The following is a 57,056-nucleotide window of genomic DNA, read 5'->3' on the forward strand; positions in this document are numbered from 1 at the left end:
CGGCCTCTTCGTCGGTGTGCCCGCGCTGCGCATGCAGTCCCACTACCTGGGCATCGTCACCCTCGGCCTCGCCCTGGGCTTCATCAACTGGATCACCAACGCCCACCTCACCGGCGGCGCCGACGGCATCTCGGGGATCCCCGTCCCCACCCTGCCCGGCGTGGACCTCTCCAGCGAGTACCTCTACTACTACCTGGAAGTCGTCGTCTTCGCCCTGGCACTCCTCTTCGGCCTCTTCGTCGTCCACACCTCGCTCGGCCGCCGCCTGCGCGCCATGCGGGACGACGCCCTCGCGGCAGGGGCCATGGGCGCGGAGATCCCGTTCCTGCGCATGACGGCCTTCCTGCTCGCCAGCCTCTACGGCGGCCTGGCCGGTGTGCTCTACTCCGGCCTCATCCGCTACGTCGCCCCCGAGACCTTCTCCATCGGCAACATGTTCATCCTGCTGGCCATGGTCATCATCGGCGGCCGCCGCTCCCTGGTCGGCTGCGTGGTGGGCGCCGTCGGCCTGACGATGGTCCGCGAGTGGCTCTCCGACTTCTCCACCTACGCCCAGCTCGGCTACGGCGTCGTCGTGGTCGCGATGGTCGTCTTCGCACCGACGGGACTGGCCGGCGTCCCCGCACGGCTGCGCACCCTGTACGCACGGCGCCGCGCCCAGCAGCCCTCCCGCGCCGAGCTGCGCCCCTTCACCCCTTACACGGTCGAGGAACGCTCCGGCCCCGACGGCGTGCTCCTGTCCGTCGAGGGCGTCACCCAGCAGTTCCGCGGTCTGCGAGCCCTGGACGAGGTGACGCTCGCCGTGCACCGAGGGGAGATCCGCGGCGTCGTGGGCCCCAACGGCTCGGGCAAGACCACCCTGTTCAACGTCATCAGCGGCTTCTACCGCGCGACGGCCGGCACCGTGCGCTTCGCCGACGCCGACACCACCGCCGCCCGGCCCTACACGCTCTCCCTGACCGGCCTGGCCCGCACCTTCCAGAACCTGCGCCTGTTCGGGCAGCTCACCGTGCGCGAGAACATCCTCGTCGCGCTCGACCGCACCCGCGCGCACACCATCTGGCAGTACGCGCTCTGGCAGCCGGGCGTCCTCGCACGCGAACGCCGGCTGCGCGCCCGGGCCGACGACATCCTCGAACGCTACGGGCTGGTCGACTTCGCGGAAGCCGACCCCTCCTCCCTTCCCTACGGTATCCAGCGCCGTATCGAGATCGCCCGCGCCATGGCGGCCCGCCCGCGGCTGCTCCTGCTCGACGAACCGGCGGCCGGTCTGAACGGCGAGGAGGTCCAGCAGCTCATCCGCATCGTCCGCTCCATCCGCGACAGCGGAACCACCGTGATCCTCATCGAACACAACATGGGACTGGTCATGTCCCTGTGCGAGAAGGTCACCGTCCTGTCCAGCGGGAAGGTCATCGCGGAAGGCACCCCCCAGGAGGTCGTCTCCACGCCGGAGGTCATCGAGGCCTACCTCGGCGATTCCGACCCGGCCGAACTCGGCCTCGACACACCCCGGTCCGCCGCACGGCCGGAACACGCGCAGGAGGCCACCCCATGAAGGTCACCGGAGCCGACACCGTCCAGCCCCTGGCCGTGGAGGGGCTGAGCGTGCACTACGGCGGCGTCTGCGCGGTCAGCTCCATCGGGTTCACCGTCGAACCGGGCCAGTCCGTGGGCATCATCGGCGCCAACGGAGCCGGCAAGACCTCCACCCTCAAGGCGCTGATGGGCCTCGTCCCCCGCAGCGGCGGCCGCATCCGCCTCGGTGACCACGACCTGACCCGGGTCAAGGCCCGCGACATGGTGCGCCACGGCATCGGCTACGTCCCGGAAGGACGGCATGTCTTCCCCGGCCTGTCCGTGGAGAAGAACCTGCTCCTCGGCGCGTACTCGCGTGCCTGGGACAAGGAGACCCATCGGCAACTCGACGAGGTCTACGCCCTGTTCCCGGTCCTGAAGGAGATGCGCGAACGGCTCGCCGGCGCCCTCTCCGGCGGACAGCAGCAGATGCTCGCCATCGGCCGGGCCCTGATGACCCGACCGCGCCTGCTCGTCCTGGACGAGCCCTCCATGGGCCTGTCTCCCAAGCTCGTCGGCAACATCCTCGACGTGCTGCTGAAGCTGCGTGAGGAAGGTCTGAGCCTGCTGCTGGTGGAGCAGAACGCCAAGCTCACCTTCGGCGTGACCAGCCACTGCATCGTCATGGAGAACGGCGAGGTCGCCATGAGCGGCACCTCCGCGGCACTCAGCCACGATCCCCGGGTCCGGGAGGTGTATCTGGGGCTGTGAGCAGGGGGCGACGCAGGACGCGCCGCCCCCTGCCCGCGCGAGGTCCGCGGCACCGCGGAGCGCCCTGTCCCTTCCCGCCGTGAAGTTCTCCTGATATTGATAACGAACCAGTTCGTACATTACTTGGGGTGGAGCCGCCGTGGCCCAGTTCTCGTATCTCGTCGGGTTCGTCGGCGCGGACGCCGACCGCTCGCTCGGCCTCGAACTCCACGAGCGGGAGGCGCACCGACACGGACTGCGCTACCTCTGCCGCCGCGTGGACGCCGACGCACGGGCATTCCGCGCCCAGGGCCTGGGCGGATTCCTGCGGGCCTGCCGGGACTTCGGCTTCTCCGGACTCGACGTCGCCCGGCCCTACCGCCACCGCGTCGTCCCCTACGTGGACGAACTGTCCGAGACGGCGGCGCGCGTGGGATCGGTCGACGTCATCGTCTTCACGCGGGACGGCCGGACGGTCGGGCACAACACGGACGTCGCCGGCTGCGTCGCGGCCCTCCTCAGGGGGCTGCCCGGAGTTCCGCTCGATCGCGTGGTGCAGGTCGGGGCGGGCGATGCCGGGATCGCCGCCGCGTACGCCCTCCGTGAGCGGGGAGTGAGGCACCTCTCCGTGACGGACCCCGTGCCGGAGCGCGCCCGCGCCCTGGTCGAGTGCCTCAACCAGGGTGACGGCGCCGCCCCCGGCCGGGCGGAGGCGTTCCCGGCCGAAGGGCTCGCCGAACGGCTGAAGCAGGCCGACGGCCTCGTCAACAGCCTGCCCACGGACGACACGGACGGCACGGGCGGCGCGGGCGGTGGGGACGGCGCGGACGGCCGGGAGGTGGTGCGGCCGGAATTCCTGCGCGGTGACCTGTGGATCTTCGACACGCGGTACCACCCGGACCGCACCCCGCTCGTGCGGGCCGGCAGTGCGCTGGGCTGCCGCGTCCTCCAAGGCGGCGGCGCGCTGGTGCACGAGGCGGCCACCGCCTTCCGCCTCGTCACCGGTCGCACGCCCCACACCTCCTCCATGTTCGGCGACTTCGCCGATCTGACGGCCGGTCCCCAGGCCCACACCTGAGGCTCCAGGAGGTTGGCGGGTTTCCGGTACTCGCTGTCCCGTCACCGGTGGTCCGCGCACCCGGAGGGGTTCCACAGTGGTGGCTGTACGCCGCACCACCCGGTCGGCGGCGTCGTTCGCGCCACCGGCGCGACCGGCCAACCCCTTTGAGCACGGAGGCTCGCACACCCATGTCCGAGACACGCGAAGACACGACCGTCGTCATCGTCGGGGCCGGTGTCGCCGGCCTGACGCTCGGCACCTTGCTGCTGCGCAACGGCATCGACTGCACCGTGCTGGAGAAGCACCCCCGCGCCTACGTCGAGGCACGTCAGCGCGCCGGGACCATCGACACCTTCGGGGTGCGCATGTTCCGCGAGTGGGGTCTCGAGGAAGTACTGGCGGGTGACGCCGTCCCGGACAGCGGATTCGGCTTCTACATCGACGGAGAGGCGATGCCGGTCGATGTGGACGACGACAACGACGAGAGCCTCTACTGCCCCCAGCAGGTCCTCGTCCGCAACCTCACGGACGTCTTCCTGCGGGAGGGCGGAGACCTTCGCCATGAGGCCGCCGACGTGTCCTTGGAGAACGTGACCGGCGAACGCCCCGTCGCCCGCTACCGGGACGCCGACGGCACCGCCAGGGTCATCGACTGCGACTTCATCGCCGGCTGCGACGGCTTCCACGGCGTGAGCCGGCGCAGCATCCCCGCCTCCGCGCTGACCGAGTACTCCCACGTGTACGGGTTTAACTGGCTCAGCGTCCTGGCCGCCGTCCCGGCGAACCCGTCCGGCATGGCGATCCACTCGCGCGGTCTCGCCGGCCTCATCCCACGCGGCCCGCGAGCCAGTCGCGTCTACCTTCAGTGCGCGGTCGACGACACCCCCGAGCAGTGGCCGGACGAGCGCGTCTGGAGCGAACTGGAGGCCCGCTTCGGGACCCCTGTGACGAGCGGCGAGATCGTCGACAGGCGGATCGTGCCGCTGCGCGGTGTGGTCTTCGCCCCGATGAGCCACGGGAAGCTCTATCTCCTCGGCGACGCCGCGCACATCGTCCCGCCGATGAGCGCCAAGGGCATCCACCTCGCCCTCCACGACACCGAGGTCTTCGCCCGGGCCGTCATCCGCCAGGTCAAGGAAGGCGACCCCGGTCTTCTCGACCGTTACTCCGAGACCTGCCTGCCCCACATCTGGAACTACCAGGCGTTCGCCACCTGGATCACCGACACCATGCACAACGCCGGCTTCAGCGGCCACGAGGGAGAGTTCCGCAAGGAGGTCGCCCGGGCCGAACTCCGGCGCCAGTTCACCTCGGACGCCGCGAACAAGCTCTTCAGTGAGCTCACCGCCGGCACCAACTAGCCCAACGTCGGGCGCCGTTCGTCTCGTGGCTGCGGGCTGAACCGGTCCGTGGCCACGCCCGTGGGCGGGGCGCGGAGAGAAGCCGCTCGGTTCACGGGGGAGGGGGGCGAGTCGCAGGGGTCTGACCGTGGGGGAGTGGCGTCGGCCGGTCCCGGTGCGGCGGATCCGTCACGTGGGCCGCGCGTCCTGGCGGAGGGCCTTGTCGACGCCGGTGACGACCACGGTGACCAGACAGAGGGCGATGACGGTCTCCGCCCACAGGAAGGCGAACCAGTCCAGCACGCAGCCGATCGGGGGTGTGCCGGGGGCGGTGTTGCGGAACGCGGCGAGCGCGAACAGGGTGGCGGCCATCCAGGCGAGGCCGGGCCAGACCAGTCCCTCGCCGCGGGTCGTCAGGTACCAGGCCCCGATGAGCACGGACGCGGCCAGTGCCCACATCACCACCATCATGAAGACCGCGAAGACGAGCAGGCTGCCCGAGCGCGTCAACTCCACCGCCGTCACGGCTTCCTGCCGGGAGGGCCCGGGATGTGCGGAGACCGAGAAGAGCGTGTCGGCGTTGGAGAACAGCATCCGTACCGGCACCGGGTCGCCGCCGAGCTCCGCCCGGAAGGCGATGACGGTCCCGTAGGTGTCGAACGGGTAGTCACTGATCGATCCGCCGGTCAGCGCGACCTGAACATCCCTTGTCGTGAGCCGCTCGTGCGCCGTGAACTCCAGGTCGCCCAGGGTCGCCCCCGAGGTCCGGAGGCTGAGATCGGCCGCCGGTGCCGCCCCGTCCGCCTCACCGAGGGTTCCGCGTGGGGTCACCGAGACCCGCAGTACCAGCTCCCGGCCCGTGGCGTCGACGCTTTGGACGGCGGCTTCCACGTCCACCCGGTCGGCGGCCGAGGATCCGACGACGTGCACCGTGTCGGCCGCCTGCCGTTCGGTGAAGTGGAGCCACGAGCCCACGGCCACCGCCACCACGATCAGGAGCGCGATGGGGACGAGCACGGGCAGGACGGATCCGCCGGAGCGGCGCGGGCGAGGCGGATCGGAGGGTGCCGGTGCCGGAGGGCCCTGACGCATCACTCGGTCCGGATGCCCGGCAGCCGGCCCGCCGCCCGCAAGCCGTCGGGTGACTCCGCGTGGTCAGGGTCGCTGGTGGTACACCACGACGTCGTCCGACTCACGGACACCACCTGCTTTCGCCACCTGGAACGAGATCGGCTCAGTGTCGTCCGGCACTTCGGGGGAGCCGAGGTCATCAAGTCCGCTGCGGGTGCGCCGCTGCCGGTGTGCCGGGACGCGGCGTCGGCGAGGCGATGTCGGCGGAACGCGCGTCGTCCACGCTACGGGCTGGTCCGAGGACCTGCACGCGGACCACGCGCCGGGCACGCAGGGGCGCCGCCCGGCTGGGCCCACCACCTGACTTGGGGCCTTGGGACCTTGTGGCCCTGTGGCGTTCGGCGCAGCGTCCGCCACCGGAGCGGAGGGCGGCTCCGTCCCCGGCCGCCGAGGGGGTGACGGGTCGACGGCCGACCGGGTGACCAGGGGATCGAAGGCCGGGAGCCGGGGCCGGGGAACCGGGGGAGCCCCGGTCCCGGGCGGGGCTGCTCCAAGTGGAGGCGACGAGTGGTGGCGGCCCCTGCCCGAACGCAGGCTGGCGTACGCGCCCCGCCCTGCCGTGCGGCGGGGCGCAGCCATGCCAACCGCCCCCGGACCGCAGTGGCCAGGGACGTCAGAGAGACGAGATCACATGGCGGAACACGACATCGGTTCCGGGCCCCCGCCCTCCTTCTCCGGGACCGGGACCGGGACCGGAACCGGGGCGCCCGTACGGAGCCCGGCTCGACACACCCCTCCACGACTCGGCCGGGGGACGCGGACGAAGGCGGCGCTCCTCGCCGTGTGTCTGGGTGTCCTCGGTACGGTCGGGGCCGCGCCGGGCAGCGCCCAGTCGCCGCCTGCCGGCGGGCCGCCGCCGGGGCATCCGGCGCGGTTCGTGCCGGGCCCCTGTCCGCGGACGCCCGAGCCGGTTCCCGGCCGGTGCGGCTTCCTCGAGGTCCCGGAGAACCGCGAGCGCCCCAGGGGACGCACCATCCGGCTGGCCGTCGCCATCATCCCGGCAGCGTCGAAGAAGCCGGCCCCGGACCCCGTGGTGTTCATGGAAGGGGGTCCCGGCGGTGACGCGTTCGGAGCCATCCCCTTCCTGATCGACTCCGGCGTGAACCGCGACCGCGAGCTGATCGTCGTGGCCCAGCGCGGCACCCTGCACTCACAGCCGAGCCTCGCGTGCCCGGAGATGGACCGGTTCAACGCGACCGCCGTGGGCCTGCCCTACGACGCGCCGTCGACCGGACGAGGCCTGGTACGCGCGGCGAAGGAGTGCCGGGACCGTCTGACGGCCGAGGGAATCGACCTGGCGGCCTACAACACCACCGAGAACGCCGCGGACTTCGCCGCCCTCCGCAAGGCTCTGGGTATCGGCAAGTGGAACGTCTACGGCTACTCCTACGGCACCGACCTGGGCCTCACCTACCTGCGCCGGCACTCCCGGGGCATCCGCTCCCTGGCGATCGACTCGGTCGTGCCGCCACAGGTCGTGAGCCTGCCGTGGGCCTGGGACAGCGCCCAGGAGGGGATCAACGCGATCTTCGCGGCGTGCGAGGCCCAGCCCGCGTGCAGGTCCCGCTACCCGGACCTGTCCCGCACGCTCACGCGACAGGTCCGGCGGCTGGAGGCGAAACCCCTGAGGCTGACCGTCCCGCCGCCCGGTGGCGGCACCCCCGTGAAGGTCGTCCTCGACGGGGGCACGCTGGTGAACCTGCTGGTCGCCGACGGCCGGCTGGTGCCGTCCGCCGACGTCCCCGCGGCCCTCTACGAACTCGCCGCCGGCAACCCGGAGCGCCTCGCGCGGGCCCAGGCCGCCGGCGCCACGCCCGCCGTCGGCGAGTTCGCCCACGGGCTGACGCACTCGGTGGCCTGTGCCGAATGGGTCCCGGGCTTCTCGAAGCGCGACGTGCTGAAAGCCGGTCGCCGCGCCTTCCCGGGATGGCCGGACTCGGTGCTGGCCCACGCGCCGCAGCTGCCGTTCGAGCACGACCTGTGCCGCGTCTGGAACGTCCCGGACCGCACCGCGGTGCAGCGGGTGGCCACCCACAGCAAGGTGCCCGCGCTCATCATCACCGGGACCTTCGACGCGAAGACCGGGGCGAGCTGGGGGCCGTTCGCCGGCCGCACGCTGCCCCGCTCGACCGCCGTGGTGATTCCTGGGATCACCCACTGGGTGGTGCCGCAGAACCCCTGCGCCGCGTCGGTCCTGCGCTCCTTCCTGGCGCGGCCGACCGCGCCCGACACCGGCTGTGTGCCGGGAGTCGAACCCAAGCCGTTCACCATCATCCCCTGACCGGAGTACGCACGATGTCCCCTGGTACCACCCCCGGCCGACGCCCAGCGCGACGGCTCCCGGCGCCCCTGGCCGGAGCCACGGCCAGCGCCCTCGTCATCGGCCTCGCCGCCCTGCCCGCACACGCCGAGTCCGGCGCCGACGCCCCGATCGGCACCGTCGCCCGTACGGTGGGCGACGCCCGCTTCGCACCGGGCCCCTGTCCCAGGACGGCGGACCCGATCCCCGATCTCGCACGCGCCCGCTGCGGCACCCTCACCGTGCCCGAGAAGCGCTCCGGCGCCAAGGGGCCCAAGGAGCCCGAAGGGTACGGGGGCGACGACCGGCGCGAGATCACCCTCGCCGTCGCGATCATGCCCGCCAGGAGCAGCCGCCCCGCGCCCGACCCGATCGTGTGGTTCGCCGGCGGGCCCGGCGACGACGCGGTCTCCGAGATCCCGATGGCGCTCGCCGGCAACCTCGACCGCGACCGCGACGTGATCTTCATGTCCCAGCGCGGCACCTACTCGGCAGACCCGGAACTCACCTGTCCGAACATCGACCGGTTCAACGCCCGCGCCCTCGGCCTGGTCTCCAACGCGCCGTCCACCGGACGCCTGCACGTCGAGGCGACCCGGACCTGCCGTGCCCGCGTGGACGCCGAGGGCGCCGACCGCAGCGCCTACAACGACATCGAGAGCTCGGCCGACTACGACGCCCTGCGCAAGACGCTGCGCGTCAAGAAGTGGAACGTCTTCGGCATCTCCTACGGCACCCACCTGGCGCTCAACTACATGCGCCTGCACCCGAAGGGCATCCGCTCGGTCGGCATCGACGGCATCCTGCCGCCGTCCATCGCCGGCGGGGCCGTGACCTGGAAGGCCGCACGCGAAGGCTTCGACGGCCTGTTCAAGGCCTGCGCACAGCAGCCCGCGTGCAACACGCGCTACCCGAACCTCAAGGCCACCTTCCTGCGCCTCGTCAGTGAGCTGGAGGCCAGACCGATCACCACCACCGTCACGGTCCCCGTCCACCCGGAGCCGGTGAAGGTCGTGCTGGACGGGAGCAACCTGGTCACCTGGCTGACCTCCGCCACCCATGTGGCGGCCGGCGTGCCCCGCTCGATCGACGAACTCGCCCACGGCGACCCGCAACGCATCGCCGAGCAGCTCGCGGGCGGCAAGTACAGCCCCCAGGCCATCGGAAGGGTCGCCCACGGGCTGGTCTACGGCGTCTTCTGCCGCCAGTGGACCCCGTACGAGAGCCAGGCCGACATCATCCGAGGCGGACGCCGCGCCTTCCCGACGTTCCCCCGGTCGATGCTGGCCAACGCCCCGCAACTCGCCTGGCTCCACGACGACTGCCGGGCCTGGGACGTTCCCCCGGCGCCCCGGTCGGTACGGGACGTGACCCGCAGCGACATCCCGACCCTCGCCCTGTCCGGCGGGTTCGACGCCCAGACGGCGCCGAGCAACGGGGCGTACGTCGCCCGTACGCTGAGCCGCTCCACCACCGTCACGGTCCCCTACGTCGCCCATGTGGTGTTCGCCGACTCGCGCTGCGCGCAGACGATCACCACATCCTTCTTCGCCCGCCCGACCGCGCCGGACACCAGGTGCCTCGCGGGCCTCCAGCCGCCGCAGTTCGAGATCGCACCGTAAACCGGTCCCCGGCGGCCGCACTCCCGGTGCCGGAACCGGCGGGGCCGCATCCACCATCGGCGGTGGATGCGGCCCCGCCGGTGGAAGCCCACCGCACCAGGCCTACGGGGAAAGGGAGTTCAGGGAGCAGTGGCGGCGCGGCGGATGGCGTCGAGGGTGCGGGTCACGTCGGTCTCGGTCGTCGACCAGTTGCTCACCGAGATGCGCATGACCCGGCGGCCGTGCCAGGTGGAGCCGCTGATCCATGCCGTGCCGTCGTCGAGCAGCCGCGCGAGGACGCGATCGGTGCGCTCGTCGTCGCCGAACGCGGCGCAGACCTGGGTGAAGACGACGTCGTTGAGGACGGTGGCGCCGTCGATCCGGGCGATGCCCTCGGCGAAGGAAGAGGCGTGGCGGCACAGCCGGTCGATCAGGTCGGCGACGCCTGATCGGCCGAGGGAGCGCAGGGCGGCCCACACGGTGAAGGCGCGGCCGCGGCGCGAGAGTTCGGGCACCTTGTCGGTGGGGTCGCCCTGCTGGTCGTGGATGAGGTAGTCGCTGTGCAGGGCCATCGCGGCCCGGAGCGCGGACGGATCGCGTACGACGGCTAGGCCGCAGTCGTAGGGGACGTTGAGGGTCTTGTGGGCGTCCGTCGCCCAGGAGTCCGCCGCCGCGCAGCCCGCCGTCAGGTGGGTGTGGCCGGTGGAGGCGGCGGCCCACAGCCCGAAGGCGCCGTCGATGTGGACCCACGCGTCCGCTTCGCGGGCGGCGCGAATCGCCTCGACGAAGGGGTCGAAGGCACCGGAGTGGATGTCGCCGGCCTGGAGGATCACGATCGTCGGGGAGCCCGGCCCACGGGCTGTGAGGGTGCGCCGCAGGGCCTCGGGTTCTATGCGTCCTTGCTCGTCCGCCGTGACGAGGTCGGGTCGCCCGAGCCCCAGGTAGCGCAGCGCCAGGTCGATGGCCATGTGGCGGTCCTGGCCTGCGACGACGTGCACAGCCGGTCCTTCGGTGAGTCCGTCGCGGGCGACATTCCAACCGGCGCGCCGCATCACGGCGTCGCGTGCGGCGGCGAGGCAGGTGAAGTTGGCCATCGTGGCGCCCGTGGTGAAGCCGACCGCGCTGTCGCCCGGCAGGCCGAGCAGGTGGAGCAGCCACGCGCCGGCGATCTCTTCCGCCGCCGCGTACGCGGGTGAGGCGGCGCGCATGACGCAGTTCTGGTCCCAGGCACTGGTCAGCCAGTCCGAGGCGAGGGCGGCTGGTTCGGCGCCGCCGACCACGAATCCGTAGAAGCGGCCGCTGGGGAACGCGGTGAGTCCCGGTTCACAGGCCGTCGCCAGCAGGTCGACGACGTCGGCGGGCGCGCTGGGGCCGTCGGGCAGGTCGGGTCCGAGCGCGCGCATGATCTCCTCGACCGATGCGCGAGCCGGAATCCGGCGTTCGGAGAGGCTCGCCAGCCAGCGGACGGCATGGCCGTACGCCTGTCGGAGCGCCGTCTCGCGCGCGTCCATACCCGGACTATGAAACAGCGCCCGCCGCTGTGCAAGCCGTACCCGTGCGATGCGCGGGCGGCGTGCCCGACGGGGCGCCGTCACCCTGCGGACCACCGGTGTGCGCGAGGTGACTGGGCCTGCCGGGAGCGGGAGCGCCGAGGCCATCTTCCGCGCAGGTGAGGCCCCCGGAGGCCGGACGCGGCCGACGCAGCTCCGGTCACAGGCCCAGGCGCCGCAGCGCGAGCGCGACATGGCCCCGAAGGGAGCGATCCCATCCCGGTAGGGCACCGGCGACCTCGTCGTCGTCGGCGTGGACCAGGACGGCCAGTGCCTCGTCCGGCAGGGCCGTCGCCCGCCGACGCGCCAGTGCGACCGCGGCGGTCACCCGCACCGCCTCGTCCGCGGAGGCCAGACATGCTGTGAGCGCCGCGAGTTGGCCGGAGCCGAGCGGGCCGGGGAGGAACGCCAGGGCGAGGTTCGCCGACGCACGGGCGGCCGCCGTGTCGGACCCCACGCCGACCAGCGCGTCCGCGAGTCCGGGGACCTCGGGGAACCAGACCAGCAGCGCCGCCGCACGGGACGCCACGGCAGGCTCGGCATCCTCCAGCCAGGTCAGGAACGAAGGCGCGTGGCGCTCGGGGGTCCGGGTCCTCGTCCTCGAACAGCACGCGGAGCACCGCGGCCTCGTCCGACGGGCCGACCCGTTCGGCCCCGGCGAAGGCACGTACGGGGTCGAAGGGCAGGACGTCGTCGTGCAGGTCGCCGAGGGCGACAGCATGCAGCAGGTGCACGACTGTCGCCCGGTCGGGCGTCGAGGGTGTGTCCGCGAGCGCGACCAGGGGTGCCACCACATGAGCGCTCGCCGGCCATCGAGTGCCCTGGTGGTAGACGTTTCCGCTCAGGGCCGACACGGCCGCCCCGCGCACCGCGGGATCGGCGCTGGACAGCGCGGTCAGCCGGCCGGGGACGTCATCCGCCCGACCGTAGGCATGGTGCAGACAGGCCCAGTCGGGCTCGGAGGAACCGCTCACAGGCCCGGACCCTACGCCTCTCGGCCACCGGCCACGGCGCCCCGCCTGCATGCGCGCCGCACCGGAGGCTGCATGCGTGCTGCGCCACAGGCCGGGCCCGGGCGGCAGCGGGGCTCGGTGGGCGCGTCAGGTGTTCTCGGTGAGGAGCTGGAGCGTCTGAAGCAGTGCCAGGCGCTGTGCCTCGTCGAGTGGTGCGAAGAGCTCCTGTAGCGCACCGGCCATCAGTTGCCGGCCCGCCTCGAGCGCGGCCTGCCCCGATTCGGTGAGGGTGTGTTCGAGGCGGCGCCCGCGACCTGCCGACCGAGCGATGAGTCCACCGGTGACGAGCCGGTTCGCCAGGGTGCCGAAGGCCTGGTCGCTCTGGAACGTCGCGACGGCGAGTTCATGGCCGGAGGCGCCAGGCATGCGGTCGATGGCGCGCAGGGCGTCCCACTGCACGAGGGTCACCCCGATCTCACGGAGGGCCGTATCGGCGGCGCGGTGATTCCGGTACTGCGCGCGCTTGATCGCGTGCCCGAGGGCTTCCAGGTCGGTCTTCATGGTGTTACGTTATCAACGTTCTTATATAAACATGTTGAGTCAGGAGCTCCCGTGAACCTCTCCCTCCCCGATGACCTTCCCGTCATCCAGGCCGGCGACCCCGCGGCGCGCACGGCGCTGGTGCTGCACGGCGGCGGCGGCCCGCAGACCGTCGCGCCCATCGTGGGACACCTCGCGGCCTCCCTGCACACGTTCGCCCCGACCCATCCCGGCTGGAACGGCACGACGCGCCCCGACTTCATCACCTCCGTCGCGGACCTCGCGGCCGCCTACCTCGCACGACTGCTCGACCACGGAGAGCGTGACGTCGTGCTGGTCGGATCCTCGATCGGCGGTTGGATCGCCCTCGAGATGGCGGTGCGGGCCGCACACGACGAGCGGTACAAGGGACTGATCGGGGCCTTGATCGACATCGACGGCGTCGGTGTGGTCGTCGAGGGGGAGCCGGTCGCGGACTTCTTCGCCCTCGACGCCCGGGGACTCGCGGAGGCCGCCTGGCACGACCCCGAGCGCGGGTACATGGACCCGGCCCGGCTCACCGAGGAGCAGCGCGCGATCCAGCAGGCCAACGGTCGCACCATGGCCGTCATCGCCGGCCGGGGCATGAGTGACCCGACGCTGCTCGCACGGCTCGGCGCGGTGAACGTGCCGACGCTGGTGGTGTGGGGTGAGAGCGACCGGATCGTCACCCCCGCGTACGGGCGGGCCGTCGCCTGCGCGGTGCCGGGCGCCCGGTTCGTCGGGATCCAGGCGGCCGGACACCTTCCGCATCTCGAGGCGCCGGACGCGACCTGGGCAGCGATCGACCAGTTCCTGAGCCGGTCGTAGCCCGTTCCCGGAACCCGGCCGACACTTTGCCGCTTTCACTTCCGCCGTCGTCGTCGCCGTCACGAGCGGACAGATCCGCCCGCGCGCATCGGTCAGTTGGAGGTGGGCATGGGCGTGGGCTGGCCGGCGACGGCGGTGAGCCGGAGTTTGGTCTCGTCCTCGCCGCCGGGCGCGGCGGTCATGATCACGATCTTGAGGTCGAAGTCGCCGTCGGTCAGGATGTCGCAGTCCACCGAGACAGGTCCCACCGTGGGATGGTCGATCGTCTTGTGGTCCTCACGGTGTGCGGCGACGCCTCCGGTCGCCCACAGCCCCGCGAACCTCGCGTTGGCGCTCAGTTCACGGATCAGCTCGGCAAGACGCTTGTCCCGTGGGTAACGGCCGGTGGCTCGGCGCAGATCGGAGACGACGGCGGCGTCGGTGGCCTCCCGGTCCGATTCGGTCACCGGCCACAAGGCGAGGCGCGCGGGCCCGTCGTCCACCGGGAACCTGTCGCGGGCGAAGTTGCGCAGCCGCACCGGCGCGGTCGAGGGCGCGCCCAGGAGTCCGGCCCAGCCGCGGTTCCACCACACCAACTGCCAGTCCGCGGCGAATACGGCGACCGCGACGTCCCCGAGCCGGGCGAGCACCCGTTGCACGCCGGGCGTCAGGTGGTCGGAGATCGTGCCGTCCGCCGGCGGGGCGAGATGCGCCAGCCGGTACAGGTGGTCGCGTTCGGCTGTGGACAGTTGGAGGGCGCGTGCCAGGGACGCCACCACCGGCGCCGAAGGAGTGGTGGCCCTTCCCTGCTCCAGGCGCACCACGTAGTCGACCGACATACCGGCGAGGTCCGCCAGTTCCTCGCGCCGCAGCCCGGTGGCGCGGCGCCCCGAGGCGGCCGGCAGCCCGGCGGCCGACGGAGGCAGCCGGTCGCGCCATGTGCGGATCATCGCGCCGAGGCCGATATCGGGTGCGGTCGTCATGACGGCCATTCTCCCGCATTCCCGTTCGTCGGTGCGATGTGAGGGTGGTACTGCTCTTCCTACCGTCGAAGCGTCTCTGGTTCGGGTGTCCCGGCCACGCCACCATGGGGAACATGACGTTTTCCGAATCCGGGATTCCATCGGAATTCCCGGCCGGGAATTCCATTCGCCGTGCAGGGAGAATTACATGACCAGCGCTGAGAGCGCACTGTCCCGTCTGCTGGACGAGGCATCGATCCGTGACACCGTCGCTCGTTTCGCCGACGCCGCGACCCGAGGTGACGACGATCGTTTCCGCGCGACCTGGGCCGCGGACGCGGAGTGGACGATCGGCGAGAGGGTGCATGCCGTCGGCGTGGACGACATCGTCTCCACGTTTCGCCGGTTGCGGGACGAGCGGGAGTTCTTCGTGCAGTTCGCGGTGCAGGGCCCGATCGAGATCACCGGGGACGAGGCGACCACCAGCATCATCTGCCACGAGGCCGCGCGCGGTCCGGGCGAGACGTACTACCGGAACCACTGCGTCACCGCCGACCGACTGAGGCGCTCGGAGAACGGCTGGGTCTTCACCAGCCGTTCGTTCCAGTACCTCTGGCTCGACACCTCCCCTTTCACCGGCAACGCCGTCAAGCTCCCCGACAGTTTCTGACTCCGACAGACGCCCACCGCCCGAAGCCCGGCCCTCGCGGTGCCTGGGGGAGTGCCCCAGACATCGCGAGGCGGAGGAAAAGGAAGAAAAGGCCGCTTCCCTTCTTTCCTCGACGGACGAATATCTCGAAGAAGGAAAAGCACTGCGATGAGCGTTGGAACGCTCTGACCGTACGACGTGGCGGCCCCCCGAAGCCGCGAGCCCTCAGGTCGCCCACCTCCGGGCCTTCTCGAGAGGTGAGAGCTCGCCGCGCGGCTGGCCGGTGACGCTGAAGCGGTGGTGGCCGGGGCCCAGGCCGGACACCGTGATCCGGTCACCGTCCCTCGTCACCCGTGCGCTCTTCGCGCGGCGGCCGTCCCAGACCACGCGCCCTTCCTGGCGTAGGACGGCGCGTGAAGCGCCGACGGGCAGGGAGACCACGCCCCGGGTGCCGTGGGGAGCGTCGAGCGTGAGAGTGAACGACGTCGCCGTGCTGGTCCAGTCGACCGTCAACGGACCTCCGGGCGTCGGGAGTTGGCCCTGCGCCCAGGCCACGTCGCCGGGGTGGGGGCGTACCTCCCAGGAGGCGTAGCCGGGTGCCGTGGGTCTGGCGCCCAGGAGGTGGTGTGTCAGCGCGGGCAGTACGCCCGTGGACCAACCGTGCGCCATGCTCGTATAGGCGCCCTCGTAGAGGGAGCCGCCGGGGCCGATGCCCTCCCAGTTGGTGATACCGGGGTCGTGGCTGTGCATCCAGCCGTAGGTGCGCCGGATCTGGTCCAGCGCCGATGCGGCCCGACCGGTCTCGAACCTGGCGACGATCTCGGGGTAGGACGTGAAGGCGTACACCCGCTGGGAAGCGCCGCCGAAGATGGTGTCGTTGTCCATGAAGGCGTTGCCGTACGGCAGTTGCGTGGTGGCGTCGAGGTGATCGAGAGCCGAGGCCGCGCGCGGGGCCCCGGCGACGCCGGAGGTGATGGCGAGCGAGTTGCCGTCCTGGGCGTGCCGGACGGCTCCGGTCGACGAGTCGAGATAGGCCCCGGCGGAGTCGTCCCACAGGTGGGCGTTGACCGCACCGGCGACCGCCTGGGCGCGATCGCTCCACCGCCGTGCGTCCGCCTCGTGCCCGAGCCAACGAGCCAGCGCCGCGCTGTCGTTGAGCGCCTGGACGTACAGCACGTTGTAGTAGGTGATCTGGCCGGTGCGGTCGAGGAAGGCGTAATCGCCGTAGCGTCCGGTGCCGTTGAGTCCCTTGCTCAGGAGTCCGGCGGTGTCGGTGACGCTCGGATACCAGGTGTCCAGCACCTTGACGAGGTGGGGGTAGTACCGGGTCGCGTAGGAGCGGTCGCCGGTGTAGAGGACGTAGTCCCAGCTGCACGTCACCCACCACAGGGGGTAGTCGAACAGCGGCAGTTCATATGTGGAGATGGAGGCGGGTGGGATCCATCCGTCGGCCCGCTGGTGGTCGGCGAGGTCGGCCAGGACATGACGAGCGGCGGCCGCGGTGTCGTCATGGGTGAGATAGAGGGTGCGCGCGGAGACGGCGAGGTCGCCGACGTAGGGGTCGCGGTCGCGCTTGGCGCCGTCGTGCAGCACCAGCCGGCCTTCCAGGGAAGCGCTCCAGGCGTTGCGGGGATCCACGTCGTCCTGGCGGAAGGTGTCGGTGACCAGCTCGTTGGTGTACGAGGCGCCGTACCAGTACTGGTTGAGATCGTCGTCGGAGCACAGGAACCAGCCGCGGTAGGTGCTGGGCGTGCCGACGTAGCCGGTGAAGTCCAGGTCGACGAAGTCGATGGCGACGGTGCCCCAGGGCTGGGCGACGGGGGCGTCGGTCGCCAGCGCATCGAGTGTGATCTTGAGATATCGGAAGCCGTGCAGCCCGTCGGCGAACACTTTGCCGTCCCGGAGGAAGCCCTTGCGGTCCGTCCAGGTGGTTCCGCGCGCGGGGACGGCGAACTGGTCGGTGCCCTGGCCCGTGCCGCCGGCCTGGTCGGAGCGGGTGAAGTCGGAGCGGTCGGTGAGGAACTGCTCGGTCTCGGAGAACGCGATGCGCACGCCGGGGGAGTTGTCCGAGGCGGAGGCGAAGCGGATGCGGGGATACCCCACGACGACCTTGCCGAAGTCGATCGTGACGCTGGGGACGGCGATCGGCTCCACGGCGGCGGGCCAGACTTCGTTGATCCGGGTGAACGCGCCGCGCGGTGTGTCCTGCACGTTCGTCACCGTGATGCGGACCCGCGTGGTGGTGACGGGCTGGGAGAAGGTGACGGCCCGTTGGATGACATCGTTGTCGGAGACCGTGGCGGCGGTGCGCCAGGCATCGTCCTGCCAGGTGTCGACCGTGAAATCGGTGGGCACGCCGTCGCTGTTGGAGATCACGGTGATGCCCGACAGTTGCTGCGCGGTGGGAGTGGTGAGGGTGAGGGTGTCCGGGAAGGCGCCTGCCGTGTCGTCGTTCCAGAAGGTGTCGAGGCTGCCGTCGATGGCGTTGCCCGCTTCGTAGGTGCGAGGCTTCCCGTCGTTCCCCTCGTTGCCGGCGTGCGAGGAGGAGGCGGCGGCCGTGGTTCCGTCGGGCCAGCGAGGCGGCGCGACGGGCTCGGGACGCTCCAGGACCGTAACGCGTCCGCCGGGCTTGAGCAGGGCATCAGGAAGGCGCACATCTCCGGTGGACGCGGTGATGCGGACCGGCCGGACCGTGCGGCTGGAGGGTCCTTGCACGTAGCGGTGCCAGGAGGTCGCGCCTCGGGGCACCGGGTGCGACGTCCCGGAGGAGGGGGCGGCCACGGCTTCCCCGGCCGTGGCGAGAGGGAGTCCCGCGGCGGAGAGCGCCGCCAGTCCCGCTCCCGCCGCGATGACGGTTCGGCGGGTGGCTTCGTTCTGCGGCTGAGGAGTGTTGCGGCTCGACGACATGACACCTCGTTCTTCCGGATCTGAATGAAACGATTCAAACCGAGTGTGCGGGGAGACCGTATCCCAGTGCTGATTTCCGCGTACATACCGTGGAGCAATGTTCCGTCACCCGGCGCCGGGATGGATCGTGTCGAGAGGCGAACGGTCCGCTCCGTGGGATGCGGACTGTCTGCTGCCGGGCCGTGAGGCCCGGTTCGGCCCGGCCGGCGTCGCGGGATCCTGCCCCGTCGACAGACGGGTGCCGTGCGCGGTCCACCTCGACAAGGACATCGGCCCGCCCGGGCGCCACGTGCCTGCGGGCTCGATCCTCCTCCGGGTCAAGGGTGTTGGATCACTTGCGTGACCAGGGTGTCGGATTCCCGCCCGTCGAGGCGGGGGCTCGCCAGGTGTGCGTCACGTTGCGGCGTCCGTCCGAGTGTGAGTGCAGCCGACGTCCCTAGACGACTGGTCTACTCGTCCACTAGTATCGCTGGCATGGCAACTCCAGAGGTCACGGCTCCCTGTCCGCACACCGCATCTCGTCTGCCGAGGCCGGGCGGCGGCGGGCGGAACCACGGTGCGAGGCTTTCCGGCAGGCACGCGCCGCTCACGGCGCAGTTCTCGACCGTGGCCACCCCGTCGGCATGGACGCGGCCCGCCGCCGCTGTGTTCACCGTGGGATGGGGGGCGAACATGTTCGCCTCCGTCCTTCAGGTCTACCGCGGCAACCTGAGCGGGTTTCAGGTGAACGCGCTGTTCGGGGCCTACGCGCTGGGGCTCATTCCGGCCCTGTTGGTCATGGCCAAGGTCTCCGACCGGCTCGGTCGGCGGCGCGTCCTCCTGGCCGCCCTGCTGCTGTCCGCGCTCGGCTCGGCGGTGATCCTCTTCTCCGGCGGGGCGTTCGGGACCATCCTGGCCGGGCGGATTCTGGTCGGAGTCGGCGCCGGCTCGGCGTTCGGGCCGGGAACGGCGTGGATCAAGGAACTCTCCGACACCGTGAAGCCCTCGGGGCGGGGAGCGCAGCGTGCGGCGATCTCGCTGACCGCCGGGTTCGCGATCGGACCGCTGCTGTCCGGCGGGATCGTCCAGTGGCTGCCCTCGCCCCAGACCACTGCCTACCTGGTGCACATCGCCCTGGTGGCACTGACGCTGCCGGTGGTTTGGCGTGCTCCGGAGACGGCCTCGCCCCCCACCGAGCGGCGCGGTCACTCGTCGAACCCCGGCGGGGGACTGATGCGGGTGCTGACCAGCAGGCTGTTCCTGACCGCGGTCCTTCCGACGGCACCGTGGGTCTTCGGGACCGCGACGGTATCGCTCGCCGCGCTGCCTGTTCTCGTGCCCCTGGGCGGCTACGGAGCAGTCGGGGGCGGAGTGGTCGCCGCCATCACCCTGGGCAGCGGTATCGCGGTGCAGCCGTGGGCACGGCGTCTCGCCCGACGTTCCGCGGCGGTGCCGTTCCGCGTAGGCATGGCGTCGGCGATCGCCGGGCTGCTCACCGCGGCCCTCACCGTCGCCACCGGTTCACTGCTCCTCCTGGCGGCGACGGCCGTCGTCCTCGGCGCGGCCTACGGCCTTCTGCTGGTGAGCGGTCTCCAGCTCGTGCAGACGCTGGCCGGACCGGAGAACATCTCCACCGTGATCGCCGTGTTCTACAGCCTCACCTACGTCGGGTTCGCCTTCCCTGTCCTCGTCCAGGTGCTGGGCAGGCTCTGGGACCCGGTACCCGTACTGGCAGCCGGTTCGGTCCTCGCGGCGACCGCCCTGGCCACGACCTTGATCGCCTGGCCCGCGCGACCGGCATCCCGCCCCAGGCCCTGAACTCCACCCCACCCGGGCACGACCGGCCGCTGCGGTGCCGAACCCCCGGCCAGCCCCTCGCCGAACGTTGCCCGGCAACCCTCACCTGGGCGGGATGCGGAACGACTCGACGACCCAGCCGAATGGCCCCCCTCACGACTGGGCCCTGTCTCCCATGGAAACACTGACTGTCTGTCAGCCGAACATGCCTGCGTAGGGATCTGGTTCGCCGGTCATCGGGTCGAGGCCCGCGTGGAAGCGACGCTCCCGCTCCTCATGATGGACGAAGGTGCCCACTCGTCCCCGAAGAGAGAGGTCGCTCAGCGGGCACGCGTCGAATTCAGCGGTCATGAGGCGCCGCAGGAACTCGGCCATACCGCAGTGCCCATTGCGGATTGCCGTGCCGTCTCCAGACGATGACAGGCCGCTGATCGGGGTTCGCTCCGCTCATCAGCCAACCGAGTTCGTTTGCGTTGCAGCCGCTGCCCCAGGGCAGCACTCGATCAGCACCCAGTTCGATCCCGGGGACTCCGCCCTCCATGGCCCCCAGTTCGCGGAAGCCGGCCGTGTGACCGGTGATCGACGCCTGCCAGCCGTTCCCGGTCGGCTGAGGCGGAAGGACGATCAGGTCATGGATGCGGCCGCCACCGTAGACAGCCATGAAGTCGCGATAGTCGGCAGGGAGGAGTGCCCAGGCCGGCTTCGGCTGCCGTCCAGTCCACCCGCTCGTCCGCACCCCATTCGTCATGGGCAGGACCTGCCGCAGCGCTTCTATGTCGGTTCGGCTGTCCACCTGCCCTCCTGGCCACTCGTGCTGGTGCACGCTGTCCGGCCCGACGTCGGCAAACGCGGCCGGTAGTCGTCAGGGTTCTGCCCATACGACGATGGCTGCGAGGTGGAGTGCGACCTGGGGGTCTGTCCAATCAACGGCTGATCTTGGTTGTTGAAGGTCAGTGGTTGTTCGGGGTGAGGCGGCCTTCGAAGGCGATCTGGAAGGCGTTGAGTGGTGCCTTCCAGCGCATCGTCCAGCGGCGTCGGCCCTTGCCGGTCGGGTCCAGGCTCATCAGCGCCATGTAGACGCACTTCAACGCGGCCGCCTCGTTGGGGAAATGCCCACGGGCCCGGACGGCCTTGCGAATGCGGGCGTTCACGCTCTCGATCGCGTTCGTCGAACAGATCACCTTGCGGATCTCGACATCGAAGGACAGGAAGGGCACCATCTCGGCCCAGGCGTCGGACCACAGCTTGATCACGGCCGGATACTTGCTGCCCCACTTCTCGGAGAACTCCAGGAACCGCTCGGTCGCCGCGGCCTCGCTCGGCGCCGTGTAGACGGGCTTGAGATCCTTGGCGACCTTGTCCCAGTCCTGGCGAGAGCAGTAGCGGATGCTGTTGCGAATCAGGTGAACGATGCAGGTCTGAACGACCGTGCGGGGCCAGACGGTCTCGACCGCGTCCGGCAGACCCTTCAGCCCGTCGCAGACGAGCATCAGGACATCTTCAACTCCGCGATTCTTGAGCTCGGTGAAGACCTGGAGCCAGTGCTTTGCGCCCTCGCCTCCGTCGCCGGCCCAGATCCCGAGGATGTCGCGAGTGCCCTCGACGGTCACAGCCATCGCAACGTAGATGGGCCGATTAGCGACCTTGCCATCGCGAATCTTCACATTGATGGCGTCTACGAAGACGACGGGGTAGACGCGATCCAGCGGGCGGGCCTGCCATTCCGCCATGCCCTCCATCACCTTGTCCGTGATCGTGGAGATGGTCTGCTTGGACACCTCTGCCCCGTACACCTCGGCCAGATGAGCCGATATCTCCCCGTGCGTCAGGCCCTTCGCGGACAGTGAGAGCACCATCTCGTCCACGCCGGTCAGACGGCGCTGCCGCTTGCGGACGATCTGCGGCTCGAAGGTGCCGGCCGTGTCGCGGGGCACCTTCACCTCGACCGGACCGACGTCGGTCAGCACGGTCTTCGACCGGGTGCCGTTACGGGAGTTGCCGCTGTTCCTGCCGGTCGCGTCGTGCTTGTCATAGCCGACGTGATCGGTGATCTCGCCCTCCAGGGCGGACTCCAGCACCCGCTTCGTCAGCTGCTGCAACAGCCCGCCCTCGCCGGTCAACTGCAGCCCGTCCGACCGGGCGCGGTCGACCAGCATCCCGATCAGCTGCTCGTCCGACACCGCCTCCCCAGCCGACTCGACGACCGGCTCCTCCACGGCCTCGTGCTCGGTGATGGTCTCGCTCATCAGGCGTCTCCTTGATCATCGGATCCGCCGTCTATTGGACACTCCCCGACCTGGTAAGCGAAGGCGAGTGTGTGGTGATCGCTGTCAGGTAGCCGATGGATGTCGATGTCAATGGCGCAGTAATCGCGTTCGCTTACCAGCGATGGCAAGGGAATCCTAGGGGATGAGGTCTCGGGATTTCCGACTTCCTTGAACCGTCGGTGACAGCCGGAGCAGGAGTGGTGCAGCCTTGTAGGGTGGCCGGGGGATGCGGCTGCTGCCCCGAATACCGGGTGGAGGTCCAACGTGAGCGTGGTGTGGGGGATGACCTCACCTCGAACTGGGCGTTTTTGCTCAAGTGAGAGAACCTCGGATCTAAGCTACCTGTCCGACAATTTTCGTCAACTGCTCGCCCTGGGGCGCGGATACCTTGAAGTTCGATGGCCGGACAGGGAGCTCCCCCAGCTGACACTGAGCTTTCGGGGCCGTCATGCCGTCGTTCATCTGTTCAATGACGCTGAAACGGTTTCCCTCCTCGCGGGGGATGGCACTGTTCCGTCTGAGGTGACGATCGACGTTCCGATCATGGACGACCTTGCGGAGTTCACCGGTGACTTCGTCCTAGGTGTCGATCGCGCGTGGAATCTTGTACGCGAGTTCATTCGAAATGGGAAGCTCGGAGATGCGGGGCAGCGGTGTGAGTTGTAGTCCCGTTGCTCTATCGAGTCTCAGAATCGGGCGCGAGGTCGACGCGGCCGTGCCGAATCGGTGACGCCGAAGATCGACTGCGCTTGCGGATAGTCAATGACTATGTGCCGTTGGGTATCAGCGTCTTCCGGAGTTCGGCAGAACGGGCCGACCGGAGGCTGTCAGGACGGTACCGCTACGCCTACTTCCCACCCCACCGGTCAGCGCGTCGCGAGGACCCGAATGGTCGGTGACGTTTCCGGGCCACAGATGGCACAGTGGCTGCATGTGCGGCCGATACGTCTCCACCCGCAGCCCCCAGGAACTCGCCCCTCTCTTCCATGTCTCCGACCCGCTCCCGAAAGAGAGGCTCGCACCGAGTTGGAACGTCGCCCCCACCGACACGGTGTGGGCCGTCCTCGAGCGAGCGCCCCGTGGCAGCGGCGGCGACGACAGCGACAGCGACGCCGAAGTCCGGCGGGAGCTCCGGTCGTTGCGCTGGGGGCTGGTGCCGTCCTGGGCCAAGGACGTGAAGATCGGTTCCCGGATGATCAACGCACGGGTGGAGACCGTCCACGAGAAGCCCGCCTACCGCCGCGCGTTCGCCCGCCGCCGCTGCATCCTGCCCGCCGACGGCTTCTACGAGTGGGAACAGATCAAGGACCCCGGCACCGGCAAGACCCGTAAGCAGCCCTACTTCATCCACCCCGAGGACGACCAGGTGATGGCCCTCGCCGGACTGTACGAACACTGGCGCGACCCGTCCGTCAAGCATGACGACGACCCGGACGCCTGGCTGATGACCTGCACCATCATCACCACCGAGGCCACCGACGCAGCCGGCCGTGTCCACCCCCGCATGCCGCTTGCTCTCACACCCGACCACTACGACGCCTGGCTCGACCCCACCCACCAGGACCCCCACGACCTGCGCGCGCTCCTCGGCCAGCCCGCGGGCGGCCACCTCGACGCCCGCCCTGTCTCCGCCATGGTCAACAACGTCCGCAACGACAACCCCCACCTCGTCGACGAGGCCACCAGCTAGGCCGTTTCTCTCGGACTGCTCGGCGATGCCGTGATCGCGGGTAGGCACCAGCGTACGGTGGGACTAGCTGCCCGATGTCGGGTTGGTTCGCCAGTACGCGGCGACCAAGAGCACCCGATCTTCCAGCGGCAGTTACCAGGGACGCCCTCGGCGAGTCCGATCGCCGCCTTCTCGGCGCAGCAGCGTGACCAGCTTTCGAAAGTCGCGCGATCGCGGCCCAGTGAACGCGGGTATCCAGGACGGTTCCGCTGCCGTGACCACTCCTGCCACAGCGGGATTTTCTCAGGGCCAACCACACCCTGACCGCTCACATGGCCGGTGCGGCATGCCACGTCGACGCGACGCTCAGGTCGTGTCGCGCTTCGCGGCAGACGGTGCGGGTGGTTGCTCGTCACGGCTCTCCGAGGTGAACGCGTCGCGGCGAGCGAGGGTCACCGACAGAGGCAGGTCCAGCCGCTCGGCTGCGCGGCGCCGGACACGTACCTGAGCTCGGGTACGGGGCCGGAACGAGGGGAGCTGTGAGCAGCCGCAGCCGGGGCGGTGATCGTAGGTCAGCCCCTCCGCGAGCACGGTCGCGACGACGGACCATGCCTTCGTGTCGCGTCGCCGGGGCGCGGCGAAGTCGTAGCCCGCGAAGACGAGCTGTTCACGACAGCCAGGACAGATGCGCTTCCGGATCGGCCACGTGCTGCCTTTGAAGGAGAGCCGGCACGCGATGCACACGTAGTGCCGGGAGGCGCCGTTGAACGCGTGGTAGCACATGGTCCGACAGGGTACGCATCGTCCGCGTGCGGGCCCACCCGGATTCCTGGTACCCCGATCCGGCCAGTCTGCCGCTCGGTCGGTCAGCACCGTCATCGGACCGTCACCGTGGTCGGTTGCGCGACCGGCGCGCCCGGCGGTGGGCAAATCCTGTTCAGGGGCACTCCACACCACCGGCAGCGTCGGTGCCACCGTGGCGATGTGCACCAGTTGGGCCGTGGTCTGCGGTGGGGGCAGCCGGCTCCTTGCCCCGTTCGCCGTGGACTCGGCGGTGCCACGGTTGCCGAGCTGCGCAGGCCGACGAAGGCGAACCGCTGGAACGGTCGGGCTGCTGGGCCGGATCGGTCAGACCGGGAGCGGGCCGGGTTCGGCGAGGCGGCCTCTCACGGTCCCGGTCAGGGGAGATCAGGGATACGGCCACCGACGGATGGCAGCCGAGGTGTGCATCCGGCAATCTCCCGTCGGGGATTCTCAGTCACGGGGATGCGGGGCGGGTGTGGGGGTCTGGGGTGTGGCTGCCCAGGAGGCGAGGAGGCGCAGGCCCTGTTCGGAGGGGGAGGAGGGTTCCGCCGCGTAGATGGTGAGGGTGAGGCCGGGTTCGGCGGCCATTTCCAGGCCCTCGTAGGCGAGGGTGAGTTCGCCGACGGCGGGGTGGTGGTAGCGCTTGAAGCCGGTGCCGTGGTGGCGGACGTCGTGGGCGCCCCAGCGGGTGCGGAAGGCGTCGCTGCGGGTGGAGAGTTCGCCGACGAGGTCGTGGAGGTCCTTGTCGTGGGGGTTGCGGCCGGCTTCGGTGCGCAGGATGGCGACGGTGATGTCGGCGGCCTGGTCCCAGTCGGGGTAGAAGCGGCGGGCGTCCGGGCTGAGGAAGGTGAAGCGGGCGAGGTTCTCCTGGTTGTGGGGGTCGGCGTAGACGTCGGCGTAGAAGGCACGGGCGAGCTGGTTGGCGGCGAGGAGGTCCATGCGGCCGTTGCGGACGAAGGCCGGGCCCTCGGTGACCGCGTCCAGGGTCCACTGCAGGCTCGGGTGCGGCTTCCATCGACGGGTGGCGCGGCGGCGGGGTCGGGTGAGGGCGTCGGAGCCGTCGGCCGTCTGGGCCAGGTGGAGCAGATGGGCGCGTTCGGCGTCGTCGAGCTGGAGGGCTCGGGCGACGGCTTCGAGGACGGCGGGGGAGACGCCGGCGAGGTTCCCGCGTTCCAGCTTGGCGTAGTACTCGACGCTCACGTCGGCCAGGGCGGCGACCTCACTGCGCCGCAGGCCGGGCACGCGTCGACGGCTGCCGGCGGGCAGGCCCGCCTGCTCGGGGGTGATCTTCGCGCGTCGCGAGGTGAGGAACTCGCTGACCTCTGCCTGGTTGTCCACGCCTTCGACGGTACGTCCCCCGCACGGCCATAGGGATGTACTGGCAGTACACCTCTTGATGGTGTCTCGCTACGGGCGCCGCGAGCCGGTTACCTGGATGACGTGGTGCTTTCCGCCCGGTCTCGTCACGACGGGCACGCACCCGGCCCTGCACTCGGCGGCGGCCCCGGATTCCTCGGTGGCTGTTCGCCTCGGCACGTAAAGGAATCCCTCTCATGCGCGGCGCAGTGATCCATGCTCCCGGTGACGTCCGTTTCGAGACCGTGGACGACCCGAAGATCCTTCATCCGACCGACGCGGTGATCCGCACGGCCGTGACCTGCGTGTGCGGCTCGGACCTGTGGCCGTACCGCGGCGCCGAGCCGATCGGGGATCCGCATCCGATGGGGCACGAGTACGTCGGTTTCGTGGAGGAGGTCGGCAGCGAGGTCACCTCGGTCCGGCCCGGCCAGTTCGTCGTCGGTTCCTTCGCCACCTCGGACAACACCTGCGCGAACTGCCGGAACGGCTTCCCGTCGAACTGTCTGCACCGCGAGTTCATGTCGACCTGCCAGGCGGAGTACGTGCGCATCCCGAACGCCCAGGGCACCCTGGTCGCCACCGACGAGGTGCCGGACGAGGAGTTGTGGCCCGGTCTGCTGGCGGTCTCCGACGTCATGGGCACCGGCTGGTGGGCCGCGGATGCCGCCGAGGTGCGGCCCGGATCCACCGCCGTGGTCGTCGGCGACGGCGCGGTCGGACTGTGCGGCGTGATCGCGGCGAAGGAACTGGGCGCGGAGCGCATCATCGCCATGTCCCGGCACGAGTCCCGACAGAAGCTGGCCCGTGAGTTCGGCGCCACCGACATCGTCACCGAACGCGGTGAGGAGGGCATCGCCCGCATCAAGGAGATGACGGACGGGATCGGCGCGGACTCCGTCCTGGAGTGCGTCGGCACCGCCGAGGCCATGCGGCAGGCCCTCCACACGGCCCGGCCCGGTGGGAACGTCGGCTTCGTCGGGGTCCCGCACGAGGTCGCGATCGACGGGCAGGAGCTGTTCTTCTCCCACGTCGGCCTGCGCGGCGGCCCCGCCCCCGTCCGCCGCTACCTGCCCGACCTGATCGACCGCGTCCTCACCCGCCGGATCGACCCGGGCAAGGTCTTCGACCTCACCCTTCCCCTCGCCCAGGTCGCCGAGGGCTACAAGGCCATGGACGAGCGCCGCGCCATCAAGACCCTTCTCACACCCTGATCCCCCCACCTGTCCAGCGTCCTCCTCTGCACCCCTGCCCGCCCCTCACGCCTCCATCGATCCACCCCCTCACGCCTCCATCCCTCCACCTGACAAGGAGTGACCGTGCAGATCACCCGCAGCTCGATCGACACCGCCAAGGGGCCGGCCGACTGGTTCACCGGCGACGTCTACATCGACGCCGTCGCCGCCGCGCCCACCCCGTCCCGAGTCACCGCCAACCTGGTGCACTTCATGCCCGGCGCCCGCACCCACTGGCACCGCCACCCGCTCGGCCAGACCGTCTTCGTCACCGAAGGCGTCGGCCTGTGTCAGCGCCGCGGAGGACCGGTCGAGGTCATTCGGCCCGGGGACCGTGTCCTGTTCGAAGCCGACGAGGAGCACTGGCACGGCGCCGCCCCGAACCGGCTGATGGTCCACCTGGCCATCAACGAAGGCGACGCCGAACACGACGTCGTGCACTGGCTGACGCCCGTCACCGACACCGAGTACGCCGCCGCTCCGGCCGTCTGACCGTGTCGGCCGGCCCCGCGTTCACGCGTGCATGCAAGACCGAAGACCTCTCCATGCACTGCACGGTCCAACAGTCCTTCGCGGACCGGCCCGAGTCGCCTCCGCGGCCGCGCTGCTGCCGGCCGTGACCGCCTGCGCGGGCAATCCGGAAGCCGGGCCGGCCGCCCCTACGGACTCCGCCTCGGAGCCTGCGGGGCGGAGTCCGTAAGGGCGGCAGAGGACCGCAGCGCACACCGCGCCTTCCCGCACACCGCGCCTTCCCGCACACCGCGTCTTCCCGTGCACCGGCCTCCCTGCCACCTCGACGTCGGCGCCTACCAGCTCGGGAGGGCCGAAAGCATCACCGTCGAAGCCGCCCCCTGACCCCTCCGTCCCTGCCCGCCCCCACGTTCCGACGGGACAACAACGGCATGAATCCCACCTACGACTTCACCGGCCAGGTCGCCTTCGTCACCGGCGCCTCCTCCGGGATGGGCCTGGCCACCGCCCGCGCCTTCGCCGAAGCGGGCGCAGCCGTCGCCCTCACCGACATCAACGAGGTGGCCGTCAGCGCCGCCGTGCGGGAGCTCACCGACGCCGGCCATCGGGCCCTCGCGCTGGTCTGCGACGTGTCCGACGAGGGCCAGGTCGCCGCCGCTGTCGACCGCACGGTGGAGTCCTTCGGCCGGCTCGACATGGCGTACAACAACGCCGGCATCATGCCCCCGCCCACCGACGCGGCCGACGAGAGCGCCGAGCAGTTCGACCGCGTCCAGGCCGTCAACCTGCGCGGCATCTGGGCGAGCATGAAGCACGAACTGCGTCACCTGCGTGACCAGGGCAGCGGCGCCATCGTCAACTGCTCCTCGCTCGGCGGCCTCGTGGGGAACCCGGGCCGAGCCGCCTACCACGCCACCAAGCACGGCGTGATCGGCCTGACCAAGAGCGCAGCCCTCGAATACGGATCCCGGGGTGTGCGCGTCAACGCCGTGTGCCCCGGCACCATTGCCACTCCCATGGTTGATGCGATGGTCGAAGGCGGAGAACTCGACCGCGACCAGGCGGAAGCCGGCCAGGCCATCGAGCGCCTCGGCACCGCCGAAGAGGTCGCGCAGGCCGTGCTGTGGCTGTGCAGCGACGGCGCGAGCTACGTCACCGGCATCGCCCTGCCCGTCGACGGCGGCTACACCGCCCAGTAGCTCACGACTCCACCCGCCACCGACCAGCACCTGGCCGGTCCGTCCGGGATGGGCGGGCCCGGAGGCTGCCCGGCCCGAACGGACGGCGGGAGAACTGGTGCGGGGCGGGAAGCCGGTTCAGGCGTGCGTGGTGGCCAGCTTGATGAGGGTGTCGGCGGCGGGGCCGGAGGAGGCGGGGTTCTGGCCGGTGATGAGGAGGCCGTCCTGGACGACGTAGGGCTGCCAGTCGTCGGTCTTGGTGTAGTGGCCGCCGAGCTTGACGAGTTCGTCCTCGACGAGGAAGGGGACGATGTCGGTGAGCTGGACGCCTTCCTCCTCCGAGTTGGTGAAGCCGGTGACCTTCCTGTTCCGGACGAGGGGGGTGCCGTCTTCGTTGAGGGTGTGGCGCAGGACGCCGGGTGCGTGGCAGACCAGGGCGATCGGCTTGCCGGTGCGCAGGGTGGTCTCGATGAGGCGGGCGGAGTGGGTGTCTTCGGCGAGGTCCCACAGGGGGCCGTGGCCGCCGGGGTAGAAGACGGTGTCGTAGTCGTCGGCGGAGACGGTGTCCAGGCGGACGGTGTCGGCCAGGGCGGCGGTGGCCTCGGGGTCGGCTTCGAAGCGGCGGGTCTGCTCGGTCTGGAACGCGGTCTCGTTGCTCTTGGGGTCCAGCGGCGGCCGGCCGCCCCTGGGCGAGGCGAGCGTGATCTCCCAGCCCGCTTCCTTGAACCGGTAGTAGGGAGCGGCGAGTTCCTCCAGCCAGAACCCGGTCGGGCGGCCGGTGTCACCGAGCCGGTCGTGCGAGGTGAGAACGATCAGAACCTTCATGGTGATACTCCTTTTATCAGTAGACCGGTCGTATATAAGTCGGCGAGAAAAATGCCTCCGATCCGACGATGCGCCGGGTCGGGAGGCGCGAACGGTTCTTACAGGTGCAGGAGCCGGCGAGTCATCGCCGTAGTGGCTTCGAGAGGTTCGAGGCTTCGATGGATCTTCGCCATGACGCTGGCACCCAACCACATGTCGTAGAGGATCTGTGCCGTTTCGCGCGGCGCGCCGTCGACCGTGATCGATCCGTCCGTCAGGCCACTGGTGATGGTCCGCTCGAGACGGTCGATGATCGCGCTGGTCCCCTCCTTGAGGGCCAGCCGCATCGGCTCGGACAGGTCGGACACCTCGGCTCCGAGCTTCACGGCGAGGCACTTGCCCTGGCACTCGTCGAAGCTCTGCGTCTCGCGCCACAGCTGCCAGTAGGCCGTCAGGCGCTCGGCGGCGGACCGGCCGGGCTGACCGAGTACCCGGTCCATGTCGGCGAGGTACTCGTCGAAGTAGCTCTTCAGCAGGGCTTCGCCGAAGGCGTCCTTGGAGGAGAAATAGTGGTAGAAGGACCCCTTCGGTACGCTGGCCTCCGCGAGCACCTCGTTGAGGCCGACCGCGGAATAGCCCTTGTGGGCCATGATCCGCTGGGCGGCGTCGAGGATGTTCCGACGGGTGTCGGCGCTGCGTGCTGTGGTGGCTGGCATGAGTCTTATTGTACTCCATGAATAGACCAGTCGTCTAGGTCTCGGGGGTGTGGCTCGCGGGGCGAGTTCGACATCATCTTCGCCGGCACGGAGTGCATTGCCTGCGGGCACAACTCACCTACAAAACGTGGGTCGGCTCGCCGGGCGTCCGGCCGTGGCAAGCGAACGCGGTACTCGGTCGCGGACGAGGAGTGGGAGCCGGCGGCGTCCGCCATGGCTGTTCCCGTCCGGGACTTCACCGGTGAGGTGGGCTGAGCGTTGCACACCGCGGAGCCGTCACGAACGCCGGCACCGCCGGTCGCGCAGCAGGCTGTTCGCCGAACTGGCCGGGCTGCTGTCCGTTCTGCTCGGCTACGCCGCCACTCGTGCCTGGCCGGCGCGGCTCACGCCACCGGCCTCACCGTGTCCGCTGTCCATCGCCCGGGCCGCCTCGCCGACCGAGAGCGCGACCCGGTCCGGGTCGTGAGCGAGCCGGAACTTCGGAACCGTCACGCTCGGCGCGGCGACGATCGTCCCGGCCGTGTCGGGTGAGGGAGCAGAGAGGTCGACCACGTCGTGATCGACCTCCCGGTCGGTGATGCCGACTCCGGCACGGCGCGCTTCGCCTCCGCATTGCGCTCGGCCGGCATCCCCACCTCGCGCGGCGCCCCGGTCTGGTCCAGGCGAACTCCACCTGCCCGAGTAACTCCACCAAGTGCTGCCCGCTGTGACCGAGCAGCAGCGCCCGGCCCGGACCGGTGCGCCAGGCCGACGTCATGACTCCGGGAGTCGCCGCCACACCGACCCCAGGGGCTGGATTCCGCCACAACGGTGAGCGTGACCACGCCCGCCCGCACCGCAAGCCGGCGGGCTCGCGCCGGCGCGCCACCCGTGTGCGCTCCGACGGCGGCTTCAGGAACGGATCGCGAGCTCGCTGGAGAGCTCTTGTGACCTGACGGGATCGTACGGAGCGGTGTGCCTTGGGCGGTTGCCGGGCGACGACCTTCTTCGCCCGGCAACCGGAAGGGTCAGCACACCCCCGGTCCGTTCCGCGGGTGTTGATGCGCAGACACACGTTGACGTTCGGAGTAGACCAGTCGTATAGTCATGGATGTCGGAACGGAAACGCGCCACACAGGCTTCGGAGGGGTTGAGGGTCATGGGACGTATCAAGGTCGGTACGGAGAACAGTGCGGACATCGAGGTGCACTACGAGGACAAGGGGACGGGCCGGCCCGTGGTGCTGATCCACGGCTATCCGCTGGACGGCAACTCGTGGGACGGGCAGACGGCGGCGCTGCTGGATGCGGGCTACCGGGTGGTGACGTACGACCGGCGGGGATTCGGAAAGTCGAGCCAGCCTTCGACCGGGTACGACTACGACACGTTCGCCGCGGATCTGAACGCCGTGCTGGAGACGCTGGATCTGCGGGATGCGGTGCTCGTCGGCTTCTCGATGGGCACGGGTGAGGTGGCCCGCTACCTGTCGACGTATGGATCGGGACGGGTGGCGAAGGCGGTGTTCCTGGCCTCGCTGGAGCCGTTCCTGCTCATCACGGACGACAATCCCGACGGTGCGGCGCCGCTGTCGTTCTTCCAGGGTGTCTCCGACGCCGTGAAGAAGGACCGGTACGCGTTCTTCACCGGTTTCTACAACGACTTCTTCAACCTCGACGAGAACCTGGGCACCCGGGTCAGCGAGGAGGCCGTCCGCAACGCGTGGAACGTCGCCGCGGGTTCGGGCGCCATCGCCTCGGCCGCCGCTCCGCTCTCCTGGCCCACCGACTTCCGGGCCGACATTCCCAAGATCGATGTCCCTGCGCTGATCGTGCACGGCACCGCCGACCGCACGCTGCCCATCGACGCCACCGGACGGCGTTTCGCCAAGGCCCTGCCCGCGGCCCGGTACGTCGAGATCGAGGGCGCTCCGCACGGACTGCTGACCACCCACGCCGCCGAAGTCAACGAGATCCTCCTGGACTTCCTCGCCGGCTGACCGAGAGGCCGACCACTCCGCCCCGTCCCGCCCTGCTCCGGTGCCATGTCACCGGAACCCTTTTCGACTCGGCAGAGACGACCGGTCTACTGATGCCGGTCCGTCGACAGAAGGAGTATCACCATGAAGGTTCTGATCGTTCTCACCTCGCACGACCGGCTCGGTGACACCGGCCGCCCGACCGGGTTCTGGCTGGAGGAACTCGCCGCTCCCTACTACCGGTTCAAGGAAGCGGGCTGGGAGATCACGCTCGCCTCGCCCAGGGGCGGCCGGCCGCCGCTGGACCCCAAGAGCAACGAGACCGCGTTCCAGACCGAGCAGACCCGCCGCTTCGAAGCCGACCCCGAGGCCACCGCCGCCCTGGCCGACACCGTCCGCCTGGACACCGTCTCCGCCGACGACTACGACACCGTCTTCTACCCCGGCGGCCACGGCCCCCTGTGGGACCTCGCCGAAGACACCCACTCCGCCCGCCTCATCGAGACCACCCTGCGCACCGGCAAGCCGATCGCCCTGGTCTGCCACGCACCCGGCGTCCTGCGCCACACCCTCAACGAAGACGGCACCCCCCTCGTCCGGAACAGGAAGGTCACCGGCTTCACCAACTCGGAGGAGGAAGGCGTCCAGCTCACCGACATCGTCCCCTTCCTCGTCGAGGACGAACTCGTCAAGCTCGGCGGCCACTACACCAAGACCGACGACTGGCAGCCCTACGTCGTCCAGGACGGCCTCCTCATCACCGGCCAGAACCCCGCCTCCTCCGGCCCCGCCGCCGACACCCTCATCAAGCTGGCCAACGAGGTGCACAGCGTCAGCGCCTGAACCCAGCGCCGCGTCAACGGCCCCCACCGCCGGGCCGGATGCCTCCACGGCAACCGGCCCGGCGAACCCGCGCCACCATCAGTCGATCGCCATCCCGTCCGGACGCCCCGTGCGGCCGCGCTCCCGCACTGCTCAGTTCCTGATACTCCGTTCGCGGCGCAGTAGGCCTGGTAGGACGCGGGGGCGAAGCCCTGGACCCGGTCGGCGACGGCGGCGAGTAGGCCTCGGGCACGCCGGGTAGCGGATCCGTGCCCGAGGCCCGCGTCGAGCGCCGAGTGCCACCGCTGAAAGCCTCGTGCTCAGCGGCGCCGGACGCTCATGAACCCAGGCGGGTGCGCAGTCCCGGCTGGAGGAGATCGCTGTGGGCGGTGACCATGTCGTCGCACAGGCGCCAGATGTCCTCGACGGGCAGGGCCGCGGCCGTGGCGGGGTCGGTCATCGCCGCATGCCTGATGTGCCGCGGTTCGTCCTCCACGGCGGCCCGCACCACCAGGTCGTTCGCGCTCAGGTAGGTGCGGTTGAGCGCCGCCAGTTGGGGTGGCAGGGAGCCGACGCGGGTGGGCTGGACGCCGAGCGGGTCCACCAGGCACGGCACCTCGACGACGCCGTGCGCGGGCAGGTTGTCGATCAGCCCCTGGTTGGGGACGTTGCCGTAGACCGTGCGCGGCGTGCCGGTGACCATACTGTGGATGATCTGGGGTGCGTACTCCATGGTGCCCTCGACGGTGATCGGGGCCCCGGCGGTGAGCGCGTCGCGGGTCTTCTCGTAGGCGCTGACGTTGTCGTCGACGATCTTGAGGTACTCGCCGATCGGCAGCCGCAGCCGCTCGACCTCGCTGTCGTGGTGCAGGTACCAGGGCACGTACTCGGAGGAGTGCTCGCTGGTCTCGGTCGGGTAGTAGCCGAGCCTTCGGTACATGTCGACGCGGACCCTGCGGCGCAACTGTCCGTCGGATGCGATCAGTTCGTCCAGCTTGGGGTAGAGGCTGTGTCCCTGGTGTTCGAAGCGCAGTACCCAGGCCTGGTGGTTGACGCCTGCCGCTTGGTAACTGATCTCTTCGTAGGGGACCTTGACCAGTGCGGCGAGGTCGCGCAGGGTCCAGTACACGGAGTGGCACAGGCCCACCACCCGGGTCAGGCCGGTCGCCTGGGTCAGGTACTGGACGTTCATGGCCATGGGGTTGGTGTAGTTCAGCAGCCAGGCCTGCGGGCAGACCTCGGTGATGTCCCGTCCCAGCTCCCTCAGGAACGGGAAGGTGCGCAGGGCGCGGAAGATGCCGCCGATGCCGAGGGTGTCGCCGATGGTCTGGCGTACGCCGTGACGGGCCGGCACCTCGAAGTCGGTCCGGGTGGCCGAGCCCATGCCGATCTGCACGATGTTGATGACGAAGTCCGCGTCCGTGAGGGCTTCGCGGCGGTCAGGGTGCGCGGTGACCGTGGGACCGGCGCCGAGGACGTCGGCGATACGGACGGCGGCCGCGTACGCCGTGGCCAGCCGCTCGGTGTCGATGTCGTGCAACGCGATGTGCGCGGACTTCAGTTCGCCGAACGCGAGGAGGTCGGCCAGCAGGCCCTGAGTGAAGACGACACTGCCGGCGCCGATGAAAACGATCTTGGGTGTGGTCATTCCGGGGATTCCTCGGTCTCGGGAAGGCGGGTGAGGTCTTCGTCCCGCGTCGGGCTGTGCGAGGGTGCGGCGGGGAGCGCACGGGGACAGGGAAGCCCCGCGGACCGTGGCGACGCGCGGAGTGTCCGTCAGGGTGCAGGCACCCCGTCGCGCAGGGCGGCGTCGGATCCCGCGTCGTTTCCTCCGGCGCCCACCGGGCCGACCGAGTCCCGGCTGTCACCGCCGGGCCTGCGTTCGGGGTTCCTGCCTGGGTGGGGTATCGAGGTGGTGACCGCGGTCAGCCCTTGACACCGGTGGAGGTGATGGACTGGATGAACGCCTTCTGCGCACCGAGGAAGGCGAGCAGGACCGGCAGCACGGTGATGACGTTCCCGGCCATCACGGCGGCCCACTGCGTGTGATGCTGCCCCTGGAAGGTCGTCAGGCCGAGCTGGAGCGTGTACTGGGTGTCGTGGTTGATCGCGATCAGGGGCCAGGTCAGGTCGTTCCAGGTGCTCAGGAAGGTCAGGACGGCGACCGTGCTGAGGGCCGGACGGGACAGTGGCAGAACGATCCGCCACAGCACGCGCAGCCGTGAGCAGCCGTCGATCCAGGCCGCCTCCTCCAGCTCGCGGGGCAGCGAGAGGAAGAACTGCCGCAGGAGGAACACCGAGAAGGGCGTGACCAGCGACGGCACGATCAGCGCGCCGAGACCGTCGATGAGGCCGAGCCGCTTCATCACCAGGAACGTGGGGATCATCGTCAGCTGGAACGGGATCGCCATCGTCGCCAGCATCAGGCCCAGCAGCGGCCGGGAACCGGCGAACCGCATCCGGGCGAACGCGTAGCCGCCGAGGGTGCCGAGCACGAGGTTCGCGCTCACCGTGACCAGGCTGACGAGGAGCGAGTTGGCGAACCACCGGGGGAACATCGCGTTGCCCAGGACGTAGCGGTAGCCGCCCAGGTTCGGGCGGGAGGGCCACAGCGACGGCGGGAATCGGTTGATCTCCGCGTTGCTCATCACCGAGCTGACCGCCAGCCAGATCAGGGGTACCGCGAAGAGCAGGGCCATCGGTGCCAGCAGCAGGTGCCAGGGGCTGAACGGCAGCCGTGGGCGCCGTCGTCGGGTGCCGGTTCCGAAGGACGTGGCCGCCTGTACGGCGTCGGGTGGGGCGGAGACGGCGGTCATACGGCGGCTCCCTTGAGTCGGCGGCGGACGAGCTGGAGGATCAGGCCGATCAGGCCCAGGGCCACGGCCAGCACATAGGCCGAGGCGGCCCCGTATCCGGCGGTGGCGTTCTTGAAGGCCTGCTCCCAGATGAAGTAGACGATCACCGTGGTGGAGCCCAGGGGTCCGCCCTTCGTGGTGACGTATACGAGGTCGAATGCCTGGAGGGACTGGATGGTCTGCCAGAGCAGCAGGAAGACGGTGACGGGCCTGAGCGCGGGCAGGGTGATGTGGCGCAGGATCCGGAGGCGGTCGGCGCCGTCCAGGCGGGCCGCCTCGATCAGCGAGGCCGGCACGTCCTGCACCGCCGCGAGATAGATGACCAGGCAGAAGCCCGTACCGCTCCACAGGCTGACAGCGACCAGCACGGGCAGCGCTTGCGACGGATCGGTGAGGAAGCCTTGCGACGGGATGCCGAGGTGGTGCAGTACGGCGTTGGCCGCGCCGAACTCCGGGTCCAGGATGAACGAGAACAGCACGCCCTGCGCGGTCGCGGAGACCACGAACGGGACGAAGAACAGGGTGCGGTAGAGCCCGACGAAGCGGATGCGCCGGTGCAGGGCGAGGGCCAGCAGCAGTCCGACCACCATGCTCGCCGGCACGTACAGCGCGGTGTAGAGCACGGTGTTGCGCAGCGCCTGGCTGAAGTGGGGGTCCTCGGCGAGGGCGCGGTAGTTGTCCAGGCCCACCCAACGGCTCGGTGTGACGAGGTCGTCGGCCTGGAAGGACAGCAGCAGCGACCAGACGATGGGCACCACGCCGAGTCCGAGGATGATCAGGACGGCGGGGAAGACGAACGTCCAGGCTGTGGCCGCCTCACCGGCTCGTCTGCGGCGCAGGGCACGCCGGTTGTCCGGGGGCCGGGACACGGTGATCGGGGTGGGCACTCGAGACACGACGGAATCTCCTCAACGCGGTATGAGCAGTGCGGCGTTGGCGTCGGCGGCGCAGGCGCGCAGTGCCCGGGCGGGACCGCTCCGCCCCAGCAGCACGGCCACAACGGCTTGTCCGAGGGCCTGCGAGATCTGCGGATAGGCGGCGTGCACCGGGCGTACGCGCGCCGAGTCGAGGGTCTTGGTGAACACGCCCAGGCCCTCGGTGCCGCTCTCCTCGTGCCGCCAGGCGGGCAGGTCGCGGGTCCGGCGGCTGAGCGGCAGGCTGCCCGCGTCGATGTCCCAGCGCACGTCCTGCGCGGGCTGCATGAGCCAGCTCACGAAGGTCTTGGCGGCCTTCTTGCGGGCGTCGCCGTTGTCGAACACCGTCCAGGTGTCGGGTCCGCTGATGGTCATCGGCCGACCGGAGAAGCTGGGCAGGGGGACGACGTGGTAGTCGATCTTCGCCTGCCGGATGTCGGGCAGCTGCCAGGGGCCGGTGACGGCCATGCCCATCCGGCCGGACATGAAGACCTGGTACATCTGCTCGCTGCCCGGCTTCGGGTCGACGTAGACGCTCTTGTCCCGGGCCAGCGCGGCCACCACCTCCAGGGCGCGGGTCCCGCTGTCGCCGAATCCGATGTGCTTGCCGTCCTCGTCGATGACGTCCCCGCCGAGGTCCCAGATCATCGGCCACACGCGCCAGACGGTGTCCTCGTCACCGACACCGGGCCAGCCGGTGCCGAAGCGGCCGCCGTCCGCGTCGGTGAGCGCTTTGGCCGTGGCGACGAAGTCGTCCCAGCGCCAGCCCGTCTCGGGCAGCGGCAGGCCGGCCTGCCGGAAGAGCTTCTTGTTGCAGACCACCGCGAGGGAGTCCAGCAGCGCGGGTGCCGCGCGCACCTGGCCGTTGACGGTGACGGCTTGGCGGGCCGGCGCCCAGTAGTTGGTCCAGGGAGTGACGGACTGTCCGACCATGTCGGTCAGGTCGACGACCTGAGGACTGCGGGCGACGCTCGCCAGGTCGGAGCCGAAGATGTACGCGATGTCCGGGTAGGAGCCGGCGGCGAGGGCGGCCGTCACCTTCTGGAGCATCGCGTCGGCGAGCACTCCGCCGCCCAGCCGGACCCGGATGCGGGGATGGCTGCGCATGAAGGAGGCGACCAGGGACTCGAGGGCCTTCTTGCCGGTGTCGGTCTGGCCGTGCCACATCTCGATGGTCACGGTGCCGTCGGCGCTGACGCCGTCGCCGCCGCCTGCCGCGCAGCCCGAGGCTGTCAGGCCCGCGGCCGCGGCGGTCGCCAGACCCGCGCCGACGCGCAGCGCGTCTCGGCGTGCGGGCCGCGCGCCGCGGGGGAGCGCATGCATGGATACCTCCGGTGGAAGCTGGGGGACACACGTTGTGTTCGTGTCGCCGCGAGGACGCGAACGGTGTATGTGGCACGGCGTGTCGGCCGCGGCGAAGCCGGGGCGGGTCCGGTGGCCGGTGAGCCGCTCGGCGCCGGGCGCCGCTCAGCGCCGGGCGGGCCGTCCCGCACGGGAAGGACGTTCAGGAGGGGGTGTGATGGCGGTCCGTCCGCCGGGAGTCACGCGGATACGGATCATGTCCGAACTCCACAACGTGGTGGGCACGTCCCCGCCTCGGACGCCGACGCGATCCTGGCGACTCAGTCCGGACTCCTGATGGGTGGTCAGCTACCGGCTGGGCGTACCTCTGCCGCCGAGTACTGCGACTGCGGCGATGACCAGGAGTCAAACGACGGCACCGGGCCGCCGTCAAGAGGCCGGACCGTTCGGATCCGCGCGAAACACCCGTGAAACCCGCACGATCGAGCAAGGGGAACCGGCCCGCGACGGCTCGCGGGCCGCTACGGGCCGCCTCCACCTCGGGCCCGGTGCGCTAACAGGTCTTGCGCACGTAGCCGCCGCTGCCGGCCGGTGAGACGTCGACGTCGCGCTGGACGATGCTGAGCGTGCCGCCCCACCCTGAGCACGCCTTCGTCCGGCCGGTGTTGGTGTACTCGATCACGATCACGTTGTTGCCGAAGGCGCTGGTGTAGTCACCGCACTCGTCGTACTGGCCGCATTCCTCGGCCACGGCGAAGTCCAGGCCGTTTGCGGTGCGGTTGCCGGCCAGTTCCGAGGTGTTCTTCTGGGCGATGGCCAGCCCGTCCGCGTGGGCACGGGTGGAGAGCAGCTTGATGAACGCCTGCGCGTTGTTCGCCGTCAGGCGGTTCCCGGAGCGGGTGTAGCTGTCGTAGTTGTCGGGTTCGACGGCTTGGAAGCCCTTGTCCCGGCAGCCGTCGATCCGGACTCCGATCCGGTCGGCGATCCGCTGGCGTTTGGCGCTGGTGCTGATGTCGAGGAGGGCCTCGCCCCAGTCCTCGTCGTAGACGACGTTGCCCGCGGAGTCACGCAGGAGCAGGTCCGAGGCCCACTCGCTCTCGGCCCCCGGCTGTGCCTGAAAGGCGTTGACGTAGCAGATGTTGTACAGGCCCGCCGCGGGGGAGGCGGTGTGGTCGCGGGTGACGACCTTCACGCCGGCCGGCGGGGTGTAGGCCCCGCCGATCTGGTAGTCGAAGCCGGCGTGCGTGGGCGGGAGGGCCACGGCCGCGGCCTGCGTCGAGGTCGCCTGAGCGAGCACGGCGCCGGTGAGGGCCGCGGCGGCGACGGCCACGCCGGTGATTTTCCGCGAGGTGGTGCTGACATGGCTCATGGAGTGAACTCCAGAGGGAGGGGGTACGTCCCCGCCTCGGACGCGTGGACGCGGTCCTGGCGACTCGGTCCGGATTCGCGGCGCGGGGGCCTGCATACCGGCTGGGCGTACCTCTGGGCACGGAGCCTGGCTCCGGCGTTGTCCGGGAGTAAAGCGAGCGCCCGGCTGAATGTCAACGCGACGACGAGCGGCCGTCGGCGCGACGCGGGTCGGCGATCTCGTGGGAGGGGGACGGATTCCGGCAGACGTTCACCGCGTCGAGCGGATCGCCGCGCACGGCTGGAGGGGGTGCCGGGGAACGACTTGGCGAGCCGCTCAGGGGCCATGGCCGGGCGGTGCCGTCGCGGTGTGTCGCTCCCCGAGTTCTCGGTCGGATGTACACCGCCGATCGATGCCCGACCGCAGTGAACAATGCTCGAAGCTGCTTTGATCAAGCGCTCATTGAAATGCTCACGGAGCGTGTTCGACCTAGCCGGCCGTCGGTCGCGGAGCGGACGTACCCGGACAGCGCCGCTGGACGAAGCGAGTCCGTCTGCGGGAGGGCGGGTTCACCCGGTGATCGAGGCGCGGAAGTGGTACCTGTCGCCGCGGTACACCGCGGCGGTGAGTTCCAGGGGCCGGCCGTTCTGGTTGAAGGCGAGCTGGGTGGCGACCAGGACGGGCGTCGTGTCAGTGATCTCCAGGAGGTCGCTCTCCTCTTGGGTCGGATGCCGGGCTTCCACGGAGTAGTCGGCGACCTTGGGCAGTTGCGGCGGGTCCGCGCGGCGCAGGGTGGCGAAGAGGGTGTCCGTCGTGAAGTCGGTCTCCGCCAACTGCGGACACAGCCCGAGGGGCAGTCGGTTGTGTTCCAGGACGACGACTATGCCGTCCAGGAAACGCAGTCGGCGCATCTCGAAGAGCGCCGCCCCGGGGCCGATGCGCAGTTGCTCGGACTCCTGGACCGTGGCCTCCCGCACCCTGGATTCCAGGACCTTGTCCTGGAGTCGGAAACCGTGCTGTGCGGCGTAGTCGGCGAAGCCCTGCACGGACTGGCCGCCCGTGGGAGGCGATGACTGCCGGGAATCGGGGACGACGCGCTCGTATCCCTGGGCGAGGAACCATCCCCGGGCCGGTGAGGACTCGATGACGTCGCGTTCGGCCAGTTCGTTGAGCGCGCTGCGCAGCGTGACGCGTGAGACGCCGTACCGGACGGCCAGTGAGCGTTCGGACGGCAGGCGGTCCCCGGGTCGTGCGCCGTCGGCGGCGATGTCGTTCAGCAGGCGCGCGGCGACCTGGGAGTACAGGGGCAGTGAGTCGGCGCCGAGCAGGCCCTGGGGGAGCGCGTTGTCCGATGGCATACCAGATGTATACCAGTTCGTATAAGACCAGTTCCATACCAGAGCAAGACCATTGACGGCCGAAAGGCGTACCAATAGCATTCCGGAAGCGGGCCCGGAAGCGTTGAGTGCCGGATTGCCCGCGCTCTTCGGCGGCCCGGGGCGCGAACGGTCCGGACCGGCGGCCGGACCGGCGTCCGGACCGGCGTCCTGCCGCGACGCCCCGGGACTTGCCCGTCGACCGGACCTGAGATGTCCCGCGCGGTCACGACCGTGCCTGCCGTGTCCAAGACAAGGAGTACGTGTGACCATCTCCACCCACTTCGCGGTATCCGAGGGCGGCGGGGCCGACCACACGATCGCGGAGATCGTCCAGCAGCCCGCCGTGTGGCGTGAGGTCGGTGCGATCGTCGCCGCCGCACGCGACGGCCTGGACGCGTTTCTCGCACCTGCGCTCGACCGGCAGGGTGTGCGGATCGTCCTGACCGGAGCGGGTACATCGGCGTTCGCGGGGGAGGTCGTCCGGGCGGCGGTTGCACGGGCCACCGGACTGCGCGTGGACGCGGTCTCCACCACCGACATCGTCGCGGACCCCCACGCGTCCTTCCTCGGTGACGCTCCCACACTGCTCGTGTCGTTCGCGCGTTCCGGCGACAGTCCGGAGAGCGTCGCGGCCACCCGCCTCGCGGACCAGATCCTGACCCGTGTGCACCACCTCGTCATCACGTGCAACAGCGCCGGACACCTGGCCCGGGCACACGAGGAGAACGCCGCTTCCTATGTCCTGCTCATGCCGGCCGCGGCCGACGACCAGGGCTTCGCCATGACGTCGAGCTTCACCGGCATGCTGCTGGCGTCCCTGCTCGCCTTCGGCTCGCTCCACACCGGCGGCGGCATCGAGGCACCGGCCGCGGCGGCCGAGCACATCACGGCAGGGGGCCTGGACCGAGCCATCGACACGCTGCTGGCCCGCCGACCCGAACGGCTGGTCTACCTCGGCAGCAGCAGCGCCTTGAAGGGGCTGGCCCAGGAGTCCGCGCTGAAGATGCTGGAACTCACCGGGGGAGCGCTCGTCGCGTCCTCGGAGACCTCGCTCGGCTTCCGCCACGGCCCCAAATCGGTGCTGAACGACCGCACGGCGGTGGTCGTCTACGTCTCCAACGACCCCTACACACGCCGCTACGACCTCGACATCATCGCCGAACTGCGCGCCGGCCTCGCGCCCGCCGACGTCGTGGCCGTCAGTGCGTCCTCCGACGGACTGCCCGGGGACGGCACCTGGCTGCTGCCCGGCCTCGCCGAAGCCGACGACGCCGTCCTCGCCCTGCCCGCCGTGGTCGTCGCGCAACTCCTCGCACTGCGTTCCTCCCTGGCCCGGGGCATCCGGCCCGACAACCCGTTCCCCGCGGGAGAGGTGAACCGCGTGGTGCGGGGCGTGACCGTGCACCCGCTGCCCGTACGACCCCATGACGTCCCGTAGCAGCGTCCGGAAAATGCCGAGCGGAGGAACAACGATGTTTCTGGGTGTGGACGGCGGAGGCACGAAGACAGCCTTCTGTCTGATCGACAGCTCGGGCACCGTCCGGGCCCGGGCCCTCGAAGAAGGCGCCTACTACTTCGCGGACAACGCCACCGGTGGCGTCGACCATGTGACGCGGATCCTGGCACAGGGGATCGAAGCCGTGACCAGGAGCGCGGGCATCACGCCCGCGGACATCGACCACGCGTTCCTGGGCCTGCCCGGCTACGGAGAGGTTCCCGGTGACATCGCCGCCCTGGACGCCGCTCCCGCGCGGGTACTGGGGCACCGACGCTACGCGAGCGACAACGACATGATCTGCGGCTGGGCCGGTTCGCTGGGAGCGGTCGACGGCATCAACGTCATCAGCGGCACCGGCTCGATGGCCTACGGCGAACGCCAGGGCCGCGGCGTCCGCACCGGCGGGTGGAGCGAACTCTTCAGCGACGAGGGCTCGGCGTACTGGATAGCCGCCCGGGCGCTCAACGCCTTCTCCCGGATGAGCGACGGCCGCCTGTCCGAAGGCCCGCTCGCCCAACTGCTGCGCCGCCACCTGAGACTGACCTCGGACCTCGAGGTGATCGACGTCGTCCTCAACCGCTGGCAGGGGCACCGCAGCGAGATCGCCGCCCTGACGCCGGTGGTGGTCGAGGCGGCCCGGGCGGGCGACACGGAGGCCGACGCCGTCCTCGCCGAGGCCGGCCGGGAACTGGCCCTGCTCGTGGACAGCGCGCGACGCCGGCTGGGCTTCACCCCCGAAGAAACGGTCCCGGTCTCCTACTCCGGCGGTGTCTTCCGCTCGGCCCGCGTGCTCGACGCGTTCACCGCAGCGCTCAGAGCAGGCGCGGCCGGGTACGACCTGCGACGACCCCTGTTCGAACCGGTCGTGGGCGCCGCCATCTACGCGGCCAAACTCGCCGGCACTCCGCTCGGCACCGAGGCACTGACCGCCCTGCGCTCCAGCGTGGACATCACCGGCATGGAGAGCGGTGACGGCGATGCGTGAAAAGCGGACCTGGATCCTCTACGCGGGGTTGCTGGTGCTGTTCTGGGGGGTCTGGGGTGCGTTCTCCAGTCAGCCGACCGAAAGATACGGCTATCCGGACGAGATGATCTACGTCATCTGGGCCTTCACCATGCTCGTCCCGGCCGTGGTCGCGCTGCGCCGGGAGAGCTTCGACCGCCGCCCCGTCGCAGCGGTGTACGGGCTCGCGGCCGGACTCACCGGAGCGGGCGGCCAACTCCTGCTGTTCCAGGCGCTGTCCGACGGACCCGCGTACCTGATCTTTCCCGTGGTCTCGCTCTCCCCGGTGGTCACCGTCCTGATGGCCGTGGCCCTGCTCCGGGAGCGGATCGGGAAGCTCGCCGTCATCGGAGTGATCGCCGCGCTGATCGCCATCGTGCTGATCAGCATCCCCGCGGGCGCCGGTGGCTCGGTCAGTACCGGGTCCTGGCTGGTGCTGGCCGTCCTCATCTGCGTGGCCTGGGGAGCGCAGGCGTTCCTGATGCGCAAGGCGGCCCTCGCCGGGGTCAACGACGCGACGACCTTCGGCTGGATGACGATCAGCGGCCTGCTCCTCGTACCCGTCGCGGTCCTCATGATGGGCGGACTGCCCGACGCCCCGTGGCAGGCCCCCGCGCTCACCGGCGGCACACAGATCCTCAACTCCGTGGGCGCGTTGTTCCTCGTCATGGCGCTCAGTCGCGGCAAGGCCAGTGTCGTCGCACCGGTCACCAACGCCCTGGCGCCCGTCCTCACGATCGTGCTGTCGCTGATGGTCTATCGGACAGTGCCGACCGTCTGGGCGACGATCGGCATCGTCCTCGCCCTCGGCGGATCGACGTTGATGGTCTACGCGGACGAGAAACGCGAAGCGTTCCCGGAGCGTCCGGAGCCGTCGACCGTCGGTACGTGAGCCACCGCCCGCCGACGGTTCGCACCTGCCCCGCTCCGCCTCCGTCGGCGGGCCAACTCGCCACCCACACCTCCCCGTTCGAGGAGTACGTCCATGCCCATGGTCCCCACCCGAGACCTTGTCACCCGGGCCGCCACCCGGCGTGGTTGTGTCACCGCCTTCAACGTCATCACCCTGGAGCACGCGGTGGGCATCGTGATGGGTGCCGAGTCCGTCGGCCGGCCGGTGATCCTGCAAATCAGCGAGAACGCGGTGCGGTACCACGGCGGACGGCTCGCCCCCCTCGCGCTGGCGGCGTCATCGATAGCGCGGACGGCGGCCGTCGACGTCGCTCTGCATCTGGACCACGTCACCGACATCGAGTTGCTGTACCAGGCGGCCGACGCGGGCTTCTCCTCGGTGATGTTCGACGCCGGGGCACTGACCTACGCCGACAACCTCGCCGCGACCGCGGCGGCGGCGAACTGGGCACATGAAGCGGGCCTCTGGATCGAGGCCGAGCTGGGATACGTCGGCGGCAAGCCCGATGCTCCCGCGAGTGCGCACGCCGACGGCGTACGCACGGACCCGGCGGAAGCCGTCGACTACGTGGCGCGTACGCGGGTGGACGCCCTGGCGGTCGCGGTGGGCAGCAGCCATGCCATGACCGAACGGACCGCGGCCCTGGACCACGCGCTCATCGCACGTCTCCGGGAAGCCGTTCCCGTGCCCCTGGTGCTGCACGGGTCGTCCGGGGTTCCCGGCGATGAACTCCACGCCGCGGTCGTGGCGGGCATGATCAAGATCAATATCGGCACGGCGCTCAACGTCTCGCTGACCCGCACGGTGCGCGACGTGCTGTCCCGGGACCCGGCGCTGACGGACCCGCGCAAGTATCTCGGCCCGGCCCGCGACGCCGTCGCGACGACCGTGCGAGATTTCCTCACCGTGCTGGCGGCCTGACCTCGCGTCAGGACGGGTGCAGTGCCGGTCTCCGGCGACGGCGGGTGGCAGCGGAGACGGAATGCCCCCTGGTCGAGCCGGACATCGGCAGGGGCATTTCCGAAGACCTCCTAAGGTCCTGTCGCGACGGACACCTTCAGCGGGGCGCCGGTCTTCGCCCGCACCTCTGCCTCGGTGACGCCCGGGGCGAGGGCCGTCAGACGCAGGCCGTCCGGGGTCACATCGATGACGGCGAGGTCGGTGATGATCCGGTCGACCACGCCGGCGCCGGTCAGCGGAAGGACGCAGTCGTCGACGATCTTCAGACTGCCGTCCTTGGCGACATGATCGGTGAGCACCACGATCCGGCGGGCCCCGACCACGAGGTCCATCGCGCCGCCCATCCCTTTGACGAGTGCTCCGGGGATGGTCCAGTTCGCCAGGTCGCCCTTCGCGGTCACCTGTAGCGCACCGAGGATGGCGATGTCGATGTGTCCGCCGCGGATCATGCCGAAGGACGCCGCGGAGTCGAAATAGCTGGCGCCCGGGTTGACGGTGACCGTCTGCTTGCCCGCGTTGATGACATCAGCGTCCTCCTCACCCTCCCAAGGGAACGGGCCGAGACCGAGGATGCCGTTCTCGCTCTGAAGGGTGACCTGCACGCCTTCGGGGATGTGGTTGGCCACGAGGGTCGGAATCCCGATCCCCAGGTTCACATAGTCTCCGTCGTTGAGTTCGGCGGCTGCCAGCGCCGCCATCTCGTCACGTGTCCAGGCCACGGGGCGCTCCTAGGCTCCGACGGTCACGCGGGGGCGGACCGTGCGCTTTTCGATGTCCTTGATCCGCTCGCGTGCGACCACCAGGTGGTCCACGTGGATGCCGGGTGTCGCGACCGATTCCGGATCGATGAACTGCTCGGTGAGGTGTTCGGTCTCGGCGACGGTCACCCGGCCGCACGTGGCGACGAGGGGGTTGAAGTTGCGTGCGGTGGCGCGGTACGTGAGGTTGCCCGCCCGGTCGGCGGTGTGCGCGTGCACGAGCGCGAGGTCGGCGATGATGGCCCGCTCCTGTACGTGCACGTGACCGTCGAACTCGGCGTGGGGCTTGCCTTCGGCGACGGGCGTTCCCACGCCGGTTCTCGTGTAGAAGGCCGCTATCCCCGCCCCGCCGGCCCGCATGCGCTCGGCGAGGGTGCCCTGCGGAGAGAACTCCACGTCGAGAACCTTGTCCAGGTACTGCCCGGCGAACAGCTTGTTCTCGCCTACGTAGGATGCGATCACCTTCGTGACCTGGCGGTTTTCCAGCAGGAGGCCGAGACCCTTGCCGTCGACGCCCATGTTGTTGGACACGATCGTCAAGCCGGTGACGCCGCTGTCGCGTACTGCCTCGATGAGATCGTTCGGGATGCCGCAGAGACCGAATCCACCGACGGCGATCGTGATTCCGTCAGCCAGCACACCTGCCAGGGCGGCTTCCGCCGTCGCGCGAATCTTTGACAACTCATCCACCTCACGTGCGGTCCGTTCATTGTGCGAGCGCCCAGAGTCAAGCCGCGGGTCGCGTGACAACGCAAGGAGCGGTCCGTTCAGAGGGAGAAAGTGATCGGGTGGTGAGCTCGGTACGGCAACTGCGTCCACTCAGTGAACGTATGCTGACGCCATGAACGCACCCACGGCGGCTCACCTCGTCGGCAGAGTCGGCGCGGTGCTGCGCTCTCTGTCGATGGTCAACGAGACCGGAGCCGGCACCGCGGAGGTGGCCAGGGCGGCAGGACTGCCGAGACCGACCGTGCATCGGCTGCTTGTCTCACTGGCCGACGAGGGGTTCGTCGACCGCGATCAGCGCAGCGGCCGTTGGTTCCTCGGACCCGAGCTGTATCTGCTCGGCGAGGCGGCCGGTCGGCGTTACGACGTCACCCATCACGCACGGGACAGCGTGCACAGGCTCGCGGCCGCGACGGGGGAGAGCGCGTTCTTCTCCGCGCGCAGGGGTGACGAGACAGTGTGCCTGCTGCGAGAGGACGGGGACTTCCCGATCCGTTCCTTCGTGCTGTACGAGGGCGCCCGGTTCCCGCTCGGAGTCGTTTCGGCGGGCCTGGCGGTGCTGTCGTTCCTCGACGACGCCGAGATCGACGCCTACCTGGAACGTCGGGACCTGGTCAGCCAGTGGGGCCGTGCGCACGTGCCGGAAGCGGTACGCGAGCGGATCGCGCGGACGCGGACCGACGGCTACGCCGTGAACCCCGGACTCGTCGTGGAAGGAAGCTGGGGGATGGCGGCGACGGTGTTCGACCGCGCCGGGCAGCCGGCCTGGGCCCTGACGCTGACCGGGGTGGAGACCAGGTTCCGCCCCGAGCGCAGAACCGAACTCGGCGCGCTGTTGCTGCGCGAAGCGCACGCCCTCAGCCGCACCCTCACCTCTGGGACGTCCGCCCGCCAGTGACCGCTGCCCGCCTACGAGCCCACGCCCACCATGGGAACGCGCGACCCACACCTCACTCGCCGCACTGGAGCACGGCGGCCGAAGCCGACCTGATCACTCGCGCGAAGCGAGGTGCTTCTGGAGGCGGGCGTGGCGGAACTGATAGACGGGCCCGCTCGTCCGGAGGAGATTGCGGCGGCGTGCGTCCTCGAGAAAGCTCATCAAATGGACGGGGGTCCCTTCCTCCGCCGAGAGCTGCACGGCGGTGAGGGCGGTGGCGACGGCGAGGTTGCTGACCGGGCCGGTCATGGCGCCGACCACCAGTGCCGCCGAGACACCACTCGCCAGGCCCGTCCCGAGCCCGACCCACCAGGCCAGCAGAGGCGCCGTGAGCAGTGCCGCCGCGAGTCCGGTGAGCAGGCCGAGTACCAGCCGCGTCCCGAGGTGGTGCCGCCATGCCTCGCGCGGACCGATCGAGCGGGTCTCCGCCACGGCCGGGCGGTTGTGGAACTCCCGCACGTCGTCGTACCAGGCGCCTGCCCCCGCGGACAGGAACGGCGTCCCGGCCACGATCCGGTACCCGCGGCCCGTCACGAGCACTCCGGTGAACCCCAGCGGCAGTGTGGTGAGGTAGCAGAGCCAGACCGGTGGCGTGTGATCGCCCGGGAGCAGCGGGCTGGCCAGGGTGGCGAACGTGCCTGTGGTCAGCCATTCCACCACCCCCGAAAGCACCGCTCCGCGAGTGAAGATGTCCCGCCAGCCGGCGCTCTCCAGTGTCTGCCGCCATTGCGTGCTTCTCAGCCGCTGCGGATGGCTGAGCTCGGTGAACCGGTCGGCGGCTGCCCATCCGCCGACGAGTGCGGAGGGGATGCCGATCAGCCAGGCGTACACGGAGTGCGTCAGCATCCAGGCCAGGACGATGCTCGGCACCCCGCACAGCACCGTGACCGCCGCCCATACGGCGAGCGCCCGCGGGCGGGGGTGTGCCCAGCCGGGGATGTGCCACCACGGCAGGTCGTAGCTGTCGTCCTGGCCGAGGCGCCGGGCGATGTACCGCAGGGTCCGCTCGGCGGTCTCGGCGGACCACCGTGGGGAGTCCTCCGGCCGTGGGGTGTACGCGGCGGCGACGACGCGGTCGAGCAGGTGGTCCTCGACCGCTTCGCGAGTGGCGAACCGGCGCTTGTCCAGCAGCTCGTCGACGTGGAGGTCGTGGGCGTAGACGTCGCGCACCAAGGTGACCGCCAGCGGACTGGTCAGTGCCTCGGCCACCGCGCCCCCGGGTTCGTGCAGGAGGTGTTCGGTGAAGGCCCGCCACGCGGGGGGTGGCTGCTCGCGAAACCTGTCGAGCAGATACTCGGCCGCGTCGGGCGGGGTGAGGGGCAGGATCTCCAGCGCCACCGCACCGCCCAAGCCGCCCCGCTTCGCCGTCAGCACGGCCTCCTTGGCGCGGGAGATCAGGATCAGCCGGAACGGTGCCTGTTCCAGTGCGCTCACCATGGCGTTGCGCAGCTTGCCGCCGATCTCGTCCAGGCCGTCCAGAAACAGCGCGACGCGGCCCGACTCGAGCAGTCGCCGGGCCTGCTCGCGCCCGCCCCGGTCCTGGAACAGGGTGTAGCGGCGGGCGAGTTGGTCCGCCGCCCACTTCGTAGGGCTTTCCCGGGACGGATCCCAGCCGTCCAAGGTCAGCAGCACCGGAACCGGAATGCACGCCCTGTCCTGCGGGGCCGCGGCGGCGCGGTGTCGCAGCGCGTCGAGGAGCAGCAGGGCCGCGGCAGCCGACTTGCCCGCCGCGGGAGGCCCCACGAGGAGTATCCGGCCCGAGGCCAGCCCGCCGTACGCCGCGTGCAGCTCGGTGAGTCCGCCGCCCCGGCGCAGCTGTTCGCGGGTCACCGCGGACAGACCCGGCAGCGGGGTGAATCGGGCCCTTCTCCCTTCCGCGGTGGCACCGGCGACCCGGTCCGTGACCTTCCGGTGGGTCACCCGCCAGCGGACCGGCAGCGGAGCGGGCACCAACAGCCGCCGCCACTGGGCTTCTTTGTCCCATTCGACGCCCACCACGCGTGCCAGTTCGTCCGCCGGGGCGTCGAGCGGTGAGGGGTGCAGGTCATAGTGGTTCACGTTCAGGGTGCTGTGCGCACCGGTCTGGAAGGCGACGGGACCGTGGAAGGAGTTGCCCGTCACGCCTCCCGGTCCGTGACTGCTCACCGGGCCGCCCCGAAGTGGTCGTCCTGCCGGCTGCGGCTGCCGGTCTCGAGGGCCACCGGGCCGTGGGCGGTGGTGCCCGGGACGACCCCTCCGGCATCACGGTCGCCGAAGTCCACCTGTCGCGCGCGCCGCGTCCGGAACCGCACCCGGAGATGCGAGTCGGCCGCTTCCGCCGCTGCTGTGCCGCCTGCTGCGGCCGCCGCCACCAACGTCTCGGCGAGCATCGCCTGCCCCCCCAATCCATGCGAAATCAGGATCGGGACCTTAATGCCACGCGCACGCGAACCAGGCCGTTTTGTCGATTTCGGTCGCCGTGACCATGCAGCGAGCGGGTGAGGCGGCGCACGCGGACGAGGTCGAGCGCTCCCTCGCGTCGGCGCGGACGAACGGCTACGCCCTCTCCCGGAGAGCCGATCACCCCGGCCTGCTGGGGATCTCCGTGCCCCTTCTGACCACCCCAGGGCACGCGACCGCCTCGGTCGCCATCTCCGGCCCCTCCGACCGTTGGACCGCCCGCCGCGCCATGGCCATGGCCGACGTGCTCACCGAGCGAAGCGCCCGCCTGGCGGCCCTTCTCGCGACATCTCCGTCCGCAGGCAGGCCGGCCTGAGCGTCTGCGGCTCGCGGTCACGGTCCGCCCCCGGCAGCCGCGGCCACCAGCAGAAGGCAAGTCCCAGCCGCTGGGAGACGGCCAGGGCCTCGGTGCTCAGGAGCAGCCGATCGCTCAGTAGCCGGGCGAGGTCGGGAGTGGCCAGTGCCGCCATCGTCGCCCACCCGGGCGGCGGGCGAACCGCACCGCCGACCGGGCGGCCGTGGCCCGGATCGCCCTCGCGCGGTCCGGGATCGCCCTTACGCGCTCCCGGCGGCTGGACGTGCGAGGAGCCCCCTGCGAGCCCAGCGCCTATGGTCGCCGGCTCGCGCCGCTCGATACCGCAGGCTCAGGCGGGCGCAGTCTGCCGAGCCGGGAGATCTGTCCGGCCGTGCTCTGCGCGATGGCTGCGGCCAGCTCCTTCGCTTCGGCGGCCTGGCCCTGGGTGCGCTCTCCCGCGCAGAGCATGCGGGACTGCGTGAGGTGGGCGCGGAGGGCTTCGGTGAGGATCCGGTCGAAGGCCGGGCCGGTCGTGCTGCCCGCCTTCGCGAGGGTGTCGAGGCTGACCATGCCGGGCATGTCGTGCCCCTCGTGGGGGCGGGTGTCGGGGACTTCGGAGCGCTTCAGCAGAGCGCGCAGACGGACCAGGTCCTCACGCAGCCGCCGTGCGGTCTCGGCTGCCAGCGCCGCCACGGCCGGGTCTCCCCGGCGTGAGGGGGCCAGATCGGTCAGCAGCTGCGCACGCTCGTCCATGGGGATCATCAACTGGATCCAGGCGGTGTCGGTGGCGTTGAAGGCCGTCGGCGGCGGCGTGCCGGCTGTCGGCTGCACGGTGCAGCCGACAGCCAGCAGCGCCAGGGCCAAGGCGCATACCGACCGCAGGATCAGAAGGTACCGGCGGAGTTGCACTTGGCCTTCTGGGTGATGCAGTCCTTCACACGCTGCCCTTGAGCAGCGTTGTCCCAGGCGTTGAAGAAGTCGCCGTGGATGGACGACGCCATGCCCGAAGCCAGCCGGAATCCTGCGGCAGTGCCGCTGGTCGGGTAGCTGAAGACGAAGGAGACGTTGGGGATGGCGACCGGGTAGGCGCCGCTGCACTTGCCGTCGTACGTGTACGCGACGTGCGACTTGTGGTCGGGGCTGTCAAGGTTCTTGCCGTCCCAGCAGTCGGGGAAGACGAGTTGGTGGGTGAGGTGGGCCTTCGGGGCACAGACCGGCCAGTTGCCGTCGGCGCTGCGGCCGATCTCGCCGCCCTCACCGGAGCACCAGAACTGGCCGGTCGACCCCGCCGGGGTGGGCGTCTGCGCTTTCGCGTTACCCGCGATCATGCGGAACCCCTGCGGGAAGGGGACGGTCGCGGACGGCTGGTCGATCCGGGATCCGTAGTAGACGATCATGCCCTCGGGTTCGATGGCCCTGTCGCCCTCGTACAGGGTGGGAATCCAGTAGGCCGAGAGATCCTTGGCGGGAGTGCAGCTGGTCGGTGTGCTGGCCAGCAGGGACTCGGTGGTGGAGAACGCGTCGGTGCTCTTGTTGCCGAAGAAGCTGTGCATGTGGGACGCGCCGGGAAGTCCCGGCAGGACGATGGGGTCGTCGGGCTTGGAGTGACTGTAGGTGCAGGTGGCGTTGAACTCCGGGACCCGGACCACGCCGGCGGGCACCGCGGCCGGCGTCATCGCACGGAACTGTGCCAGCTGGGCGTTCCACTTGTTCTGGTCGACGGGTATCCAGCCGGGCGCCGGGCCGTCTCCTTCACCGACGAAGGAGAACCAGTTGATATTGACGAAGTCCTCAGGTGCGGAGCTGCGCAACACGGCGAACACCGTCTGCGAGCCGGTGGGATGGGCGGTGACATCGGTGGCCCGGGTCGCCCAGGTCTGCCAGCCGCCGGTCGGCGAGGTCTGCACGACCGCGAGCAGCGGACCGGTCAGGCTCGCGGTGCGCAACTCCACCGTGCCCGAGCCGACGGCGGAAGCGATCCGGGCCGAGACCGTCAGGCGGCCGGCGGCGCCGAGGTCGACGTTGTCGAAGCGCATCCAGTCGCCGTTGGCGAGGTACGCCGCGTTCTGTCCGCCGCCGGCGTCCGCGGTGGCCTCCAGCACGACGCCGGACTGGGCCGCGTAGGACTCGGCCTGGACGGTGCCGGTGGCGGCCCGCGCCGACGGGGCCGACACGGTCAGGCTCAGGGCGGCGGCCAGTACGACCGCGAGAGTGCCTATTAACAGGGTGTAGAGAGGGACGGGATATCTGCGCATCTCACTTCCTCACGTGCGTCGGGTCCGGGAAAGGCTGCTCCCGGAGAGCAGGAACTTCGCTGGGGAACGCGCCTCGGGCGTGCGAGGCACGTTCCCCGGGCGCTCCGAGGGGGCGGGACGGAGCGCCCGGGGGAGGGTGGATGCCGGTGGACGCCTACCGGAAGATCCGCACGTAGTCGACGAGCATCCTTGAGGGGAACGGTGTGCCGGCGTCCGGCGGAGCCGGCCAGTCCCCGCCGACCGCCAGGTTGAGGATCATGTAGTGCGGATGGTCGAAGATCCACGGGCCGCGGGTCCGCTCCACCTGGTCCTTGTCGAGGGAGAACACGGTCCGGCCGTCCAGGCTGTACGTGATGCCCTTGCTGTTCCAGTCGGCGGCCCAGGTGTGGAAGTCGTCGGAGAAGTCGGCGTTCCCGGGCAGCGTGTAGGGAGCGCCGATTCCGCCACCGCCGTTGTACGCGGGGGCGTGGACGGTCGAGTAGGAGGTCTTCACGTCCTTGCCGAGGACTTCCATGATGTCGACCTCGCCGTTGTACGGCCACGGACGGCCCGTCAGGAAGTCGGCGCCCATCATCCAGAACGCGGGCCACAGCCCGTTGCCCTTGGGTACCTTGATACGCGCCTCGACCCGCCCGTAGGTGAACTGGAACGTCGCCCCGGTGTTCATCCGCGCCGAGGTGTACTGGCAAGTGGTGCTGCCGCTCAGCGGATCGCGCGGACACGACGAACCGGCAGTGACCTCCTTGCGTGCTTCCATCACCAGGTGCCCGGAGCCGTCCAGCGCGGCGTTGCGGTGATCGGTGTAGTACTCCAGCTCGTTGTTCGGCCCCGTGCCCGGATCGGCCCGCCACTTCGAGGGGTCGGGCTTGCCGCCGGCGGCGCCGTCGAACTCGTCGCTCCACACCAGCCGCGGCGGGTTCGCCGGATCACTCGGCAGCGGCGGTGCCGGCAGGGGATCGCCTCCGGTGCCGTACACCTGGAACTCCCACAGCGAGTAGCCGTAAGGGGTGGCGCGCTCGGTGCCGTACATCCGCACGTAGCGGCCCGTGCCGGAGACGTTCAGCGTCTGCTTGAAGCCCGTGCCGGACGTCGTCGAGTAGATCGGCGTCCAGTCGGCTCCGTTCGGCGAGACCTGGATCTGGAAGGACTTGGCGTAGGCGGGATCCCACTGGAGGACGACCTTGTCGATCTGTGCCGTCGCGCCGAGATCGACGGAGATCCAGCCCGGATCGGTCCATCCCGTGGTGGAACTCGTCGCCCAGCGGGAAGCCGGATCGCGGTCGAAAGCCCTGGCCGGAGTGCACTCCCAGCAGTTCTGGTCGGTCTGCGACGAGGACGCCGCGCCCGTCCTGCCGTAGGACAGCAGCCTGCTGGTGTCCCCGCCGGAACCGCCGGTGCCGTACACCTGGAATTCCCACAGCGAGTAGCCGTAGCCGGTGGCGCGCTGGGTGCCGTACATCCGCACGTAGCGGCCCGCGCCGGAGACGGGCAGGCTCTGAGCGCCGCCGACGCCCGTGGCCGTCTGGTGGAGGACCGTCCACGCCTGGGCGTCGTCCGACACCTCGATCCTGAACGATGTGGCGTAGGCGGCTTCCCAGGTGAGCGCGATCCGGCTGATGTCGGCCCTGGCCCCGAGGTCGATCTGGATCCATTGCGGATCGGCGAAGGCACTGGACCACCGGGTGCCGGGGTCGCCGTCGACGGCGTTCCGGGCACCGAAGACTCCCTCGGTGCTCGAAGCGGTGGCGGTCCTGCCCTGGGAGAGCAGGACTTCCGCTGCCTGAGCGGACGGAGCGGGCAGAGCGATGAAGGCGAGCAGTGAGGCCGCCACGGCGAAAAGGAGGCCGAAGCGGCGCAGCAGCGTTGGCACGGGCGACTCCTCAAGTGGGGGTGAGGGTGAGGGAGCGCTCCCTCGAAGGAGAATGGGGGGACCGCCGAAGAGTGTCAATAGGCTTGTTCACCTTGAAAAAACAGCGCCGAAGCGTGGACGTAACGGTGAGGGAGCGTTTTCTCATGATCGACGGTTCAGGCCGGACGGTTCTGCCCGGCGGCGGGAGAGCGAGCGCGCGTCGGGAGCGCGACCACGCCGCCCGGCCTGCGGATACGCTGCATGCATCGCCCTGACGCGCAGCCGGAGGTCGCCCTGATGAGAAAACGCTCCCTGAGGCCCGTCCCGAGCGGCGGCAAGAGGGAGGGACGGGGATGAAACGGCCTACCCTCGAAGTGGTCGCGGCCCGGGCAGGTGTCTCCAAATCGAGCGTGTCCCGTGTCATCAACGGCGAGACGACGGTTGCCCCGCAGATCCGCGATGTCGTCATGCGTGCGGTGCACGAACTGGGCTACGTGCCCAACGGAGCCGCCCGTAACCTCGTCACCCGCCGCACGGACACCCTGGCGGTCGTCGTCTGCGACCCGCCCCAGGGGGTCGTCTCCGACGACCCTCTCTTCTCCTCCGTGGTCCGCGCCGTCAGCAGGGAACTCGAGGCGGCGGGAAAGCGGTTGGTGCTGATGCTCGCCGAATCGGACGAGAGCCGGACCAGGGTGGAACAGTACGTCGCCGGCGGGCAGGTGGACGGGGTGATGCTCGTAGCCCTGCACGGCACGGATCCGCTGCCGGCCGCGCTGGCCAGGCAGGGTCTGCCGGTGGTCTCCTTCAACCGCACGTCGGCGCAGGACGTGCCGTACGTGGCTCTGGACAACGCCGGCGGAGCGACCCTCGCCGTGAGTCATCTTCTGGAGCGGGGCCGACGCCGGATCGCCACCATCACCGGACCGCTCGACCTCCACGAGGCGCGCGAGCGTCTCGACGGCTACCGTCGGACACTGCGCGACACCGGCCGACGCTCCATCGTGGCGCTGGGCGACTTCACCAGAGCCTCCGGCGCCGAAGCGATGCGCCAGCTCCTGGAGGACGATCCTGACCTCGACGCCGTGTTCGCCTCCAACGACCTGATGGCGATCGGAGCTCTGCGCACCCTTCACCAAGCGGGGCGACGCGTCCCGGACGACGTGGCCGTCGTCGGTTTCGACGACATCGAGGCCGCGTCCTACACCAGTCCCGCACTCACCTCGGTGCGCAGCCCGATGGCCGACCAGGCAACCGCCGCGGTCCACCTGCTCCTTCGCCTCATCGAAGGGGGTTCCACGGACCCGGTGATCATGCCGAACGAACTCGTGGTCCGCGAGTCGACCTGATCCGATCCGCTGTTGAGCGGCATGGCTGGTCGGACGTGGCGGGGGCCGGTACGGCGGTGCAACGGAAGGTATCTGAGCGCTGGTCGGACGGACGGGGGTGGGTCGGGCCAGGCGCCGCGCGTCACTGGCTCCGACCACGCTCTTGAGCTCGGACCGACCACGCCGGCGGTTCCGCTCCGCAGGACACCATGCAGCCGGGCCGGACAGACGCTGCGAGGAGGACGCTGTTGACGCTTGGCCTGGTGGCTGGTGGCTGGTGGGCCTAGAGCGTGTCTCTTTGGATGGTTGGTCAGTTGATCGGATGTGTCCGTCCGGTTAGTGATCACTGATGCGATGTGGGACCGGATCGAGCCGCTGATGCCGGCCGATCCGGTCCGCGGTCGGCGATGGGCCGATCACCGCCGCACCTTGGAAGCCATCGCGTGGAAGTACCGAACCGGCTCACCCTGGCGGGACCTGCCCGACGAGCTCCGCTCGTTCCAGACCGCCCATAAACGGCTGATCAGGTGGGCCGTCGATGGAACCTGGGAACGCATCCTTGGCGCGGTGCTGGCAGGAGCTGAGGGAGCGGACGACATCGGCTGGACTGTGTCCGTGGACTCCACCGTGTGCAGGGCTCACCAGCATTCCGCCGGAGCCAGGAAAAGGGGGCTCCAGGCTCGGCCGAACCCGACGACCACGCGCTCGGACGCTCCCGTGGCGGCCTGAGCACCAAGGTCCACCTCGCCAGCGACAGCCGTGCACGGCCCCTGGCCCTCCGCGTCACCGCAGGCCAGGCAGGCGACGCCCCAGCTTTCGAGACCGTTATGGCCGCCATCCGTGTTCCGCGCAGCGGACCCGGAAGACCCAGGACCCGACCTGATGCCGTCCTCGCGGATCGCGCGTACTCGTCCCGCGCGATCCGTAGTCACCTCCGTCAACGCGGTATCCACGCTGTCATCGTCCAGCCGTCCGACCAGATCGGCCACCGTCTGCGGCGAGGCAGTGCCGGCGGCCGACCGCCGTCCTTCGATGCGGAGGCGTACAAGCAGCGCAACGCGGTCGAGCGATGCATCAGCCGGCTCAAGCAGTGGCGCGGCCTGGCGATGCGAACGGACAAGCTCGCCATCGCCTATCAGGCCGCACTCCACCTCGCCGCG

Annotated in this window: 50 protein-coding genes and 1 pseudogene (2 of these 51 running past the window's edge); 23 read left to right on the forward strand and 28 right to left on the reverse strand. The window is 70.2% G+C overall.

All coding sequences use genetic code 11. The features are described from left to right. The 4 genes from AOQ37_RS33770 to AOQ37_RS33785 form a co-directional block, all read left to right on the forward strand. Positions 1-1,558: the 3' portion of a branched-chain amino acid ABC transporter ATP-binding protein/permease gene (locus AOQ37_RS33770; protein WP_062650210.1), read on the forward strand. 278 nt of this gene lie to the left of the window's left edge; the window shows 1,558 of its 1,836 coding nt (coding positions 279-1,836); its start codon lies beyond the left edge, outside the window; its stop codon occupies positions 1,556-1,558. Next, entirely contained in the window at positions 1,555-2,289 is a 735-nt protein-coding gene (locus AOQ37_RS33775; RefSeq protein WP_062650212.1) for an ABC transporter ATP-binding protein, read from the forward strand. Before AOQ37_RS33770 ends, AOQ37_RS33775 begins: the two co-directional genes overlap by 4 nt. A gap of 139 nt (positions 2,290-2,428) precedes the next feature. Then, positions 2,429-3,346, forward strand: a complete 918-nt coding sequence (locus AOQ37_RS33780; RefSeq protein WP_062650215.1) for a shikimate dehydrogenase — start codon at positions 2,429-2,431, stop codon at positions 3,344-3,346. Positions 3,347-3,516: 170 nt separating this feature from the next. After that, positions 3,517-4,689 (forward strand): 4-hydroxybenzoate 3-monooxygenase, encoded by a 1,173-nt coding sequence (locus AOQ37_RS33785; RefSeq protein WP_062650217.1) that lies wholly within the window; start codon positions 3,517-3,519, stop codon positions 4,687-4,689. Positions 4,690-4,857: 168 nt separating this feature from the next. On the opposite strand, the gene AOQ37_RS33790 is transcribed toward AOQ37_RS33785, so the two are convergent. Further along, the gene (locus tag AOQ37_RS33790) at positions 4,858-5,691 is read right to left on the reverse strand and encodes a DUF4436 family protein (protein ID WP_062650337.1); all 834 of its coding nucleotides are present in this window, start codon (positions 5,689-5,691) and stop codon (positions 4,858-4,860) included. A gap of 739 nt (positions 5,692-6,430) precedes the next feature. Between AOQ37_RS33790 and AOQ37_RS33795 the strand changes: the two genes are divergently transcribed. Further along, a complete protein-coding gene (locus AOQ37_RS33795) occupies positions 6,431-8,080 on the forward strand; it encodes an alpha/beta fold hydrolase (RefSeq protein ID WP_234437095.1) in 1,650 nt (549 codons plus the stop codon). A 14-nt stretch (positions 8,081-8,094) separates the two neighbouring features. Beyond that, entirely contained in the window at positions 8,095-9,720 is a 1,626-nt protein-coding gene (locus tag AOQ37_RS33800) for an alpha/beta fold hydrolase (protein ID WP_107085368.1), read from the forward strand. A 119-nt stretch (positions 9,721-9,839) separates the two neighbouring features. On the opposite strand, the gene AOQ37_RS33805 is transcribed toward AOQ37_RS33800, so the two are convergent. From AOQ37_RS33805 to AOQ37_RS33815, 3 genes are all read right to left on the reverse strand, one after another. Continuing rightward, positions 9,840-11,210 carry a pyridoxal phosphate-dependent decarboxylase family protein gene (locus AOQ37_RS33805; RefSeq protein WP_062650219.1) on the reverse strand — a complete coding sequence of 457 codons (1,371 nt, stop codon included), beginning with the start codon at positions 11,208-11,210 and terminating at the stop codon, positions 9,840-9,842. A 199-nt stretch (positions 11,211-11,409) separates the two neighbouring features. Then, entirely contained in the window at positions 11,410-11,778 is a 369-nt protein-coding gene (locus AOQ37_RS33810) for a hypothetical protein (protein WP_062650221.1), read from the reverse strand. 571 nt (positions 11,779-12,349) lie between these two features. Next, positions 12,350-12,763 (reverse strand): MarR family winged helix-turn-helix transcriptional regulator, encoded by a 414-nt coding sequence (locus AOQ37_RS33815; protein ID WP_062650223.1) that lies wholly within the window; start codon positions 12,761-12,763, stop codon positions 12,350-12,352. Between the two features lie 51 nt (positions 12,764-12,814). Between AOQ37_RS33815 and AOQ37_RS33820 the strand changes: the two genes are divergently transcribed. Next, positions 12,815-13,591 (forward strand): alpha/beta fold hydrolase, encoded by a 777-nt coding sequence (locus AOQ37_RS33820; RefSeq protein WP_062650225.1) that lies wholly within the window; start codon positions 12,815-12,817, stop codon positions 13,589-13,591. 92 nt (positions 13,592-13,683) lie between these two features. On the opposite strand, the gene AOQ37_RS33825 is transcribed toward AOQ37_RS33820, so the two are convergent. Next, complete coding sequence (locus AOQ37_RS33825; protein ID WP_062650227.1) at positions 13,684-14,562, reverse strand: helix-turn-helix transcriptional regulator; 879 nt, start codon at positions 14,560-14,562, stop codon at positions 13,684-13,686. A 178-nt stretch (positions 14,563-14,740) separates the two neighbouring features. Between AOQ37_RS33825 and AOQ37_RS33830 the strand changes: the two genes are divergently transcribed. Further along, complete coding sequence (locus AOQ37_RS33830) at positions 14,741-15,202, forward strand: nuclear transport factor 2 family protein (protein ID WP_062650229.1); 462 nt, start codon at positions 14,741-14,743, stop codon at positions 15,200-15,202. A gap of 204 nt (positions 15,203-15,406) precedes the next feature. Here the strand turns inward: AOQ37_RS33830 and AOQ37_RS33835 are convergent, their stop codons facing one another. After that, positions 15,407-18,088, reverse strand: a complete 2,682-nt coding sequence (locus AOQ37_RS33835; protein ID WP_062650231.1) for an alpha-L-rhamnosidase-related protein — start codon at positions 18,086-18,088, stop codon at positions 15,407-15,409. Positions 18,089-18,562: 474 nt separating this feature from the next. Here AOQ37_RS33835 and AOQ37_RS33840 point away from each other — a divergent pair, with 474 nt between their 5' ends. Further along, positions 18,563-19,885 carry an MFS transporter gene (locus AOQ37_RS33840; protein ID WP_078890484.1) on the forward strand — a complete coding sequence of 441 codons (1,323 nt, stop codon included), beginning with the start codon at positions 18,563-18,565 and terminating at the stop codon, positions 19,883-19,885. 174 nt (positions 19,886-20,059) lie between these two features. Here AOQ37_RS33840 and AOQ37_RS40955 read toward each other — a convergent pair whose 3' ends face one another. The 3 genes from AOQ37_RS40955 to AOQ37_RS33850 form a co-directional block, all read right to left on the reverse strand. Further along, positions 20,060-20,239 (reverse strand): hypothetical protein, encoded by a 180-nt coding sequence (locus AOQ37_RS40955; protein ID WP_062650235.1) that lies wholly within the window; start codon positions 20,237-20,239, stop codon positions 20,060-20,062. Beyond that, complete coding sequence (locus AOQ37_RS40960; protein ID WP_199825124.1) at positions 20,205-20,657, reverse strand: hypothetical protein; 453 nt, start codon at positions 20,655-20,657, stop codon at positions 20,205-20,207. Before AOQ37_RS40960 ends, AOQ37_RS40955 begins: the two co-directional genes overlap by 35 nt. Before the next feature lie 157 nt (positions 20,658-20,814). Then, a complete protein-coding gene (locus AOQ37_RS33850) occupies positions 20,815-22,020 on the reverse strand; it encodes an IS256 family transposase (RefSeq protein ID WP_374701566.1) in 1,206 nt (401 codons plus the stop codon). 1,042 nt (positions 22,021-23,062) lie between these two features. On the opposite strand from AOQ37_RS33850, the gene AOQ37_RS33855 reads away from it, so the two are divergent. Beyond that, positions 23,063-23,821: an SOS response-associated peptidase gene (locus AOQ37_RS33855; protein WP_062650239.1), complete on the forward strand. Its 759-nt coding sequence runs from the start codon at positions 23,063-23,065 to the stop codon at positions 23,819-23,821. A 135-nt stretch (positions 23,822-23,956) separates the two neighbouring features. Here the strand turns inward: AOQ37_RS33855 and AOQ37_RS39200 are convergent. The 3 genes and pseudogenes from AOQ37_RS39200 to AOQ37_RS33865 all read right to left on the reverse strand — a co-directional run. Next, a pseudogene (locus tag AOQ37_RS39200) lies at positions 23,957-24,091 on the reverse strand (IS5/IS1182 family transposase); the annotation flags it as partial. Positions 24,092-24,166: 75 nt separating this feature from the next. Next, positions 24,167-24,583 carry a hypothetical protein gene (locus AOQ37_RS39205; protein WP_063781209.1) on the reverse strand — a complete coding sequence of 139 codons (417 nt, stop codon included), beginning with the start codon at positions 24,581-24,583 and terminating at the stop codon, positions 24,167-24,169. Between the two features lie 471 nt (positions 24,584-25,054). Then, positions 25,055-25,942 (reverse strand): helix-turn-helix transcriptional regulator, encoded by an 888-nt coding sequence (locus AOQ37_RS33865; protein ID WP_062650241.1) that lies wholly within the window; start codon positions 25,940-25,942, stop codon positions 25,055-25,057. A 215-nt stretch (positions 25,943-26,157) separates the two neighbouring features. Here AOQ37_RS33865 and AOQ37_RS33870 point away from each other — a divergent pair, with 215 nt between their 5' ends. From AOQ37_RS33870 to AOQ37_RS33880, 3 genes are all read left to right on the forward strand, one after another. Then, positions 26,158-27,174, forward strand: coding sequence for a zinc-dependent alcohol dehydrogenase family protein (locus AOQ37_RS33870; RefSeq protein WP_062650243.1), 1,017 nt, complete (start codon positions 26,158-26,160; stop codon positions 27,172-27,174). A 105-nt stretch (positions 27,175-27,279) separates the two neighbouring features. Beyond that, entirely contained in the window at positions 27,280-27,687 is a 408-nt protein-coding gene (locus AOQ37_RS33875) for a (R)-mandelonitrile lyase (RefSeq protein ID WP_062650245.1), read from the forward strand. Positions 27,688-28,097: 410 nt separating this feature from the next. Then, entirely contained in the window at positions 28,098-28,865 is a 768-nt protein-coding gene (locus AOQ37_RS33880) for an SDR family NAD(P)-dependent oxidoreductase (protein ID WP_062650247.1), read from the forward strand. Between the two features lie 117 nt (positions 28,866-28,982). Here AOQ37_RS33880 and AOQ37_RS33885 read toward each other — a convergent pair whose 3' ends face one another. The 3 genes from AOQ37_RS33885 to AOQ37_RS33895 form a co-directional block, all read right to left on the reverse strand. After that, the gene (locus tag AOQ37_RS33885) at positions 28,983-29,669 is read right to left on the reverse strand and encodes a type 1 glutamine amidotransferase domain-containing protein (RefSeq protein WP_062650249.1); all 687 of its coding nucleotides are present in this window, start codon (positions 29,667-29,669) and stop codon (positions 28,983-28,985) included. A gap of 98 nt (positions 29,670-29,767) precedes the next feature. Further along, entirely contained in the window at positions 29,768-30,364 is a 597-nt protein-coding gene (locus tag AOQ37_RS33890) for a TetR/AcrR family transcriptional regulator (protein WP_062650251.1), read from the reverse strand. A 351-nt stretch (positions 30,365-30,715) separates the two neighbouring features. Further along, entirely contained in the window at positions 30,716-30,916 is a 201-nt protein-coding gene (locus tag AOQ37_RS33895; RefSeq protein WP_062650253.1) for a hypothetical protein, read from the reverse strand. Between the two features lie 586 nt (positions 30,917-31,502). Between AOQ37_RS33895 and AOQ37_RS33900 the strand changes: the two genes are divergently transcribed. Continuing rightward, positions 31,503-32,339 (forward strand): alpha/beta fold hydrolase, encoded by an 837-nt coding sequence (locus tag AOQ37_RS33900; RefSeq protein ID WP_062650255.1) that lies wholly within the window; start codon positions 31,503-31,505, stop codon positions 32,337-32,339. 123 nt (positions 32,340-32,462) lie between these two features. Further along, positions 32,463-33,161, forward strand: a complete 699-nt coding sequence (locus AOQ37_RS33905) for a type 1 glutamine amidotransferase domain-containing protein (RefSeq protein WP_062650257.1) — start codon at positions 32,463-32,465, stop codon at positions 33,159-33,161. Between the two features lie 316 nt (positions 33,162-33,477). Here AOQ37_RS33905 and AOQ37_RS33910 read toward each other — a convergent pair whose 3' ends face one another. The 6 genes from AOQ37_RS33910 to AOQ37_RS33935 all read right to left on the reverse strand — a co-directional run bounded on the left by AOQ37_RS33910 (position 33,478) and on the right by AOQ37_RS33935 (position 40,917). Further along, on the reverse strand, positions 33,478-34,788 hold the full coding sequence (locus AOQ37_RS33910; RefSeq protein ID WP_062650259.1) for an alpha-glucosidase/alpha-galactosidase: 1,311 nt from the start codon (positions 34,786-34,788) through the stop codon (positions 33,478-33,480). A 277-nt stretch (positions 34,789-35,065) separates the two neighbouring features. Beyond that, positions 35,066-35,956, reverse strand: a complete 891-nt coding sequence (locus AOQ37_RS33915; RefSeq protein WP_062650261.1) for a carbohydrate ABC transporter permease — start codon at positions 35,954-35,956, stop codon at positions 35,066-35,068. Further along, positions 35,953-36,891, reverse strand: a complete 939-nt coding sequence (locus tag AOQ37_RS33920) for a carbohydrate ABC transporter permease (protein WP_062650263.1) — start codon at positions 36,889-36,891, stop codon at positions 35,953-35,955. The genes AOQ37_RS33915 and AOQ37_RS33920 overlap by 4 nt, the downstream gene beginning before the upstream one ends. A 12-nt stretch (positions 36,892-36,903) precedes the next feature. Next, positions 36,904-38,232: an ABC transporter substrate-binding protein gene (locus tag AOQ37_RS33925; protein ID WP_062650265.1), complete on the reverse strand. Its 1,329-nt coding sequence runs from the start codon at positions 38,230-38,232 to the stop codon at positions 36,904-36,906. Between the two features lie 532 nt (positions 38,233-38,764). Beyond that, positions 38,765-39,580, reverse strand: coding sequence for an endo alpha-1,4 polygalactosaminidase (locus AOQ37_RS33930; protein ID WP_062650267.1), 816 nt, complete (start codon positions 39,578-39,580; stop codon positions 38,765-38,767). 548 nt (positions 39,581-40,128) lie between these two features. Next, a complete protein-coding gene (locus tag AOQ37_RS33935) occupies positions 40,129-40,917 on the reverse strand; it encodes a GntR family transcriptional regulator (protein WP_062650269.1) in 789 nt (262 codons plus the stop codon). Between the two features lie 283 nt (positions 40,918-41,200). Here AOQ37_RS33935 and AOQ37_RS33940 point away from each other — a divergent pair, with 283 nt between their 5' ends. The 4 genes from AOQ37_RS33940 (at position 41,201) to AOQ37_RS33955 (ending at position 45,273) form a co-directional block, all read left to right on the forward strand. Continuing rightward, positions 41,201-42,376 carry an SIS domain-containing protein gene (locus AOQ37_RS33940; protein ID WP_078890485.1) on the forward strand — a complete coding sequence of 392 codons (1,176 nt, stop codon included), beginning with the start codon at positions 41,201-41,203 and terminating at the stop codon, positions 42,374-42,376. A 34-nt stretch (positions 42,377-42,410) separates the two neighbouring features. Further along, entirely contained in the window at positions 42,411-43,421 is a 1,011-nt protein-coding gene (locus AOQ37_RS33945) for an N-acetylglucosamine kinase (RefSeq protein WP_062650271.1), read from the forward strand. Then, positions 43,414-44,331, forward strand: coding sequence for a DMT family transporter (locus tag AOQ37_RS33950; RefSeq protein WP_062650344.1), 918 nt, complete (start codon positions 43,414-43,416; stop codon positions 44,329-44,331). Before AOQ37_RS33945 ends, AOQ37_RS33950 begins: the two co-directional genes overlap by 8 nt. A gap of 93 nt (positions 44,332-44,424) precedes the next feature. After that, the gene (locus AOQ37_RS33955; RefSeq protein ID WP_062650273.1) at positions 44,425-45,273 is read left to right on the forward strand and encodes a class II fructose-bisphosphate aldolase; all 849 of its coding nucleotides are present in this window, start codon (positions 44,425-44,427) and stop codon (positions 45,271-45,273) included. Between the two features lie 110 nt (positions 45,274-45,383). Here the strand turns inward: AOQ37_RS33955 and AOQ37_RS33960 are convergent, their stop codons facing one another. Together AOQ37_RS33960 and AOQ37_RS33965 are read right to left on the reverse strand one after the other, a co-directional pair. After that, positions 45,384-46,031 carry a 3-oxoacid CoA-transferase subunit B gene (locus AOQ37_RS33960; RefSeq protein WP_062650275.1) on the reverse strand — a complete coding sequence of 216 codons (648 nt, stop codon included), beginning with the start codon at positions 46,029-46,031 and terminating at the stop codon, positions 45,384-45,386. Positions 46,032-46,040: 9 nt separating this feature from the next. Next, positions 46,041-46,751 (reverse strand): CoA transferase subunit A, encoded by a 711-nt coding sequence (locus AOQ37_RS33965; RefSeq protein ID WP_062650346.1) that lies wholly within the window; start codon positions 46,749-46,751, stop codon positions 46,041-46,043. Between the two features lie 160 nt (positions 46,752-46,911). On the opposite strand from AOQ37_RS33965, the gene AOQ37_RS33970 reads away from it, so the two are divergent. After that, positions 46,912-47,694 (forward strand): IclR family transcriptional regulator, encoded by a 783-nt coding sequence (locus AOQ37_RS33970; protein WP_062650277.1) that lies wholly within the window; start codon positions 46,912-46,914, stop codon positions 47,692-47,694. Between the two features lie 93 nt (positions 47,695-47,787). Here the strand turns inward: AOQ37_RS33970 and AOQ37_RS33975 are convergent, their stop codons facing one another. Together AOQ37_RS33975 and AOQ37_RS33980 are read right to left on the reverse strand one after the other, a co-directional pair. Then, on the reverse strand, positions 47,788-49,854 hold the full coding sequence (locus AOQ37_RS33975; RefSeq protein ID WP_062650279.1) for an NACHT domain-containing protein: 2,067 nt from the start codon (positions 49,852-49,854) through the stop codon (positions 47,788-47,790). A 20-nt stretch (positions 49,855-49,874) separates the two neighbouring features. Next, positions 49,875-50,102, reverse strand: a complete 228-nt coding sequence (locus AOQ37_RS33980) for a hypothetical protein (protein WP_062650281.1) — start codon at positions 50,100-50,102, stop codon at positions 49,875-49,877. 95 nt (positions 50,103-50,197) lie between these two features. Between AOQ37_RS33980 and AOQ37_RS33985 the strand changes: the two genes are divergently transcribed. Next, positions 50,198-50,488, forward strand: coding sequence for an IclR family transcriptional regulator domain-containing protein (locus tag AOQ37_RS33985; protein ID WP_234437101.1), 291 nt, complete (start codon positions 50,198-50,200; stop codon positions 50,486-50,488). A gap of 291 nt (positions 50,489-50,779) precedes the next feature. On the opposite strand, the gene AOQ37_RS33990 is transcribed toward AOQ37_RS33985, so the two are convergent. From AOQ37_RS33990 to AOQ37_RS34000, 3 genes are all read right to left on the reverse strand, one after another. Next, the gene (locus AOQ37_RS33990; RefSeq protein WP_062650285.1) at positions 50,780-51,376 is read right to left on the reverse strand and encodes a DUF305 domain-containing protein; all 597 of its coding nucleotides are present in this window, start codon (positions 51,374-51,376) and stop codon (positions 50,780-50,782) included. Further along, the gene (locus tag AOQ37_RS33995; protein WP_062650287.1) at positions 51,352-52,722 is read right to left on the reverse strand and encodes a DUF1996 domain-containing protein; all 1,371 of its coding nucleotides are present in this window, start codon (positions 52,720-52,722) and stop codon (positions 51,352-51,354) included. Before AOQ37_RS33995 ends, AOQ37_RS33990 begins: the two co-directional genes overlap by 25 nt. A 154-nt stretch (positions 52,723-52,876) precedes the next feature. Beyond that, entirely contained in the window at positions 52,877-54,592 is a 1,716-nt protein-coding gene (locus AOQ37_RS34000) for a discoidin domain-containing protein (protein WP_078890486.1), read from the reverse strand. 332 nt (positions 54,593-54,924) lie between these two features. Here AOQ37_RS34000 and AOQ37_RS34005 point away from each other — a divergent pair, with 332 nt between their 5' ends. Beyond that, positions 54,925-55,917, forward strand: coding sequence for a LacI family DNA-binding transcriptional regulator (locus AOQ37_RS34005; protein WP_062650289.1), 993 nt, complete (start codon positions 54,925-54,927; stop codon positions 55,915-55,917). Positions 55,918-56,250: 333 nt separating this feature from the next. Next, positions 56,251-57,056 (forward strand): IS5 family transposase gene (locus AOQ37_RS39210; protein ID WP_374701567.1). Its coding sequence is split into 2 segments (ribosomal slippage): positions 56,251-56,578 and positions 56,578-57,056, totalling 831 coding nucleotides; it runs 24 nt beyond the window's last position; the frame shifts between segments, so codons are not numbered across the junction.

The organism is Streptomyces maremycinicus, assembly GCF_001184025.1.
Taxonomy (GTDB): domain Bacteria; phylum Actinomycetota; class Actinomycetes; order Streptomycetales; family Streptomycetaceae; genus Streptomyces; species Streptomyces maremycinicus.

Coding starts and splice junctions, on each gene's coding strand:
- AOQ37_RS33775 (WP_062650212.1), top strand. CDS start 1,555: ATGAAGGTCACCGGAGCCGACACCGTCCAGCCCCTGGCCGTGGAGGGG.
- AOQ37_RS33785 (WP_062650217.1), top strand. CDS start 3,517: ATGTCCGAGACACGCGAAGACACGACCGTCGTCATCGTCGGGGCCGGT.
- AOQ37_RS33795 (WP_234437095.1), top strand. CDS start 6,431: ATGGCGGAACACGACATCGGTTCCGGGCCCCCGCCCTCCTTCTCCGGG.
- AOQ37_RS33800 (WP_107085368.1), top strand. CDS start 8,095: ATGTCCCCTGGTACCACCCCCGGCCGACGCCCAGCGCGACGGCTCCCG.
- AOQ37_RS33805 (WP_062650219.1), bottom strand. CDS start 11,210: ATGGACGCGCGCGAGACGGCGCTCCGACAGGCGTACGGCCATGCCGTC.
- AOQ37_RS33815 (WP_062650223.1), bottom strand. CDS start 12,763: ATGAAGACCGACCTGGAAGCCCTCGGGCACGCGATCAAGCGCGCGCAG.
- AOQ37_RS33825 (WP_062650227.1), bottom strand. CDS start 14,562: ATGGCCGTCATGACGACCGCACCCGATATCGGCCTCGGCGCGATGATC.
- AOQ37_RS33830 (WP_062650229.1), top strand. CDS start 14,741: ATGACCAGCGCTGAGAGCGCACTGTCCCGTCTGCTGGACGAGGCATCG.
- AOQ37_RS33835 (WP_062650231.1), bottom strand. CDS start 18,088: ATGTCGTCGAGCCGCAACACTCCTCAGCCGCAGAACGAAGCCACCCGC.
- AOQ37_RS33840 (WP_078890484.1), top strand. CDS start 18,563: ATGGCAACTCCAGAGGTCACGGCTCCCTGTCCGCACACCGCATCTCGT.
- AOQ37_RS40955 (WP_062650235.1), bottom strand. CDS start 20,239: ATGGCCGAGTTCCTGCGGCGCCTCATGACCGCTGAATTCGACGCGTGC.
- AOQ37_RS33850 (WP_374701566.1), bottom strand. CDS start 22,020: ATGCTGGTCGACCGCGCCCGGTCGGACGGGCTGCAGTTGACCGGCGAG.
- AOQ37_RS33855 (WP_062650239.1), top strand. CDS start 23,063: ATGTGCGGCCGATACGTCTCCACCCGCAGCCCCCAGGAACTCGCCCCT.
- AOQ37_RS39205 (WP_063781209.1), bottom strand. CDS start 24,583: ATGTGCTACCACGCGTTCAACGGCGCCTCCCGGCACTACGTGTGCATC.
- AOQ37_RS33870 (WP_062650243.1), top strand. CDS start 26,158: ATGCGCGGCGCAGTGATCCATGCTCCCGGTGACGTCCGTTTCGAGACC.
- AOQ37_RS33880 (WP_062650247.1), top strand. CDS start 28,098: ATGAATCCCACCTACGACTTCACCGGCCAGGTCGCCTTCGTCACCGGC.
- AOQ37_RS33885 (WP_062650249.1), bottom strand. CDS start 29,669: ATGAAGGTTCTGATCGTTCTCACCTCGCACGACCGGCTCGGTGACACC.
- AOQ37_RS33890 (WP_062650251.1), bottom strand. CDS start 30,364: ATGCCAGCCACCACAGCACGCAGCGCCGACACCCGTCGGAACATCCTC.
- AOQ37_RS33900 (WP_062650255.1), top strand. CDS start 31,503: ATGGGACGTATCAAGGTCGGTACGGAGAACAGTGCGGACATCGAGGTG.
- AOQ37_RS33905 (WP_062650257.1), top strand. CDS start 32,463: ATGAAGGTTCTGATCGTTCTCACCTCGCACGACCGGCTCGGTGACACC.
- AOQ37_RS33910 (WP_062650259.1), bottom strand. CDS start 34,788: ATGACCACACCCAAGATCGTTTTCATCGGCGCCGGCAGTGTCGTCTTC.
- AOQ37_RS33915 (WP_062650261.1), bottom strand. CDS start 35,956: ATGACCGCCGTCTCCGCCCCACCCGACGCCGTACAGGCGGCCACGTCC.
- AOQ37_RS33925 (WP_062650265.1), bottom strand. CDS start 38,232: ATGCATGCGCTCCCCCGCGGCGCGCGGCCCGCACGCCGAGACGCGCTG.
- AOQ37_RS33930 (WP_062650267.1), bottom strand. CDS start 39,580: ATGAGCCATGTCAGCACCACCTCGCGGAAAATCACCGGCGTGGCCGTC.
- AOQ37_RS33935 (WP_062650269.1), bottom strand. CDS start 40,917: ATGCCATCGGACAACGCGCTCCCCCAGGGCCTGCTCGGCGCCGACTCA.
- AOQ37_RS33945 (WP_062650271.1), top strand. CDS start 42,411: ATGTTTCTGGGTGTGGACGGCGGAGGCACGAAGACAGCCTTCTGTCTG.
- AOQ37_RS33950 (WP_062650344.1), top strand. CDS start 43,414: ATGCGTGAAAAGCGGACCTGGATCCTCTACGCGGGGTTGCTGGTGCTG.
- AOQ37_RS33955 (WP_062650273.1), top strand. CDS start 44,425: ATGCCCATGGTCCCCACCCGAGACCTTGTCACCCGGGCCGCCACCCGG.
- AOQ37_RS33970 (WP_062650277.1), top strand. CDS start 46,912: ATGAACGCACCCACGGCGGCTCACCTCGTCGGCAGAGTCGGCGCGGTG.
- AOQ37_RS33980 (WP_062650281.1), bottom strand. CDS start 50,102: ATGCTCGCCGAGACGTTGGTGGCGGCGGCCGCAGCAGGCGGCACAGCA.
- AOQ37_RS33985 (WP_234437101.1), top strand. CDS start 50,198: ATGCAGCGAGCGGGTGAGGCGGCGCACGCGGACGAGGTCGAGCGCTCC.
- AOQ37_RS33995 (WP_062650287.1), bottom strand. CDS start 52,722: ATGCGCAGATATCCCGTCCCTCTCTACACCCTGTTAATAGGCACTCTC.
- AOQ37_RS34005 (WP_062650289.1), top strand. CDS start 54,925: ATGAAACGGCCTACCCTCGAAGTGGTCGCGGCCCGGGCAGGTGTCTCC.